Genomic DNA, 56,962 nt, shown 5'->3' with positions numbered 1-56,962 from the left:
AGAGCGAACGGAACATGCCCAGTGCCGAAAACAGAAAGAGCGGAGTCAGCGAAAAAACTCCGTGATGCCCAAACGTCATATGGAGCAGATAGACCGAATACGATTCGGGGTGGGTGTTGAACCAATCCATCTCGAGCGGCGTGTTCCAGTAGCTTCCTTCATACTGGTAGCTCTTCGTCCCAAATTCCTCATAGACCGGCTTGAACTGGCCGAAGGCGAGATACTGCGTCACCAAAAAGGCGATGCAAGGGATCAGGGCCATCGGAAGGAAGACGAACAAGGTGCGGCGAGGATGGCGCAGCAGAAGCATCAGGAACAGCATGATCCCGAACAGCGCGGCGGGCAGTTCGTTGCAGGCCGTGAAGGCGGCGAAGAAGCCGGCCGCCGCGAACCAGTTGGCTGACGGTTCCTCTTCCTCCATGATCCGGATCAGCGCGTAGATCGCGAAAAAGGCGCTCGAGGCGGCGATCGTGTGGTTGTTCAGGGTCTGATCGAAGGCGAACAGAAACGATCCCCAGGCGCCTCCGAAAAGACAGAGATACCACGCCCAATCGTTCGGCGCATAACGGTCAAGCAGCCGAGCGTAGAGGACGAGAAAGATCCAGAGCGGCACGACATTCAAAAGCACAATCAGCGGCTTGAAATAGAAGACGTAGACCGGCCACTTGACCGTCTCCTTGGGGGTTTCCAGCACGTGCTCGACCTTGCGTGGCGGTCCCTCAACTACTTTTTCGACCCAGCGTGGCCGGCGTTGCTGTTCGATGACCTTGTCGAGCGGCACCCCCAGCGCATGCCGTACCGGGTAGAGTAAACCGGCCATCATGGTCGGGAGGAGCGGCGGCTTGCTCGAATAGAAGTGATCGACCGATTCCCCCACCTTCCACGATCGCGGGGCGATGGCATACTCCACGCGGTTGAGCCACGAGCTGGTCGCTCCCGGCTTGGCGAGCTTGTTCGGCTTAAGGACTTTGTCCTGGGTCTTGTCCTGCCAGGGACAGTCATCGATCGCGTAAGTCCCCCGCTCGAGCAGGCTCCAGACGGTCGACCAGCGCGAGATGTCGTTGGCCCCGAGCTGGGTCGGCGATTTCAGCGCGAGGCCAAGCGCCTGGGCAGTGGCGACCGTGATCACGATCAGGGCCACGAACTGACGGGCCTGAGAGCGAACCGGCGTCGTTTCCATTTCGTCCCCGAACTCAGCCGTCCTCATCGCGGTCCCTCGGTTTTCTCGGCACTGGGGCCGGTGCGCGGGCTAATTCGATCAGAAATGCTAAACGTGTCCTCAGCCCGGATACTGTACGAGGTGACCAACTCGGCCAGGATCCCCAGGCAGAAGAACTGCGATCCCACACCCACCAAGGTGCTCGCATAAACGAGAAGGGGGCGGTGACCGATCGGGCCGTCTCCGATCAGCCAGACAAAGGCGAGGTAGACAAGCCCGATCCCGCCCAGAAGGAGGAGGACCATACCCATCCCGCCCAGGACGTGGAGCGGACGCTGGCTGAACCGGGTGAGGAACCGCACGGTCAGCAAGTCGAGCAACCCCTTGAGCATCCGCGTCACACCGTACTTGGATGAGCCGAACTGACGCGGCCGATGGTGGACCTCGATCTCCCCCACGCGAAACCCGCGCGCGTGGGCCAGGACAGGGACGAATCGGTGCAGTTCGCCGTAGATCCCGACCTCGGCGAGAACCTGTCTCCGATACACCTTGAAACCGCAGTTGTGGTCGTGCAGCCGGCAGCCGGTTAGTGAGCTGACCATCGCGTTGAAAATGCGGCTGGGCCCTACCTTGTGCCACGGATCGTAGCGACGCCGCTTCCAGCCGCTGACGACATCCAGGCCCTGGTCGAGCTTTTCGAGAAAGCGAGGGATTTCGGCCGGGTCGTCCTGGAGGTCACCGTCGAGCGTGAACACGATTTCGCCCAGCGCGGACTCGAAGCCGGCGGTCAGCGCGGCGGCCTTGCCGAAGTTCCGTCGGAATCGGATGGCGTGGACCCGAGGGTCGGCTCCCGCCAGCTTGAGGATCACGTCCCAGGTGTCATCCCCGCTTCCGTCGTCAATGAACAGGAACTCGACGTCGCCGAGCGCCTGGGAATCCACGACCCGGCTTAGCTCCTCGTGAAGCGTCACCAGACTCTCGCCTTCGTTATGGACCGGCACGACGAAGCTGATCATGAAACGGGAACCTCGGTCTGGGTAACCACGGGAAGGCGCGGGCGAATGAGGGAGAGGACCGCCGCAACCAGCAACTCGCCAATCAACCAGGTCAACCGCAGCGCCAGCGCGGCGACAACCGCCGTGTCGGCTCCCAGGGCGGGCTGAAGTGTGGCCATCAAGATCCCCTCGCGGACACCAAGCCCCCCCGGTAGGATGGCGACCGCAAATCCCGCCACCGTCGCCAGGGCCACGCTGCCGATGACCAAGGGCCACTGGATGGCGGGCACGCCGGCGGGTGTCACCGCGCAAATGACGGCGATCTGGCTGAACCCGAGCAAGATCCAGCCGCCAACCGCATAGAGCAGGCCCTCAGCCAGAAGCCGGCGCGAGAACCGGGGAAGGGCGTCGGGACCGACTCCTTTGAACGGCACGCTCACCAGTGCGGAGATCCGAGGAAAAACCTTGGGGTCGACCACGACCAGAAGTGCGACCGAGAGCGACGCCCCAATCAAGACCGGCCACCACTCGAGGGGCACCACGAGAAATCCCAACGTGGCGACCATCGCGCCTCCGGCCATCATGACCAGAGTTTCATACAGAGTCGCGAACGCGGCGGTTGCCGCCCGCGCTCCATACGGCGTCATCAGTCCGACCCGCATGACGACCACCAACGCCTTGCCCGGCACATACTTGCCCAGGTGGCTGATGAGGTAAGCACGCACCGCCGGACCGAGACGAACCGGGGTGGGACTGGATTTCATGATCCTGTCGAAGAAGACGCCGAACAGGGTCAGGCCGGCGAGGTATAACCCCATCGAGGCGACGATCCAGGCGGGTTCGACCCGCAATTCTCCGCCTCGTTCGTGGAGCCGGATCCAGGTCAGGCGCACATGCCGACCGACCGTCCAGAGGACGACGAGCCCCAGGAGGGTTTTAAGAGCGAGCTTCGTCGATCGCTTCTTTCCCAGCCTGGTGATTGCATCGAATCGCTGACGGGTTGTTGTCGCGAGAATCGAGGGCCGGCTGGGCGGTTTGATCATCGTGGAATGACAGGCGGAATGAGACTTGCCAATGGTCGTCGCGTGGGATGGACGCTCAACGCCAGGCCCAAGGTAGCGGTCGGCCGAGACATTGACAAGAGCGCGACGAACTCGTCCCTGGACGCGGGTGTCGATCAGAGGCCGTTGTGCCCCCGACGACTCCCCTCGTTTTCCGCCTCAAACCCGAGCGAGTCGATTCATCAAGGTCTGATGAAGAACGATGGCGTGTCATCCTCGAGCCTGATTCGCTTCACAAGGAAAGGAACAGGGCCGAACCGCTCATAGCCCAGCTCGACAACCTGGTCGTAGGTTTGCCGCACCCCTGCGATCGTCTCGCCCTTGATCGCGACGAACTTTCCCTCATGGGCCAAGAGAGCCTCGTAGTTGGCGTGATAGGTGGCCCGTTCGGACTCGAAGAATGTCATCGTCTTCACTCCTAAGGTTTTCATAAGGTCATAGGCACGGCAACTCCTGAAGCAATCTTCGACATCCTTGCCGTCGGCAACGACCTACCCGGAATTCCCGGCTTCGGTGAACCCGGATAACCCTCCTGAACTGATTAGCTCTCAGCTCACCCCGGCGATCCGCGCCGGGTTGACCTGAGCGACGAAGCGTCTTGCGTTTTGCAAGGACGATCAGCCCATTTCTCAATCACGGAGAAGCGATTGGGGAGATTGCGGTCGAGAGATTGAGAAGCGTACCCCTCTTTATACACAACCGAAGGCCCGACAACCATAAGAATTCGGGAGGGAACTTCAATTCGACGTGACCAGGGCCCTGTATCCCGCGCCCCTTCTCGTTCGTACACTGACTCAAGTGGACGTATCCGCTCTTCCCCGCCGACTCGAATGGTTTCGGCGAATCCAACGCGAACCGACACTTCCGGAGTGGCCTCCATGATTCGCGATGCGGAACCCGAGGACACATCCGTCCTGATCGGCCTGGCGCAAGCGACGCACGTTTTCAAGCCGCACGAGCTTGTTGCATTGAGCGAGGTATTAAATGATTATCATGTCAAAGAACGAGAAAATGGACACCGGTGCATTGCTTACAGCCAGGACAACCGGACTGTTGGTTTCGCCTACTATGCTCCCGCATCCATGACGGACCAGGGCTGGTACCTCTACTGGATCGCGGTTGAAAAGGGCCGACAGGCGAGGGGGATTGGCTCGGAGTTGCTCGCCTGGGTCGAAGCAGACATCCGCCGGCAAGAGGCACGACTTCTCCTGATTGAGACGTCTTCGCTTCCCCACTATGAGTCGACGCGCCGCTTCTACTTGAAGCATGGTTACGTCCAGGCCGGCGTCCTGGCCGATTTCTATGCGGACGGAGATGACCTGGTCGTGTACTGCAAACGATTCAAACCACGCAGGATCGAAGGATGAGCGCGAACCGGGTCCATCCGGCCTCGTTGGACGTTACCCAACTTGCCTCCCAGTGCGAAACCAAGCGCACCCGACGGTCGGGCCCGGGAGGACAGAATCGAAATAAGGTGGAGACGACGATCGTGCTCCTCCATCGCCCGACCGGCATCGGTGCCGAGGCCAGCGAGCGGCGAACTCAGGGTGAGAATTTACGAGCCGCCTACTTCCGGCTCCGCGTCAACCTCGCCCTCGAGGTCCGCCTCCCGGTCGACCCAGACGCAAGCCCGAGCCCACTCTGGCAATCACGCTGCCGTGCGGGAAGGATTGCGGTGAGCCTTGAACATGAGGATTTCCCATCGATCCTCGCGGAAACCCTCGACGTGCTCGCCGCCCAGAAGATGGATGTGAAGCTCGCCGCCGAGGCTCTCGGATGCACGCCTTCTCAATTGACGAGGTTTCTCAAGAGCGAGCCTCGCGCACTCGAGTTGGTCAACGCTCACCGACGCCTTGCGGGACTTCACTTGCTGCGCTAAAGCGCTGATGGAAAGGGTCGCAAAGGAAAAAAAGGTTGCGACCGAGGAGCGCGCCTAAGGAAGGGTTGCGGAGGGCTTGGGCGGCGCGATCAGGCCGAGCATTCGATGTGCGGAGCGGGCGTCGGGGGCGATCGCGCTGGTCACGAACAGGTGGCGGAATTCACCCATCAGTCCGAGAGCCAGCTCGAGGTCACGCTCGGCCTCCTCGACCGGCTTCTTGTTTCTTGACGCCAGGTTTCGAGCGATCGCTGCGCGGTGAGCCTCGGCGAATGCCCTGACTTTTTCCAGATCGACGCAGAGAAAGGTCTCAGCCTGGGAAAAGTAGGCGGCCCTGAGCTGGGAAAGATTCCGGTGGGTGGCCGCCTGGGGCTGGATCGCACGTGTAACCGCCTCGGCGGTCACTCCGATGACGAGTCGACCCTGGCCGACGGCAAACGCGAACGGCGAAGTCGGCCGGAGGTTCGTCACCGCCACCTTTGGAATGATCTCGCGCGACTCGAGTTCGAGTTGTCCATTGCCGTGCTTCGCGTCGAGTGCGTAGAGGGCCAAGAACGTCCGTAAGCCATTCTCAAGTGCGTCGGCGACCTCAGGCTTGCCGGGTTCCGCTTTCAGGTCGACCGACAGCACGTAGGAGAGACCGCCGCTTTGTCCTGAACCTGGGTTCGCTTCGACGTAGGCAAGCACGCCCGGCCCGAGCTTGGGAAGAATTTCCGCTCGCAAGTCACGTCCTAACAACAGCCCGCTCAAACCCAGCAGGAGGTTGTCGAGCTTACGCTGTCCGGAGGAAGGGGTCATTGAGCGGATGACTTCCTCGATCGCCTCGAAGTCGAAATGGGCCGAGGCTACCGCGAGCGCCGCGCTGGGAACCCGATCCAATACGGGATCCATTCCGGGACGAGCCGCCCAGTGCTTCATCCAGGAACTGAGCTTATCGGAATCGATCACTTCCTCGGTGTGGAGGATGATACCCACACCTAGATCGGGGGTTGAGGTCGAGCTGGTTCCCCGCCACTCGATCGCTGCCCCCATGTATTCGAGGGCCTTGAGGTAATGACCGAGCATCAAGGCCAGTCGTTCTTCCGAGGGTTTCGGCGCGGCGGCGATTTGCGCTTCGAGGAACCGAGGGTTGATGAACAGGCTGACCAGCGACCGCTTGGGAAGCCGTTCGCGCACTTGACGAAAGCTGGGGACGTCGCTGAGTCCCGACTCCGTCCCCTGGCTCCGCTCGATCACGCCCTGCACCATCTCCTCGGAGTTCGACCAGGCAAAGCTCTGGTCGGCGAGGGTGGTGTAATACTCCGACGGCCGCTTGGTTCGAGGGGCAAATTCGCGGACCCGATAAGTGACCCCGTTCCGGGTCCGTTCCTCGATCCGGAGCAATTCGCCTTTTTTCTTCTGGGAGTCGTTGATTCCGTCGATCAGCCGGTCGAGCAGCTTTCGATCGCGAACGCGAACCAGGAGCATCCCACGCGCTTCCTCTTGCCGCCCTTGAGGCGGAACTCGTAAGGTGAGAACAATCGCGTCTCCGAACAGGTCGTCACGAAGGTTTTCCAACGAGGCGCCCAGGACGGTTTCGATCTGTCGCCTGGCCTCTCGAAACGAAGCGACGCGCGGAGAATCCATCCAGGAACGGACAAAGGGGAGCCGAGCCAGCCGACCCGCCAGTGGTGATGCGCGGTACTCCTGAGTATGCCCACGAAGGTCCTCGATCGCGAGCGTGACCCCGGCATCAGGTGGCGTCAGCCGTAAGAGCGGCTCCGCGAGTCCGGCACCTTGGGAGGTCACGGCTGCGGCGAGTGCCAGCGAGAGGATGAGAAGTCGCTTGGCCACCTGGCTTCGCATCGTTTCCACTCCCACGATCGATGAGTGTCAATTCGCTGGCTCGTCACGCTCGAGTGACGAGTGCGTTCGCTTTGTTCGTTAAAACGGGCCCGGATTATCGCCAGGAGGAAAGTTCGTTCGAAGGTCGATAAAAAGAACCGATCGCAACAATTAGAGCCAGGCAATCGCCCAATCCGTCGTTTGTCATCGTGGGGTGGGAGGCTGTTGTCTGCCTGCAAAAACCAGCGGTTTGCAGCGAAATCTTGGTTGGTTCGGTATCGACTAGGGATGATCGGTGGGAACAGTTTTGTTCGTTTCGCCTAGCCGCCGTTCGAGGCGGTAGCGGACGGGCCCAGGAGGAACCCGAATGCGTGCCGGGCGGTCCCCGAAAACGGGCGAACCTGCGCGTTGACTCGATCCCCCACCGACTCCAGGACCTCGGTCGGAGGAGGTGAGTTTGGAAGCGTGAGAGCGAGAGCCCCAGGGGCCGTTTCTCGAAACGAGGCCGCATCGAGAAATTCTCGGCCGATTCGAGCGGCCGGTTCCGAGCTCTCAATCGCAAAATTCCAGGTGGCCGACCCCGCGGACGCCAGCGCATCGGTCAGCAACGGGGGATCGTCGTTTGGAATGGGTGCGGGTTCGACTTGGTTTTCGACGAGTGGTGCCGGCGTCTCAGGCAGCGACGGCCACCCCAAGAAGACGATCCAAAAAAGTGAGGCCGCCATGGCGAGCGGTACCATCACGTGTCGGCTTGTAAACCTTCGTGGTGTCCGCTTGGGATTGAGCCCCTGGGACTCAAGAAAATGCGGGAGGAAGTCGACCGGCGGTGCGGGCGGACGCGCCACGGTTTGGAGCACCTGCCGCAACATCTGGTAGCGCGAGGCCGTAAGCTGGCAGGTGGCGCAGCCGGCCGCGTGCGCCTCGAGTGCGCGATCGAGATCGGGAGATGCCGAGTCACGCGCATCGAACTGCTCATTTAATTGTCGTTCAAAATCAGAACATTGCATCAGGTTCTGCCCTCAACGCAAACTTTGCACCCACCTGAATGGCTCGCTGCGGGGAGCCAACTGAAAAAAACCGCAAACCCGACCACCACGAATCCTCAAACTGACTCGGCTTGACGTTTGTTGAAACGTTGCTTAGCAGTGAACTCCACGACGAGTCAGGTGCTCGGCCAATTCGGCCCGGGCGCGATGGAGCCACGTTTTGACGGTTCCAATCGGTCGGTCGACCGCCTCGGCGATCTCTTCATACGCCAGATTTTGTTCGTGAAACAGAGCGAAGACCATTCGATATTCAGGACGGAGCAAGGCCAGAGCGCGCTCGAGTTCTCCCGCGAGGTCATCGGGGTCGGCCAAGCCAGGTCGATGATCGATCCGATCTTCGGCGGACTCGGTCAATCCAGGCCTTCGGGCACGGTGGCCTAATGCGGTTCGGCACCGGTTCGCCGCGATCCCAAGTAACCAGGGACGAACCGGCCGTTCAGCGTCGAAGCCGGCGATTCCCCGAAGTGCCCGGACGAATGTTTCTTGCATGACGTCCTCGGCGTCGTGCCGATGGCCCATCATGCGAAGGCAGAGGCCAAAGACTACCCCCTGGAACCGTTCGATCAGAAGGCAGGGAGCCTGCGAATCGCCGGAGCGGAGCGCCTCGATCAACGCACGGTCATCCATCAGCCTCACGCCTTCGCCCGCGACGCGGGCGACCACACCCACACCTTCAACCTGGGATACCCCAACACGGGGTCTCCCGTTTCAGAATTCGTTGACGACCGGCCACTATTATTTTGTGGTCAAACCCGGTCGCTTCTCAAGCCTCCTGTTTTCGACGTGGTTAGGAGACTTCGCTGGGGCACTGGGGGGCGATCGCGGCCGGTGAGGAGATCCGAAACTTTGGGACCTTTGCGCAGGAGGATGGACGAAAGAAACCGCCGATGGCGGTTGCGACGAGTCGTCGCAACCGCCATTGGCGGTAGGAGCTTCGGAATCGCACTGGAGAAATTCAGAGATCGATCGGCGCGGAGAGGTTCGTCAACTCTTCTGCCGTATGATCGTGGAACGCCCGCCCCGAGCTTCGGAGACCCGTCTTGAGTCTCACTGCAATGTCATGCAGTTCCGGGGAGTCGATTCTCCAGGCGATGTCGGCCAGCTCGTTCGGTGTGACGTCGGCAAGGTCCTGACCGAGGCGATCGAGTTCGGATTCAAGTCGCAAGATGGTCTCGAGCATTTCAGCATGAGTCTCGGCCGAACCCCCGACTAGCAGGCAGGTCTCGCCGGTGCTCAGTCGTTGCTCGTTATCTTGAGAATCGAGCCCGAAGCCAATGATCGCGGCACGAAGCTTGCGCGGTCCGCCACCGTCGGGTTGCATCTTCATCGTCATCTCGAGGAGGGCCTTTCGCGAGTGGAATGCCGTTCAGAGGCGTGACGAGCGGCCGGAGGTCAATGTTCCTCGCGGCGGCCCCTCTCACCACGCGATTCTTATCGGCTTCTCAATCGCAATCGAACAGCGCCTTGCTCCCGAATCGCTCCGGTCCCCTCGAGTTCGACCGGCATCGTTCTTACGACCCGCTCAGGCATTCCTTGGCGGTCGTACGAGCCACCCGGTAGGCCGCCCGAACCGTGATGGCCCGTGCTTCGATCTGTTCTTCGCTGAAAAGCCGCCCTTCACTCACCGGCAGTCCCGCCAGGGAGATCGTTAACGGTAACAGGTCGAGAAATTGCCGGTATTTTTGCTGAAGATCGCCGCCTGCGTTCGTTGGTTCAGCCACAGAGAGTGACTCCTACTTTCAAGTCGAGGATCGATCCCACCGAGGCCCGTTACGGTTGGCCCTCGTCCCGCTCAGTGCAACCCGGAGCCGATTCTCCGCGGAGATCGCGTCCCTCAGGGCACACCTCTGTAGACACTAGCGCGCAAGCCCTCCCCTCGGCAAGCGAATTCGCCCCTTCGCGGTTCGACACCGCGCCAACAAATTCACACGGTTCACGAAGCGAATGCCAACACACCCCCGCCCGCGACTTTAACGTGTTCCTTGAATTCGAGGCGGACCACCCTGGCGGGTAACGTCGGACCAACTTGAATTCGCCTCAGTTTCTTCGCCGTGATTTCCCCATGTTTAACTTCCCAAGGCGACTCCCAGTCGCCCGGCTGCATGAGAATCACCCCCGACGAGCCGCACGTTTGGGAACCGCCGTGCAGCGGTTCGAAATCAGTGTCGGGCAGGAGTGAACCATGGCAACCCGAGCACTTCGTATTAAGATCGTAGGCGTGTGCCTGGGTCGAAAGAGACGCGGGATCGAAGATCTTCTGAGCGGAGTCGTCCATCAATGCGTCTCGCGGAGCCTGGCTGGTTGGTGCTCCTCGTGCTGGCACCGCTCCCATGGCTCTTGGTGAGGTCCAGGCCGAGGATCACCTGGCCCACGTTGGGGGGCTTTCCACGCGGCGGGAGAATCGCCACGGCCGCGATGGGCGGCATTCCGATCCTGCTTCGCGCGATGGCAATCGTTTGCATGGTGGTGGCCTTAGCCCGCCCCCAGACGGTGGGTGGCCGCACGCGAATCGCCGGCCAAGGGGTGGCGATCATGGCGGTGCTCGACCACAGTCCGAGCATGACAACGGAAGAGGCCGACGAGGGCGGGTCGCGGATCACCCGACTCGAGGCGGCGAAACGGACCTTTGCCCGGTTCGTGGATGGCCGGCCGGACGACCTGATTGGCCTCGTCGTGTTTGCGAACTATCCCGACCGCGTGTCGCCCCTGACCCCGGATCACGCCTTCCTGCTCGAAAGTGCCCGGAGCATTCGGCCCGCGCTGCCGGGGGACCAGGGGACGAATATCGGCGATGCGATCGCGTTGGCGCTCGAGGACCTGCACGCTGCCCCGCAGCGGAGAAAAGTGCTGATCCTGCTGACCGATGGCCAGAACAGTCCGGCCGTCCCCCGCCCGCTCAATCCCGAGGCCGCCGCCCGGCTGGCGCGGGAGCTCGGAATCACGCTGCATACGATCGCGGTCGGTCAGCCCGGCGGCATCGTCCGCGAGCCCGAGCCGGTCACGAAGCTCGACCTGATCGCGGAGGTGGATGCTCCCGACTACGTGCTTCTGAGGCGACTGGCGAAGCTGGGCGGCGGCCGTGCGTTCGAAGCGGCCAACGCACGCGAACTTGCCCACGTATTTCAGACGATCGATGTCCTGGAAAAAAGCCCTGTTCAAGGTGAGATCCGAACCCGTTATCGTGAGGAGTACCGACCCTGGGTCATCGCGGCGCTCGCGCTCCTGGCGATCGACCGGCTGCTCTCCTCCGGACGATGGCGGCGGCTCCCCTGACCGAAGTCGAGCAAGCGATACTAAGCATCGTTTTTTAAACAAGTTCACGATTCATGTCTTCAGTAATCGAACCCTTTTCCCCCCGCGATTCACCAATTCATGGAAGTCTTCGCTCAACCTCAGTCGCTCTGGCTCCTTGTCGCGCTTCCACTACTCTTCGCCTGGGTGGTGCGAGGATTGCTTCGGCGGAGACGGGACTGGGTGTTGTTGGGTCAAGGCAGCCGGCTCCGGCGTGACGGTTCCCTGGGCTGGCTCGCGGCGATCTTCTGCCTCATTCTGGCGGTTGCGCAGCCGAGGTGGGGGCGGGGGGCGATTCCGCCGCTCTCTCCAGGGCACGACATCGTCTTTTTGGTGGATACGAGCCGAAGCATGGGGGCCGAGGATGCCGTGCCCAACCGGCTGGGCGTGGCGATTGAAACGGCCGAAAGCCTGATCCAGGCACTCGGTGAAGACCCTGGCAACCGCGCCGCGGTGGTGGCCTTCGCCGGGCGCGGTCGGCTTCGTTGTCCCCTGACCGAGAACCTCGGAGCGGCCGCAGAGTCACTCCGGGAACTTCGACCGGGCGATGTTCAACCGGGCGGCACCGATCTGGGCGCGGGTCTTGAAGTGGCCATCGACGCGTTCGGAGACCAGGAACGTGCCGAAGGGAGGACGATCATCCTTTTCTCCGACGGTGAGGATCACGCGGGAACCTGGACCGCTTCCCTTGAGGATTTGCGCCTGGCCGGGATCGTCGTTCACTCGATTGCCATCGGCGACCCGGCGCAAGGGCACGCGGTCCCGTCCGGCCGCGGGTCGGCCTCCCTGACCTATCGCGGTTCGCCGGTCCTCTCCAAGCGTGAAGACCGGGCGTTCGAGTCACTCGCGCATGAGACGGGGGGGGCGTTCCTTCCGCTCGGACTGGCGGCGGTCGACCTTGGTCCGCTCTTTCAAAACCGAATTGCCCCGGTCGCCCGCCAGAAGCGGGACGCGATTCGTCCTTCGGAAAAGAGTGAGCGGTTTCCGATCTTCGTCGCAACCGCCCTGGTGTTGGGTCTCTGGGGATCGTGGCCGAGCCGAGGGCGATGGCTCCGGTCACGGCGTTGGATCCTCCTCCTTGGACTTCTCGCTCCTCTGCTGGGCGCGGGGGGGACCGCGATTCGGCCGCCGCTCGGATCGCGCACGGCCGTTCCGCGTATGCCGCGGGCCAGTATGGCGAGGCGCTCACTGCATTTGAACGTGCGATCGCGCTCGACCCTCGTGCGGCCGTGCCTCGGTATAACGCCGCCGCGGCCTTGTATCGCCTCCAGCGCTATTCCGACGCGATCGTGCGGTACCGTGAAGCTCGTGAACGGGCGGATGCCGCACTCAGGACCAAAATCGACTATGCCTTGGGCAATACGGCGCTCGCCTTGGGCGATCTGACCGCCGCGCTCGGTCACTACGATGATTGCCTGGCATCAACGGCGCGCGGAAGAGTGATGAACGCCATCCGGCTCGATGCCGCGGTCAACCGACAGTATGCCGAGGAGCAAGCCAAACCGCCCTCGAATCCCTCGGATTCCAATGACGATCAAACCTCGGATGCCAAACGTCCCCAATCGTCCAAGCCCGACGGGGGAGAAGCTCAAACGCGGGACCAATCCGAGGCCGATAACCCGAACCCGGCCGATGGCAGTCAACCCGGGCCGCGCCGCCCGTCAGGGAAGCAAAGCCCTGGAGGAACTGGCACATCACCCCCGAGTGCGGGCTCGCCCGAAGGACGGCTTAACACCGCTCTGAAAAACATCCGGGAGGCCCGCGACCGAAGACCCGATGAAACGCTTCCCCCCATCGATGATCAACGAATGGACTGGTGATGGGGATCGTCGCTAAACATGCCAAGGAGTTGGTCCCGGTGTCCTGGTCTCGCTTACCTCAAAAACGGCGGGTGGTTCGGCTTTTTGTCCTGGTGGGATCGCTTTGCGGAATGGCTCGAGGGGAGCCATCCCAGCCGCTCCGCGTCCGGGCTCAGCTTTCCCGAGCGCCCTACTACGTGAGGCAATCGATCACTCTGCAAGTCAGCGTGATTGCCCAGGGAGAACGGCCCACGGTGATCCCCCCCAAGATCGTGGACGCTGATGTCACTCCACTCGGGACGGATTTAAAACAGGTGAGCTCCAGCGGGATCGGCAGTCTCGTGTTTGAGAGGAACCAGTTCATCTCGCGATACCGGGTTGTTCCCCGCCGCGCCGGAGTGCTCAAGATCCCCGCGATATCGGTTCGACTGGGAGACCGGATGGGTAAGAGCGAACCCATCAGCGTACCCATTGAAAATGTTCCCCAGTCGGGTCGGCCGGACTCATTTCTCGGAGGGGTTGGACCCTTCGAGGTAACGGCCGAAGTCAGTCCTTCGAGCATCCCAATCGGTCAGGTGTTGGATTTCCGGATCCGCGTGACCGGACCCGCGGCGCTGGGGATGACTCAACCGCCCGCAATCGGCCGACACCCCGAGCTTTCGCCTGGCTTGAGAATCGAGCCCGAACCTGTCGAGGCCGTGGCCGAACCTCCATCCCGGGTCTTTCGCTATCGCCTCCGACCGACTCGCGCCGGGCAGCTCGTCATCCCCCCCGTGGCGATCACCGCGTTCGACCCGACGCTCCGGAGGTACATGACGAAGGTCTCGCCGAGTGTTGCCGTGCGCGTCGTCGATGTTCGCCGTTTTGATCCCTCGACCTTGAAATATGTGCCGATGCCCCTGTCGGATACAACCTGGCCGAGAAACTTTGTCGCGGCTACGGTTGGAGGGCTCGTCCTTATTACCAGCGTGGGGACTTGGTTGGGCCTGAGACGCTCCAACCGACTCCGGAGGTCGCGGCACGCTGCGTTCCGCCACCTGGCCCAGCTCCTGCGGGACCTCGACGGATCGTTGACGGCGTCCGAGACCGGTCGGCGGCTCACGGAAGGACTGGGCGAGTATCTGTTCGTCGCCTGTTCGCGACCACGCGGCGTCTTGACGCCCGGTGAAGCACGCCAAGGGATCGCCTCGGCTACGGGGAGCGACGAACTCGGCTCGCGCGCGGAACGACTCATCGCGCACTGCGATCAGGCGCAATATGCGATCGAAGGGCCATCCACCACGGCATTACTTGAAGAGGCGAAGCGTCTGTTCGACGCTCTCGGTCAAACTCGAGGTGGAGCGGAGGGTGGGAACGGGGCGGAAAGCCGGGTGTTCGAAAAACCGAGAGAGGCAGCTGAGACCGCAAACCCTTGAGTTTCGGCCGTCAAAGACTGCCTCTCCAAGATCCCGACAAAGGCAACTTACGCAGACGCAATCAGAAGCATTGATCCGGACATGATTTCGTGTCCGGCCGTTCATCTCATCTCAACTCAGTTCGTTTCATCTCAGACGTTATTGCGAGAGCTCACGGCACCGTAGGGAGAGCGGGTCGCCGCGGTGCTGTAGATCTCTTTGAAAGCGGTTTCCCGTTTGGGCTGCCGCCGGTAGGCTTCGAACCCGTCGAGAGGAAGTGTCGGGATCGTCTTGTTGATCAGATTCTCAATCGCGGTCAGGGGCTCGCCCTGATCGGGGCAGACGAACATATAAGCGAGGCCGTCTTTACCCATCCGGCCCGTACGGCCGATCCGATGGACATAGTTTTCGGCATCGTCAGGAACATCGAAGTTAATGACGTGGCTGATGTCATTGACATCGATACCGCGTCCCACAACGTCGGTCGCGACAAGGACGGGGATCGTCCCGTTGCGGAAACCGAGCATCACTCGATTACGGACGGTCTGAGCGAGGTCGCCATGAATGGTTGCCACCCCGGGGATCCGGCCGCGGAGACGGTCGGCGAGTCGTTCCGCCCCGCGCTTCGTCCTGGTGAAGACGATGCACTGACGCGGTCGGTCGCGCTGGAGGAGATGAATGAGCAGGTCGAACTTCCGTTCGTGCTCGACGGTGACGTAGTACTGTTTGATCGACTCGACCGAGGGTTCATCCCGTGACAGGTTGAGCTCGACCGGTTCAAACATGTACCGCTGAGCAAGTTTACGAATATCAGGACTGATGGTCGCCGACAGGAGCAAGGTCTGATGCGGGTTCGGGACCTTGCGAAGGATTCGCTCGATGTCGGGGCGGAAGCCAATATCTAGCATCCGGTCCGCTTCATCGAGAACGACGTGGTAGATCTCGCCCAAGTTGAGCGTACGTCGCTCGATGTGATCGAGCACTCGGCCGGGAGTTCCCACGATCAGGTCAACGCCGCGCTGTAAGGCGCGAAGCTGCTTTTCGATCGGCTCGCCGCCATAGATCCCACAGATGACAACATCTTGACCGTCGGCGAGCGTTTGCAACTCGGCAACGATCTGCTGGACGAGTTCGCGAGTCGGCGCCAGGATAATCCCCTGGGGACCCTTGCCGCGGGCTTCGAGCATCTCAATGAGCGGGATGCCGAATGCCGCGGTTTTGCCAGTGCCCGTCTTGGCCTGGCCGATCACGTCGCGACCTTCGAGGGCCTCAGGTATCAATTCCGCCTGAATCGGCGACGGAGTATGATAACGGACCATTTTTAAGGCCCGTAACATCGGGGCGCTGAGCCCCATCGATTGAAACCCGGGAATGGACTCCTCAACTGCACGTTGAATCAAACAAACCTCCCAAAAACCATAATGGACCTCCGATACGTCATCACGGAGTTCGTGATGGTCTACTCCATTAGACGCTATCCACCCTAACAGCTTAACACTTCTTCGTCAAAGGCAATGCGATCGGCTGTTGGAAAAACTTTAGACAATTTCCGATCGTCGTGAAAAAAAGGAGGATTCGGGGCCTTTGACACGACCCCAAGTCGGGCGAACCGTCGATCACGCGCTCCCCAACGGCAGGCATTGTAGCCCGCAATCTTGCCAAATCAGAGAACCTTGACGTGGCGAGGGTAACGTGTCAGACGCGGACGATTTTCCCAAGGGTCCGGTGCGTGGACCCGTGGTTCAAGAGGTCCCGACGGGGTGACGGGCGGTGAGCGCTCGGCGTGCCGCCTGAACCCGGCACAAGGCCATCTCGGGATCGGGATCGAGGACGGTCAGGTGCCCCATCTTGCGACCCGGTGAAGCCCCTTTCTTTCCATAGAGATGAAGCTTTACCCCCGGGTCGGACCGGAGCGCCGCTTGCCAATCGGGCTCCCCCTCAGCCCAGAGATCGCCGAGCAAGTTCACCATCGCGGCCGGCCTGATGAGGTCGGATGCCCCCAGCGGAAGGCCGGAGAGTGCCCGGACTTGCTGTTCGAACTGGCTGGTGGTCGCGGCTTCAATCGTCAGATGGCCCGAGTTATGCGGTCTGGGAGCGAGCTCATTCACGAGCAGGCCCCCCGCCGATGTCACGAAGAACTCGACCGTCAATACCCCGACCGTCTCCAACGCCTGGGCAACCGAGAGCGCGAGCGTCTGCGCCTCCAGCGTCACGATGGGACCGACGGGGGCGGGCATCACGGTTGCGTCGAGGATGTGACTTTGGTGCCGGTTGAGTCCCACCGGGAACGACTCGGCCGCTCCATCGGCGCCTCGTGCCACGACGACCGAAATCTCCGACTGAAAGTCGACCCAACCCTCGGCCACGCAAGCCACTTGTCCCAGGCTCGACCAGGCGGAGCGAGCGTCCTCAGCGCGTTCGACCCGAACTTGCCCTTTGCCATCGTATCCGGACGAGGCGGTCTTGAGGATGAGTGGGAGACCGACCGCCCGGATCGCCAACTCGAGCTCGGCCACGTCGCGGACCGGCCGCCAAGGGGCATGCGGGATCTTGTGTCGCGTCAGAAACGACTTCTCGCGAAGTCGATTTTGACTGACCCAGACGGTCTTCCAACCGGGCCGGACGGGCCGCGTCCGAGCGAGCCAGCGGAGCGCGGAGGCCGAGACGTTTTCAAATTCGACGGTGATCGCTTCGGCCTGGTCGGCAAACGATCGCAGCGCGGAAAGTTGATCGGAGGGGGCGATCACCGCCCAGTCCGCCACCTGCACTGCGGGTTCATCCTCGCGCGTTGCCAGAACCCCCGCGCGGTATCCCATGCGCTGGGCCGCCTGGATGAACATCCGGCCGAGTTGGCCGCCGCCGATCACACCGAGAGAGGCGGGAGGATCAAGGGGATCGTGAAGGCCGGGGCTCATAACGGGGACTCTCCGACGGCCTCGGTTTGCGCCTCGCGGAACCGGACCAGCGATTGACGGATCTCGGGATACTTTCCGCCGAGGATGGCCGCCGCCAAGAGCGCGGCGTTGGCGGCACCGGCCGCGCCGATCGCCAGCGTCCCCACGGGGATCCCGCGCGGCATCTGAACGATCGAGAGCAGTGAATCGACCCCGCGCAGGACTTTGCTTTCGACGGGCACACCGAGGATCGGTAAGACCGAGACGGCCGCCAACATTCCAGGCAGGTGAGCGGCCCCCCCCGCGCCGGCGATAATCAATTCCAGACCCCGCCCTTCGGCTTCACGGCCGTACTGAAAGAGCCGTTCTGGAGTTCGATGAGCCGAGACAACCTTGGCTTCGAAGGGAATACCGAGTTCGGTGAGTACGTCCCCCGCCTGCCTCATGGTCTCCCAATCCGACCGACTTCCCATCACTACCCCGACCAGGGGGCGTTCCGAATCGAGCATCGCTCACCCACCACGACAAGTGCCTTTTCATCCGCTCTTCAGAGGGTAAGTCATCATAGCCGCTCGTTACGAACCCAGGCCAGGGGGAACGACCAGCCCGGCTCCCGACTTCCCTTCTCCTGTAGTCGACTTCGAGCCCATGGGAACTCAACCAAGAGAGGACCAGCGGGCAGGAGGTTTAACTCGACTTTGACGTTTGGCGCCAGTCATGCACAATAGAAGGCAGGAAGCCGCGTCGATGGATGACGGGGGCACGTGACAGAAGTACAGGTTCGAGCCAGTCCGTCCGGGGGATGCACGTGGCAACTATGGTCGCAAACGAGACGCCCAAGGCGGTCTCGCAGACGTCGGAAACGGTTCGTATCTGGCTGTACAAGACGCTCTTCACGAATCTCTGCGGCGTGACGTTCGGTGATTGGTGGCAAACCTTGCGGGAGAACCGCTTTGCCATCGACTTGCCCCGTTGCCCTCGCGCGGCGATCTTGACCGTCGGCAGCCTACTGAACTCGTACTACAAGAATCGGGAAGATCGGCAATTCGGCGCAGCGCTCAGTCAGGTCACTGTCAAACCCCCTCTTTTCATTCTCGGGCACTGGCGGAGTGGGACGACCCTGCTTCACAACCTGTTAGCGCTCGACGACCATTTTGCTTATCCGAATCTTTACCAGGCCTTCTTTCCCCACACCTTTCTCTGCACGGAGGATGCACGGACGAACCTCGTTCGCCCCTTGGTCCCCCAGACGCGAAGCTTCGACAACGTTGCGCAGGGGCTTCAAATGCCCAACGAGGATGAGTTCGCAACGTGCACGGCATCGCTCCGCTCGCTCTACATGGCCTGGGCGTTCCCGCGGAACCAGGAGCACTACGAGCGGTTCCTCACGTTTCGTGACGCATCGGAAGCGGATGTGACCCGCTGGAAGAATGAGCTGGTCATGTTCCTCAAGAAGCTGACCTTGCGGCACGACCGACCAATGCTGCTGAAGTCGCCGCCGCACACGTGCCGGATCAAGCTGCTCCTCGAACTCTTCCCCGAGGCGCGGTTCCTGCACATCAGTCGCAACCCTTACACCGTGTTCCAGTCGACGAAGCATCTGAACCGGGTGCTGACCCAATCGCTCCGATTCCAGCGACCGGGAACCGACGATCCCGATGAGGCGGTCCTGCGTCGTTACCAGCTCATGTACGACGCCTATTTTGAGGAGCGCGACCTGATCCCCGCGGATCGCCTCCACGAATTGGCCTTTGAAGACCTCGAGAACGATCCTGTCGGCCAGATTCGCGGGGCCTACGAACGGCTTGGCCTCGCGGATTTCGACGCCGTGCTCCCCCGCCTCGAAGAGTACGTCGGCTCGTTGGCGAACTATCGCAAGAACGAATACCCCAACCTCCCCGTATCGCTTCGACGACGGATCCAGACGTCCTGGGCGAAGAGTTTCGAAGAATGGGGCTACCCGGCCGACTGACCGCAAGTCCGCCGAGATCGGATTGCCGCGGCCCTGCCCATGCCGCGGGTTTGGACACAACCCGTGAGCTAAATTCGGGGCTTGGGCCCACGGGTTGTGTCCAACCCGTGGCACCGGGAGCACGCGGGCGGACAATTCAAGGAACGTCCGTCCCACTCCTTACAATTCCACTCATTAGCGTAAAAGCAGGGCGGACCGACTGGGGACGCAATGCCCGTGTTGCGAGCGATTTTGGTTAGGACCTTGGCCCGTCCGGAGCCCCGGGAAGTAGTCCCGACGTTGGGAGTAATAATTCGTGCGAGTCACTTCGGGGCGGACCGGCTTGGGGTCGCTCCGATAGCTCGTCGCCGTCCGCGCGTTGCGACTCGATGAGGTGTACGGCTGGAATCGGTCGAGGCTGCCTCGCGATGCCGACGACGCTCGAGGTGAGTTCGACGCCATGGAATCACGTTGCCGGTACGGTTGCTGGGCTTCACTCGGCGCGGTCAAGATCCCTAGCGTCACCATCGCCATGAGCAGCCAGATCAGCGTCCTACGGATCATTTGCTCCCCCTTGTGCACGGAATCGCCGGGTGCTGTGTGCATTAAGGTTGAGCATTCTTTCAGAGGGTGTCAATGAGGTAGCACCGATTTCGGGCCTTTCCTGGGAGGACCGACTCGGGGGTATGACGACTCGCAATTCGATGGCGGATCGGGGATGATGGGGAAGGCGGTGATGAGCCGCGTCGGTCGCACTGAAGACCTCGACGATCCTCCCCACAGACCGGAGAACTGCCGATGCGACTTCTGCTCCAGGCCCAGGCGATCCCGGTCGCCCTGGCCCTCGTTCTCGCGTCCCAAGCCGGTGCTCCGGCTCAGGAACCGACCAAGCCCACGGCGTCGGCCAGCGAGAAGAACCCGGCAGTTCCGGCCGCCGGCCATTCGCTTCACGGCGAGGCGTTCAACGACGGGCCGAGACAACAGGCCCACCTCATGGAGGGGATGGGCAAGATCCACTTCCCCGTCACGACCACCAAGCCCGAGGCTCAGGCCTTTATTGATCAAGGGGTGGCACAACTCCATTCGTTTTACTACTACGAATCAGAACGCTCGTTCCGCCAGGCCGCTTTGATCGACCCTGCCTGCGCCATGGCCTACTGGGGCATGGCCATGTCCAACGTCAACAATGATCGTCGTGCCAAAGAGTTTGTCAAAGAGGCGCGAAAACGAACCGCCACGATTTCCCGGCGCGAGACGCTCTACCTCGACGCGCTCGAGACTCTTTATAAGGACGGGGGCGACTCCAAAGCCCGAAAGCGGAATCATCTGCTCGGGCTGGAAACGATCGTCCAGGAGTTTCCCGATGACCTCGACGCCCGCGCTTGGTTGGCCATGCTGACCTGGCAAAACGCGTCGAGCGACGGCATCGGCAGTCGCCAGGCCGTTGATACCGTGCTCGACACCGTGCTCCAGGTCGAGCCGATGCACCCGGGCGTGCACCACTATCGCATCCACCTTTGGGACGGAGTGAAACCCGCCCGAGCCGAGAAATCGGCCGGCCTGTTCGCCCGTACCGCGCCCGGTATCGCCCACGCCTGGCACATGCCCGGCCATACTTACACCGGATTGAAACGCTACGCCGATGCCGCCTATCAACAAGAAGGATCGGCCCGCGTCGATCACGCGTCCATGTTCCGTGAACGGACCATGCCGTTTGAAATCCATAATTACGCACATAACAACCAGTGGCTTGCGACCAGTCTGAGCCATGTTGGCAGGGTCCGCGACGCCATCAAGGTCGCGCGCAACCTGGTGGATCAGCCGCGAGATCCGATCAAGAACGGTAAGAAAGACGGGGGATCGCCACAACGGAGCGGACGCGCCCGCTGGGCAGAGCTCCTCTGTCGCTACGAGCTTTGGGACGACCTGATCGTCGCGACCGAGTCAGAGGCACTCGACTGGTCGGACGTGAATGTCGAACGCAAGGAGAAGGCGTATACCTTGGGCCTCGCCTACGCCGCCAAGGGCAACGCCGCGAAGCTCGCCGAGCAGATTGACGTCCTGAAAGCCTTGATTGTCGAAGAGTCCAAGCCGACCACGAGGCCGGTAGGCACCACTCCTCCTGCTCCTCCAGTCCCTCCTGCTCCGCCTGTCCCCTCCTCTACTCAATTGGCTTTGGCGGAATTGGAAGGCTACCAGCTCCTCGCCAAGGGCGACATTGGCGCGGCCTTCGATCAGTTCACCAAGGCAACGCCGATGCGCACCGAGGCGCTGGCCCGCGCTCATCTCACCGCCCGAAATTTCGGCTTTGCCGAGAGTGTTGCGAAGACGGCCGTGGAGAAGCAGCCGGACCAGGTCCCTCCGTTGGCCGCCCAGGTGGTCATCCTCCACACGGTGGGGAAGGACAAGGAGGCGAAAGAGGCCTATCGCAAACTTGAGCCCCTGGTCAAAAACGCGGACCGAGATCTTCCCGTCTTCCAGCACCTGGAGCGGATCCTGACCGGTTGGAAGGCCGATAAGGACTGGTCCGCGGCGGTCACACCGGAGCCGGTGACCGACGATGCGACCGCAAGTCGGATCGATCTCACGACGCTCGGTCCTCTGACCTGGGCTCCCTTCCCCGCCGAACCGTTCTCACGGCCCGACACCGAGAAGATCGACTGGAGCCTCGCTGACCGGAAGGGCAAGAACGTCGTTCTGCTGCTCTTTCTCGGGGGCAAGTGCGCCCACTGCATGCAACAGCTTCAGACCTTCGGCAAGGAGCTCGACGCCCTCAAGGCGCTGAATACCGAAGTGGTCGCGGTGAGCACCGATGATCTCGAGGCCACTCGCGAACTCAAGAACAATCCCGACAAGATTAAGTTTGCCATGCCGATGTTGTCCGACGCTCAACTGGAGATCTTCAAGGCCTACCGCGCGTTCGACGACTTCGAGGGACAGCCGCTTCACGGCACCTTCCTGATCGACGCCAAAGGGATGGTCCGATTCCAGCGGATTTCGGCCGATCCGTTCCTCGACACCGACTTCATCAAGTCCGAGGCGACACGAGTCAACCGGCTCGTCAAGCACCCTTGAGCGATCGGCTCCGCCCGAGAATCAATGCACTTGCAGGGAGCCGAGCGCAGGGTTCCCTTTTATTTTTCTGGTTCTGAAGATTACCGCACCGAAGAGGGAAAATGTCGCGCACTCTTGTCACCATCAATGACACCTCGATTCCCGTGACGCCGGCGGGACCTGTGACGGCTGCCCCGTCGGTTGCCCTCCATCCCCAGCGGCTCCGTCCGCTTCAAGGGAAGCCGGCGGGGTCGCTCGTGATCCATGAGATCTATCGAAGTCTCCAGGGCGAGAGCACCTTTACCGGGTTGCCTTGCGTGTTCATCCGATTGACGGCGTGCAACCTGCGCTGCGTCTATTGCGACACGCCCCACGCATTTACTGAAGGGAATCTCCTTTCGCTCGACGAAGTTGTGGAACGAACCTTGGCACTCGGCGACCCGCTCGTCGAGCTCACCGGGGGTGAACCACTTCTCCAGCCCGAGGTCTTCCCGTTGATGACCCGGCTGGCCGACGCCGGCCGTACGGTGCTCCTCGAAACCAGCGGTTCGCTGGATATTGGGCCGGTCGATCGCCGGGTCCATGTGATTCTCGACCTGAAAACCCCGGGCTCAGGCGAGGAGCACGCGAATCTCTGGAGCAACCTCGCGCTCGTCAAGCCTACCGATGAGATCAAGTTCGTGCTCTGCGATCGTGCCGATTTTGAGTGGGCCGTCGCACAGACGCGGGCCCATCGCCTGACCGAGCGATGCCCCGTGCTCTTCAGTGGCTGCTTTGGAAAAGTCGATCCGACTGAGTTGGCCGCCTGGATACTCGAGACCCAGCTGCCGATCCGACTGCAGCTTCAGCAGCACAAGATCCTCTGGCATCCCGCGGCCCGAGGCGTTTGATCGGACGCACGATTTGCAAACCGCGAGCTTTCTGTCAAATCAACCGGCCCGCGCCATCGAGGATCGATGGCGCGGGCCGGTTGATATCGGGTCGGTTTGTGAAATCTGCGGACGGTCAAAATTTCAAAAAGGGTGCCCCAATCAAGCGCTGGAGCATGAATAATCCCACGGCATAACCCGCCATGCGAAGCAGCAACTGGGAAAGATTGCAGGCAAGGCGCTCCACCCCCTGATGGGTCGACAGGCTCGCAACTCCACTTCGTAAGGCAATCACGAGCCCAACCACCAAGAGACCGAAGATCGGCGCCAAAACGAGGATCGCTTTCAGGTCCAAAATCGATTCCATGACGATCAACCTCTGAGAGACTGTTCAATAACCCGAGTGAATCACGGTGGTCGACTAGGTTGTCAAGCAAACTTCGGGCCAAGTGAAAGTTCATACGTGACTTCCCGGGCGAAGGTTCTCAGCGGCTCTGTCGCCAATCCGGATTCGGCCACGATCCGGTGGGCCAAGCCGCGGAGTCGAAGTTCAATTCGCCGCCCACGTTGATTTGTGACGGCGAACCTCCCTCTTCCTTTTAGAGAGACGAGAATCCGGTGAAGGTTCGGTCAAAGCATTTGCTCGGCGGGCAAATTGAAGAGGCGACGGGCGTTGGCCGTCGTGATTTGGGCAAGGTCGGCAAGCGGGAGGGCACGAACTTGCGCCAGCCGTTCCGCAGTGAACGTCACGCGCGCCGGTTCGTTGGAAACGCCACGATGGGGGTGGGGGCTCAGATAGGGGCTGTCGGTCTCGACGAGCAGACGATCGAGGGGCACCCGAGCAGCCACCTCACGTAGCGAATCCAGGGTGCGATTGGTAAAAGTCACCATGCCCGCGAACGAAACGTGAAGTCCCAGGTCGAGAAAGGCTTGTGCGTCGTCCCATGACCCGGTGAACGAATGTAAAACCCCGTGCACCGGGGCCTGGAACTGGGTCAGTTGCGCGATCAAGTCTTGCTGACTTTCCCGGCAATGGATGACCAGGGGAAGGCCGGTTTGACGCCCCAGTTCGAGGTGGCGCTGGAACCATTCTTGTTGCAGAGGGAACGGGGTACGGTCCCAATGGCGGTCGAGCCCAGTCTCACCGAGTGCGACGACGTTCGGCTCCTCGAGCAACGCCAGGACGCGTTGCCAGTCCGTCGGAGTCGCTTCCGACGCGTCGTTCGGGTGAATCCCGACCGCGGCAAATACCCCCGCATGCTCGCGAGCGATTTGGGCGACCGATTCGCTGTCGTTCGCGGTGGTCCCGATCGCCACGATCTGGCGGACCCCTGCGGTGCGTGCCCGCTCCAAGACGGCCGGCAAATCGTCGCGAAGCCGTTGATCGTCGAGATGGGCGTGGGTGTCAACCAACTCGGGCCGTTCGCTAATCCCGGAGTTCATTGGTCGGACGACCCCTGTTCACCCGTCGCGATCACCGGTTCCCGATCGTAGAAGCCCACCAGCTCAAGCCGATATCCCGTCACCTGAAATCCTTGCTGCCGAAGTGTTTGCATGAGAGCAGGGTCAAGCTTCGCGATCAGGTCGGGGTCGAACGGGGTCGGCAAGTCGTGAACCGAACCCGAGCGGAGACAGCGGAGATGGTAGTGATGGTCGCTCCGGCCATCGTAGCGGGCTGACCCATCGCCGGCGGTCAGCTTGGTTGCGACCCCGCTGGCGACGAGTGCCTCGAGGGCTTTATAAACCGTCGCCAGACTGATCTTGGGAATGATCAGCCGCACCCCCTGGTAAACCTCTTCCGCGGTCGGGTGATGGTCTGCGCAGCTCAGATGGTCGTAGACCGCCAACCGTTGCGTGGTGCAACGCCAGCCGGCAGCCTCAAGAGCCGAACGGAGATCGTCATGATCGAGCGCGGATAGCATCTACGAACCCTCACCTTACCGTGATTCGGATCAATTGTTCGGCCGCTTGACAGTGCTGTCAACCGCCTGTTAGATTAAACTCTTGGAGCCGTAGGCGGATAAGGATCCGCTGACGGTGGTACGCTGTGTCACTTTCGCCTCGGGTCTTCCCCGATGGCGAGCGGATACAGAGTCGTCCAAGGAGGCGTTGCCCAGGGTCGGCACGCTGTGGCATGAATCCGAACCACGCCTCCTTGGGGCGCGGTTTTGGTATTGCTCTGCTTCCCCCTAGTCCCGGCACGCCTCGGAGTCATCGAATGAGCGTCGACCTGGTTCGCATCGTGGATAGCATCCACCGAGAAAAAAATATCTCCAAGGATATTCTTTTCGAGGGGATTCAGTCAGCGCTCGCCACTGCGGCGAAGAAGCATTATCCCGAAGCGGCCGAAATCGTCGTTAATATCAATCCTGACTCCGGCCAAATCGAGGCCACCAAAGATGGCGCTCGGATGGACCCGGCGGAACTGGGGCGGATCGCCGCCCAGACCGCCAAGCAGGTCATCATCCAGAAGATCCGCGAGGCCGAACGGGATAGCCTGTTCGAGGAATTCGAGGATCAGCGCGGTGACCTGATTACGGGGACCGTGCAACGCTTCGAGGGGGGGGCCGTCACGGTCAACCTGGGTAAGACCGACGCCTTGCTCCCACGTAGCGAGCAGATTCCGGGCGAAAGTCACCACCCCAACGAACGGATCCGCGGCGTCATCCTCGACGTTCGGAAGATGGGGCAGCGGGTCAAGATCATCCTCAGCCGGACCCACCCTGACTTCGTGCGTCGCCTCTTCGAGTTGGAAATCCCCGAAATCGCCGACCAGATCATCAGCATCCGCGCCCTGGCGCGGGAAGCCGGTTATCGCTCGAAAGTCGCGGTCACTTCGATCGACTCCAAGGTCGACGCGGTGGGCGCCTGCGTTGGCGTCCGGGGTACACGAATCAAGAACATCGTCGACGAGCTCGGCGGTGAGCGGATCGACATCGTACGATGGAACGAATCGCTCCAAGTGCTCATCCCGAATGCACTTCAGCCGGCTGAGATCGACGAGGTCATGCTCTGCCAGCTCCTGGGACGGGCCATCGTCCTGGTTCGCGAAGATCAGCTCTCGCTGGCGATCGGTCGCCGCGGCCAGAATGTCCGCTTGGCCTCGAAGCTGGTGGGCTGGGACATCGAGATCATGACCTCCGAGGAACTCGATGAGCTGATCGAGAAAGCGGTGGGCGCGTTCACGAAGATTGATGGAGTCGATACTGACCTGGCCGAGAAGCTGGTCGAGCAAGGGATCCTCAGCTACGACGATCTCTCGGTCATGGAAATCGACGACCTCGTGAACACGATTGAAGGTCTCACCGAAGAACAGACCATGGAGATCGTCTCGCAAGCGGAGACGCTCGCCGAAGCGCAGGCCGACGAGATGCCGCGACGCAAGGGAGCGCGCACGCCGGCCTCCGCATCGGCAGCATCGGCATCGGCGACCCAGGCACCGGCCGCCGCCGAACCGAGTAGCGCGGACCCGGTGAGCATGGATGGCGCGGCGGGCCGGACGGTTCGGCCGACCCTTGACGACTTGTTCGGCGAGTCGGAGTCGGTCGGTGGGACGGCGACCGTGGGTGAGGAAGATTCGCTGGCTGCGAATGAGGACGAGAGCGACGACGGCGACGAGTCGGACTTGACAGTATCGTCAGAGTCGGATGAGATCCGCGACCTGGCCCTGGCGTCGGAAGGCTCGACGGACCAGGTTGGCCGAGAGATTACCGCGCCACCGAGTGATGCCGATCAGAATGAGACCGTTCGGATCGTGACCGAAGCGGTAGAAGAGGGCGCACCGCCCGAAGAGATCGAGGCCGATGAGGCCGGCGCGGAGCGGGATGTCCCCCCGACGCCCCCCCTGGAACCTATCTCGACTGATGAAGTCGAGGGACGCGAGTCGGATATGCACAAACCATGAGGCCCCCCATGGGCCTGCCACCGCGTTTCGACCTTGTCGACCCTCCGCCCTAAATGGCCTCAGCCTGGGGAGCGGTCGGCAAGGCGTGGAATCACCCTTGAACGATCGGGCTGGTCCGGCTCAATGTGGGCCGAGGCCCCACCCAGGAGGAGTTGCCGTTGTCCACGCGTGTCCATGAGTTGGCGAAGGAATTGGGTCTCAAGAGCCAGGAGTTGCTTGACCGGATCCAGCGATGGGGTCTTGATGTCAAGCTCAGCGCCCTGGCAAGCTTGGACCCGTCGGCGGTCGACCAGATTAGGCAACTGATGCACGGCTCGACCTCTTCGGCCTCAGCCCCTGCTACGGAAGTTCCCCCGCCCAGCCTTCGCCTCGTCCCATTACCTCGGAGACGCCCGCCATCAGCGCGACAGCCCCACCGCCGACCCGGACGACCCCGAGTCCTTCGGCCGCTCTCCCGTCGGCACCCAGCGACCGCCCGGCTCCCGCGGCCTCACCGGCCCCCTCGCAGCCTCTCGCCGCCGCACCGCGCCCCGCACCCGTGGCGACTCCGCCGGTCGCGACGGCGTCGGCCCCCAGTGCACCCGCGGCGTCCGCCGCCAATGCGCCCTCGGGTCTGAGCGCGCCGCCGGCCGCCGGTGCACCGTCGGCTCCGAGTGCGCCGCCGACGCGTACGAGCGGTCTGACCTCGCCGCCCCGGTCGGGTTCGGGGCCGCTTTCCGGCCACACGCCGCACCGGGGAAGCCCCACGGGCGCGGCGCCTCGACCCCAAGGGCCGCCTTCGCCTCCGCCCGACTATCGGCCCAACCCCAGCACGCCTCCGCCCTTGAAGCGCGGCGACTACGTCTCACCGGCAGGTGTCAGACAGCCGATCCAGCGGCTCGGCGCCTCCCAGCAGCAACAGCAGGCTCCGCCGCGGCGATCCGACGAGAGTAGCTCGGGGCAACAAGGCGGAGGCGGCCCCCGTCGCGATGCGCCTTTGGGACCGCGGCGTCCGTTGCCGCCGGTGGCGTCGCAAACCGCGCAGCCGCCGCCCCGACGTCCCGCTCCGCCCCGACCCGGCGGTGGTGGGCCTGAAGTGAAAACCCAGCGCCCTGAGAAACGGTACACGCCCGAAGAGTTGATGGCGATGATGAGGTCGGGGCAACTCGGCACTCAGGCGCCGGGCGGTCCCGGTTCGCGGCCTGGTGGAGCGCCTGGCGCTCGTCCCGGCCTGTCCGGTCGACCTGCGGGTGCGCCGGGTGGACCCGGTGCCCCTCGCCCCGGCGTTCCTGGAGCCAACCCCCTGCTCCGTCGCCCCGCGACGGGAGCGCCGATCGCGCCCGGTTCCGCACCGGTTGTGCCGGCGTCCGAAGAGGATGAGGATCGTAAGGGGAAACCCGGGGCAGCTCGCCTGGGCACTCCCGCCGATCGCGCGGGTCGACGCGCCAAGCGCAATGAGCGGGCCACCGAACGGCGGGTGACTTCACCCATGCCCGCCGCGACCCTCCTCAATGAGACCGATGACGACGGGCGCCGTTCGCGTGGCGGTCGGAAGGGATCTCGGGGCGGTCACCGCGCCGCAGTCGCGCCTTCCCGCAAGAGTCACGCGCAGATCGAGCCGCCGATTAACGTCCGCAGTCTCTCCGAAGCCATCGGCATCCGCGCGAATGACCTCATCAAGCGGATGATGAATAGCATGGGGCTGCAGGTCAACATTAACGCGAACCTCGAAGAAGAATCGGCCGTCATGCTCGCCATGGAGTTTGGCGTCGAGCTCGAGGTGATTCACGAGCGGACCGCCGAGGACGACCTGCTCGAGGCCTGGGAGCCGGACGAAGCCGAAACGCTCAACCAGGTTCCGCGACCTCCGGTCATCACGATTCTCGGCCACGTCGACCACGGTAAGACGTCGCTTTTGGACCGAATCCGGAAGTCGAACGTGGTTTCGGGCGAGAGCGGTGGTATCACGCAGCACATCGGTGCCTACCAGGTCGAGCACGAAGGGAAGATGCTGACCTTCGTCGACACCCCGGGCCACGAGGCGTTTACCGCGATGCGTGCTCGCGGTGCGAACGTGACCGACATCGTCGTCTTGGTGGTCGCCGCCGACGACGGCGTCATGCCGCAAACGCAAGAAGCGATCGCCCACGCCAAGGCGGCCGACGTGCCGATCGTGATCGCCCTGAACAAGATCGACCTGCCCAACGTCAACCTCAACAAGATTTACGGCGAGCTTTCGCAACAGGACCTGGCTCCCGAAGAGTACGGCGGTGATACCCCCGTCGTGAAGACCTCGGCGGTGACCGGGCAAGGGATCCCCGAACTGCTCGAAATGCTCGGGATCGTTGCCGAACTCCGCTGTGAGATGATGGCCACCCCATCGCGACCGGCGACGGGCACCTGCCTTGAAGCCTCGATCTCCGAAGGGCGAGGTGTGGTGGCGACCGTCCTGGTTCAGGATGGAACGCTCAAGGTTGGCGATGTCATGGTCTGCGGCGACGGCTTCGGCCGGGTCCGCGCCCTGTTCGACGACAAGGGAAATTCCGTGACCGAGGCCGGGCCGTCGATGCCGGTCGAGGTCTCGGGGCTGGATGAAGTACCGACCGCGGGCGAGAAGTTCGGTGTCGTCGAGGATGTCTCGCGAGCTCGCGAGATCGCCGAGACCCGCCGGCTCCGCACCCGAGGGGTCGCGCTGGGCGAACGCCAGGCCGTCACGCTGGAAAACCTGTACAGCAAGATGGCCGAGCAGAAGCTCAAGAGCCTCAACCTCATCCTCAAGACCGACGTCCAGGGATCGCTCGAAGCCCTCATCAAGGAGCTCGAGAAACTGGAGAATCCCGAGGTTCCGATCCGCGTCCTCCTCAAGGGGGTCGGCGGGATCAGCGAGAGCGACATTCTCCTGGCCGATGCCTCACAGGCGATCGTGATCGGCTTCCGCGTCGCCCCAGAAGACCGCGCGGTCACTCTGGCCGACGAGAAGAAGATCGACATTCGCCGGTACGACATCATTTACCAGGTGACTGACGAGATCAAGAAGGCCGTCGAAGGGTTGCTCGTCCCCGAGATCAAGGAGGTCCACCTCGGCCGTGCCGTGGTCCGACAAGCCTTCAAGATCTCCAAGGTGGGCACCGTCGCCGGTTGCTTCGTGACCCAGGGAAGCATCGAGCGCGCGGCCAAGGCACGGATTATCCGTGAGGGCCGCGAGATCTATAAGGGGTCGCTTGAAGCCCTCAAACGCTTCAAGGACGACGTCAAGGAAGTCCGCGAAGGCTTCGAGTGCGGGATCAAGATCTCCAATTTCGACGATCTTAAGACCGACGACGTGATCGAAGCCTATCGGATCGACGTGATCCGGCGCACGCTTTGATCGAGTGCTCACGCCTCGTTCGAGGAGACCCACCCGCCAACGGTGGGTCTCCTCGCCGGGTCGTGATCGCTTAAGCCGAGCCGAGGCAGGCCCATGACCCTGGCGACGCTTCGCCTCGAACTGCGAGTCGGCAACTGCGAATCACTTCGGGAAAAGCGACGGCGGATGCAGGCGATTATGAGTAAATTGCGCCAGCATTTTAATGTCTCGATCACCGAGGATGGCCGCATCGACGACCCCGCGCACGCCTTATTAATTGTCGCCGTCGTCGGTCGAACCCGGCGCGACACCCGCGAGACGCTCGAACGTGTCGCCGATGCCGTGGCCGCCTATCCTCGAGCCGAGCTTCTTAGCCAGGTCATCACAGAGGTCTGACACTCCATGCCATCTCACCGCAGCCTGCGAATGGCCGAGGCGATCCGTGAGGTCGTATCTTCGGCAATCCTTTTCGAGGTTGCGGACCCGCGCGTCAGTTCGGTCACCGTGATCAACGTCGAACTCTCGCGCGATCTCCGCAACGCCACGATCCTCGTCTCAATCATGGGCAGTCCGGCCGACCAGGATCGCTCGATGTCCGGGCTGAAGCATGCCTCTGGCTTCATCCAAGCGCGCGTCGCGGCACGACTCCAGACCCGGTTCACCCCGGCCATCTTTTTCAAGCGCGACGAAAGCGTTAAAAAATCGATCGAAATCTCGCGACTGATCGATACTGCGATCGCCTCGGACCGCAAACCCGAGTCCGACGAACCGGAAGTGGAACTGGATTCGGAACCGGAAACGGAACCGGAACCGGAGCCGGAAGGCGATTCGGGGCCCGATCATCCCTGAACGGAGCCGTTGGGACGCCCCGACCCGCTCGTGCCCCCTCTTGGGCTCCGCAAGACCCACTTTTCCCATCCTTTAATCAATCGCGCACCGAAACGTACGCCATGGCTACACAAAGCAAAGCGCAGTACCTGACCGACATCCACACGATTCTAAAGAAGCGATACAAGCCGAAAGCCGAGTCAACTTCGACTCGGCTCACGGTTCTCGAAGCGGTCGTGTTTGGAATCTGCCACGAAGATACGTCGCGAGAACAGGCCACCCAGGCTCTCGCTCGCTTCAAAGACGACTTCTTCGACTGGAACGAAGTCCGCGTGAGCTCGCTCGAGGAAATCCAGGCCGCGCTGGTCGGCTTCCCGAATGCAGACGACCGAGCTTATCGGGTTCGACGGTTCCTCCGCCAACTCTTCGAGAAGACCTATAGCTTCACGCTCGAGGCGTTGGCCAAGAAGCCGCTCAAGGAATCGGTCAAGGTGCTTCAGGAATATGAAGTCCTGGCGTCGGACTACGTATTGGCCACCGTGATCCAGGGGTCGCTCGGGGGCCATGCAATCCCGGTCGACGAATCGAGTCGCCGCGCACTCGAACGACTGGGCGTCGTGGATCCCGGCACCGATGCCGCGACCACACGCGCCCTGCTCGAACGTGCCGTGCCGAAGAACCGAGGCGTAGAATTCGCGGACCTGCTTGAAGAACTCGCCCACGATACGTGCGTCGAGGGAATCCCGGATTGCCCACGTTGCGATCTGCGAAAGGTCTGCCCCACCGCGCTGCATCCTCCCAAGGCGGCCTCCATTGTCGCCAAGCCGGCCAAAGACGAGACCAAGGCCGTCAAAGGTTCCACCGCCAAATCCGCCCCGGCCGAGCCAACCCCCGCGCTTGACCCGGCGGCGACCAAGCCGGCCAAGGGTAAGCCGGGACGCTCCAAATAATTCCAGGTCGGTTTGCCGTCGCGAACCCACCGACGGCAGGTTGGGGGCACCGAAACAACGAATGCCCCGGCAGGGCCACTCATCGACGTTCGCCGCGCCCCCGAGAACGTTCGGGGGTTGGCAGACCTCGTCTGACCGTGATAACATAACTACCGTATGGAGCGGGTGTAGGGGAACGCGTAAGAGGGATGGCCTTGAGACGTCTCGGCTCCCTTTTCGACCCCGCTCCGAAGGGGGGCGAAGTGCTTCCCGGATGACGGATGTGAGGCGGAGGAGGCTTCAACATGGTCTGGTCGATCCGTCCGCGAAGCTCAGGCCTGTCGTGGATCGTCGTGGCACTCGGCTTCGTTGCATGCACGGCCTGGGCCGATCCGCCTCCTGATCCGAAGTCACCACCGGTCGACGCCGCGGCGAACCCGCCCAAGGGGACTGCCCTCTACGGGTTGCCCGGTGATGAGGTTCCCGAGGCGTTCGTGCCTCTTACCCCTCGAACCGTGGAAGATCAGCGGCAAGTCGAAGCGCTGCGCGACTTCAGCACCGCTCGGGCGCTCGAAGATCAGCGCGCCTGGTCCGACGCGATCGCGCTGCTCGAAGAGGCCCTGAAGCTGGAACCCGATTCGGTCCCGGTGCTCCGCCGTCTCAGTCGCCTCTGTTTCCTGTTCAAACGAACCGACCAGGCGCTGAGCTATAGCCGTCGCGTACTCGACGCAGACCCGGGCGACACCGATACCATCAGCCGGCTCATCAACCACTACACCCGCAATGGCGACCTCATGGGCGCTGAGGCGATGTTGAAGGGCGTGTTGGACAACCCCAAGCTCGGTCCTCACGTGCCGGGTCGTCTACTCGCCGAGTATGAGCTCGGCAAGCTCGACACCAAACTCGGCCGGACCAAGCAGGCGGCGGAGGCGTTCGCGAAGCTCCTCGAAGAGCTCGACGAGAAAGAAGCCAACCGCCTTTCCTTTCGTGAGCAACTTCTGATTCTGGGCGACGAGCCGGCGGATGCCTACCTCGAATTCGGCAAGGTCTTCGACGATGCCAATCGGCTGGATCTGGCCATTCGTGCCTACGAACGCGGCCTTGTCTATGATGAGGATCACCCGCAGATTCCGCTCAACCTCGCTCAAGCCTTGCTCAAGACCGACAAGGGCGAGCAGGCACTTCGCCTCGTCGAACGCTTCCTCAAGCGTCAGCCGCAAGGGAGTGACGGTTACGAACTGCTTGCGAAGGTCCTGTCCCAGCTCAAACGCGAGGGTGAGATTACGCCGAGGCTGGAAGAAGCCGCCAAGCTCGACTCCAAGAACCTCTCGCTCCAATATGCCCTGGCCGATCGCTACCGTGAGTCGGGGCAAGGCGACAAAGCCGAGGCGCTCTATAAGTCGCTACTCGAGGCTCAGCCGACCCCGCAAGGCTACAGCGCTCTGGCTACATCGCTTCTCAAGCGGAAGAAAGCTGCGGAGCTGCTGAAGATCTTCACCGAGGCTCGGAAGAAAGAAGGGGGATTCGAGGCGATCACCCCGCAAATCAAGGCCGTGATCGCCGACCCTGGTTTTGCGGGCGAGGTGCTCGACGCGGGTAAGGCCCTGCTCTCCGCGGAACCCCCGGGCATTGATCGCTCTGCCTTAGACATCCTCGCCGTCATCGCGAGCGAGTCGAACCAGCTCGATAAGCTGGTCCCGATCCTTCGTCTCACGCTCAAGCAGGACCCGAGTCCCCAATTGTATCGGGAGATCTCGCACGCGCTCGAAGGCCTCCGCAAGTATGGCGAGGCGGGGGAAACCATCGAGCAAATGATGGCGAAGTACCCTGAGGAACGGAATGCGCGAACCCTCACCCAGCTCGGGGAGTATCGCCGCCGGGCCGACAACTTCGCCGGGGCGGTTGAGAGCCTTCGCGAGGCCTTGAAGCTTGAACCGGCCAATCCTGAGGCCCAGTTCGTCCTGGGGTGGTCGCTGAGCATGGTCGGCAAACTTGATGAGGCGGTCGACCTCTTCAAGGGTGTGCTCAAAAACGATCCCTCGAACGGCCCCTTCAATCGTCTCTACGGGTCGATCCTGCTTCAAAACGGCAAGAACGATGAGGCGGTGACTCTCTACAAGGAACTCCTCGAGCGTTACCCGAACAACGAGGAAATCATCGAGATCGCCCACTCGGGTCTCTCCGTTGCCTACGTCAACCTGGGCGACTTTGCCAAGGGCGAGGCTGAGCTCGAGATCCTCTTCCAACGCAATCCGGACGACCCTGGGGTCAATAATGACCTGGGCTATCTGTACGCCGACCAGGGGAAGAAGCTCGATCAGGCCGAGTCGATGATTCGCAAGGCGCTTCAGGAGAAACCTGACGAGAGTGCCTATCTCGATAGCCTGGGTTGGGTCCTCTACAAGCGAGGCAAGGCCAAGGAAGCGCTCGAACCGCTGGAGAAGGCGGTCAAGACCCTCAGCAATGGTGGCGATGCCACCATCTTCGAGCACCTGGGCGACGTCTACTTCCGGCTCCATGAGAACGCGAAAGCCAAATCCGCCTGGGAGCATGCCGAGAAATCGGCCGCCAAGGCGATTCCGACCGACAAACGACTTCCCGAGATCCGCAAGAAACTCGAGTCGCTCGGGAAACTGGCACCGGTCCTCAAGCCGGCATCGAACGATAGCCCCTAACCTGCTCGCTGGCCGCGCCCTGACTCCCTCCAGTTCGGGCGTCGGCCGTCCCATTTTTTGATGGAATCGCAAACGGTACTTGAATTGAACCTCGGGCGCATGCGAGGCACCCGTTCCGTCGCATGTCTGATCCCCTATTTCCGCGGGAGTTTCCAAGGATCATGGCAGGACATTCCCATTCGGCGAACATCGCGCACCGTAAGGGGACCGTGGACGCAAAACGTGGCAAGCTCTTCAGCAAGCTTTGTCGCGCGATCTTTGTAGCCGCCCGGAACGGCGGTGGCGATCCGGACATGAACCTGAAGCTCCGTTACGCGATCGACAAGGCACGCTCCTACAGTTGCCCCAAGGACAACATCGAGCGGTCGATCAAGAAGGGCATTGGGGAACTGGACGCCGAGAGCTACGAAGAAATCACCTACGAAGGGTATGGGCCCGGCGGCGTGGCCGTCATGTGCGAGGCATTGACCGACAATCGCAACCGGACCGCCGGTGAGCTCCGCAAGATCTTTGAAGTCTGCGGAGGCAACCTGGGCGCCACTGGCTGCGTCAACTACCTCTTCACATACAAAGGCCTGTTCGTGATCGAGGCCAAAACGGTGGCCGAAGACCGGCTCATGGAAGTGGTTCTCGAAGCCGGAGCCGACGACCTTCAGCGCGTCGACGACTACTTCGAGGTGACCTGCGATCCCAAGGTCTTCGACACGGTGCGTAAGGCCCTCGAAGACCACAAGATCGCCACCGAAAGCGCTGAGACGAGCTACATCCCCAGTAACTCGATCGACCTCGACGTCGAAAACGGGAAGCGGATGCTCAAGCTCCGCGATAGTCTGGATGAGAGCGACGACATCCAGAACGTCTACGCCAACGACAACATCCCGGAAGCCGCGATGGCTTGATCTCAATCAAGGCTCGATTCGTCGTTTCGCCCCTCGAATCGCAGTTCATTCGTTCTCTTCTCGATAGGAAGATCGATGCCGACGACCCCCTTCGTCAAGTCCGAGCGGCTCCAGAAGCTCCCCCCGTACCTGTTCGCCGAAATTGATAGGAAGAAGAAGGCCGCTCTGGCCGCGGGAAGAGACGTGATCAACCTGGGAGTGGGTGACCCTGACCGGCCCACGCCCCCCTCGATCATCAAGAGCCTCCAGCATCACGTCGAGAACCCGGCCTTCCATCAGTATGCCCTCGACCAGGGGGCGCCCGAGCTCCGCCAGTCGATCGCCAAGTTCTGCAAGGCGCGCTATGGCCTCGATCTCGACCCGAACACCGAGATCTTGCCGCTGATCGGCTCGAAAGAGGGGATCGCCCACTTCCCCTTGGCCGTGCTTAACCCGGGCGACATCAGCCTCGTGCCCGACCCTTGCTACCCCGTCTACCGATCGAGCAGCATGTTCGCCGGCGCGGACGTCTACACGATGCCGCTGGAGCCCGCCCACGGCTTCCGGCCCGACCTCGACTCGATTCCGACCGACGTCTTCAACCGCGCCCGGTTGATGTTCCTCAACTACCCCAACAACCCGACCGGCGGGACGGCTGACCTCCCCTTCTTCGAGAAGGTCGTCAACCTGGCCCAGACCCACGACCTCGTGATCGCCCAGGACGCCGCCTACAACGAGATGTACTTCGAGCATCCGGCGCCGAGCATCCTCCAAATCCCCGGGGCGAAGGACGTTGCCGTCGAGTTCCATAGCCTCTCGAAAACCTTCAACATGACCGGCTGGCGCGTCGGCTTCGCCATCGGAGGCGCGGCGCAGATCGCGGCCCTGGGCCAGGTGAAGGCGAACTGCGACTCGGGGATCTTCACGGCCATTCAGTTCGCCGGCAAGACCGCCCTCGACGAGTACGAGACGATCACCCCGCCGATTCGCGCGCTCTACAAAGAACGGCGCGACGCGTTCCTCGCGAGCCTGCGGAAGATCGGCTGGGACGCGCCCACCCCCGAGGCCACCTTCTACGTCTGGATCCCCTGCCCCGCCGGCTACACTTCAACCGAACTCTGCGGCCGGTTGCTCGACGAAGCCGACGTCGTGACGACTCCCGGCCTGGGCTTCGGCCGAACCGCCGACGGCTACATCCGCGCAGCGCTCACGGTCGAGACCCCTCGACTGGTCGAGGCGGTGGAACGGATCGGCAAGCTCAAACTCTGAACCGAGTCGCTGTTTCATGACTCAGGCCCTGATCGCGCTGGGAAGCAACCTCGGCGACCGCCGTTCCAACCTCGAGGGCGCGATCGAGGCGCTGGCCGGTACCCCCGGCGTCGAGGTTCGCGCGGTCAGCACATTCCATGCAACCAGCCCGGTCGGCGGCCCTGAGGGACAAGGGGCGTTCCTCAACGCGGCCGCCGTTCTCGAGATCCAGCTCGATCCCGAGCCGCTGCTTGACCTTCTCAACGCCATTGAGGCCCGCGCCAAGCGAGTCCGCGTCATCCATTGGGGGGCGCGGACTCTCGACCTTGATCTCCTCCTCTACGGGAATCAGGTCATACGGACCCCTCGCCTCATCGTCCCGCACCCGAGAATGGCGCTCCGCCGGTTCGTCCTGGCCCCCTTGAATGAAGTCGCTCCCGCCGCCATTGATCCGATGACGACCCGCTCGATCGCGGAACTCCTGGCCAACCTCGACCGCAGGCCAAGCACTCTCGCGTTGCATGGCGACGACGCCCCCCTCAAGGAAATCCTCTTCCACCAGGTCGTTTCCAAACTTGGCGCCGAGGCGAAGTCGTTCTCGCGCCTCCACTCCCAACCCCAGTTGTCCACCCGTCCACTCGATCAAGTCCTGGACCCCGCGACCGCGCGTTGGCGGGTAACCGACTTCTGTCCCCCGTTGCTGTGGCCCGCGACCGCCTTGAGTCGTGACGATGATCCGCCGACCTTTGTGGTGATCCTGAAGTCAGGGGAGGTCGAGGATACTCCGACCGGTCTCCTGACTTTCCCGCACCTGGTCGTCGACCCGAGCGACCCCGACCGGGCGATCGCCGAAGTCCTCGCAGCCTGTGCGGCGACCCGCTCCTGAGGAAGCCGACAAGCCGCCGTTGCTCGAGGGGAACCTGGTTCCCTATAATCCGTTGATCTCCCCTTCCTTAGGTCGAACCGAGGCGATCGACGATGGCCAAGAGCGGCGGCGGCAAGAATTCATCCAAGAGCGACGCCGACGAAAATGCAATCAAGATCGTCGCCCGGAACCGCCGGGCCCGCTTCGAGTTCGAGCTACTCGATAAAGTCGAAGCGGGCATCGTCTTGACCGGTACCGAGGTCAAGAGCCTGCGCAACGGCAAAGCGAGTCTTGAGGAGTCTTACGCGGGCATCAGTGGCGACGAGGTCTGGCTCTACGGCTGTGACATCCCGGAGTATCTCCAGGCCAACCGGATGAACCACAAGCCGAAGCGTCCGAGAAAGCTCCTGCTCCATCGCAGCGAGATCGACAAGCTCCTCGCCAAGGCCTCGGATCGGGGATTCACCATCGTCCCCTTGATGATCTACTTCAAGAAGGGGATGGCCAAGGTCGAGATCAGCATCGCCCGTGGCCGTAAGCTCTACGACAAGCGCGAGGCCCTCAAGAACAAGGATGCGAAGCGCGACATCGACCGCGCCGTTCGGGGACGTGGCCGAGACTAATTCGTGGCTTACGGCTTGACCTGGCGGTGGGAAACCCGATAATTAATGATGTTGGGACACCAATTCTCCAACACTCTTTGACAAGACGGGGGCGAACTAGGATCGACCGGATTGCTGAAGTGACAGGTGGCGTGTCGAGGTTGGTCAGCGGGCCTCGTAAAAAGCAGACCAAAATTTAGTTGCCGAGAGGACACCCTCTCTCCGTATGGCTGCCTGAACGAAGGCAGAAACGGCTTCGTGACGGGCCTTTTGCCCGTGAGTTCCGTCCGAAGACGCCAAAGCGGGCTCGTCCAAGCTTAACCGCCTGTTGCGGCTTGGGTTAAATTCATGATGGGATAAGCCGAAAGGGACCCTGTTGCTCGGGGCTTCTAGGCCGACAATTAAATGAGCGACTACACACGTAGAGGCCGTCATCGATGGATCTCGGGACGCGGGTGCAATTCCCGCCGCCTCCACTTTCCAGCCCACTTGCGATTCGTCGCAAGTGGGCTTTTTTATTAGGTTTACGTCGATCTTGCTGAGAGGTTTGGCACCCCAAAAGTGGTTTCGAGGCCCATTTTCTGTCTAGTTTCGGGGGGTTCTCTGTCTAGTTTCATTCTTGCCTTCGTATCAGCACGCAGGTACTATTCTCGAAACTAGACACCAAACTAGACACAAACTAGACAGCCGGTTTCGGCCTCGGGGGCGTGGTGTACGACAAGAAACTCAAGCGGGGCAAGGACGGGTTATTCACCCGCTACGTGGGTCAGAACGGGCGGGGCGTGCCCGAAAAGTTCCGCCTGGGTTACGAACAGGATGCCGCCGAGGAGAAGGTTCGGCTTATTACCGCCATTTGGCAAGAGATCGAGGGCCGCCTTTCGGGTCAACGCCCCTCCTGGGACAAAGCCAGTCTTGAGGCGGCAAAGGCGATCGCCAAAGGGAAGCCCCCATCCCTCCCAAAGCGCGAGTTCGAGGATCCGATTCGGTATGTAGAGCGAGTCGCCGCGATCAGTGAGGCGACGGGGACGACGTTCCATCCCGGCGATCCCCTCAACCATCAAATTGGCCTGGATGACCTGCGGCAGGAGTTGGTCGAACTCCGACAGAAGATCTCCGACGCCGCTGGCACCCCCGCCGCCACCGGGACCACGGTCCAACAGGCCATCACCGCTTATGAGGTCCATGTCCGGCGGTCGCTCACCCTCCCCGATGGCTTCCTACGACCATGGGGACGCACCAAACTCGACCAACTCGATTCGATCAGGAACTATCTTTCCGACGAGCGCTTCGGTGGGCGTGACTTCCTTTCCCTCGACCTGTCTGGGCTGACGCACGACCGGTGTGAGGAGATGTTCGGCGTATTCCGGCGGCGGCCCCTCACCCTACGCAGTAAGCTCCGGGATCGAATGAAGCCCTCGACGGCCAAGAACTATATCAAGGAACTCGGCAACTTCTTCAACTGGCTCGACGGGGCCGAGACGCTTGAGTGGACATTCCCCCGGCGGTTCCACGCCATCAAGAAGACCCCGGACGATCTAACCGCGTCCGAACAGTACGATCGACGGATGGCACGTGAGAAGCTGGTACTCCCCGACGAACATCTCATGGTGCTCTTCGAGTACGCCCTACCCAGCGAGCGAATCCTGTTGCTGCTTGGCCTCAACTGCGCATTCGCCGCGTCGGAGATCGGACACCTCCGCAAGGGCTTTCTGAAGCTGGACCGTTCGATGATCGACGGCATTCGGTTCAAGTCGAGCAACGACACCCGGCATTGGCTCTGGCCCCAGACCAAGGACGGCTTGGAATGGGTTCTGGCTGCGCGGCAGTCCGTGCGTTCTGGACGGACCGAGGACGCCGATGTGGTGTTCGTCACCGAGCGAGGCAAGCCGCTCTGGCACGCGACCCAAAATGGGCACGTTTCCGACGGCGTGAGTAACGTCTGGTATCGCCTGATCCGCCGGGTGCAGCAGGACCATCCTGCGTTCCCGTCGTACAGCTTCAACAAGCTACGGAAGACCTCGGCCACGAGAATCCTGGAGATCGCCGACGCCGAGACGGCTTCGATGATCCTGGCGCACAAGACGATCAGCGAGGACGAACTACTGCACCACTACGCGCTGCTGCCCTGGGAAAAGTTGTTCAACGCGCAGAGGAAGTTGGAGGAGCAGCTTGCACCGATCCTGGAAGCGAGTGGTCCCGACCCCTGGGCTCCACGTACCCGGAGCTACCTGGGGCTGGTGAAGGTCAAAAGGCTGAAGGAAATGCGCGAGCGAGGGGTGCCGCCTAAAGAGATTGCCGAGGCGCTGAAGATCTCGGTGGCGACCGTCCATCGTCTCGTGCCTGCCTCAAAAGTCAAACCGATCGACACCGATTCGCCAGCCGTAGCGGAACTGTGAGTGAGACAGAGGTCGCCCTGCATGTCTCGAACTTACGATTTCCCAACACTTCCCGTCGCTTTGGATCGTGACCGTGTCGTCCTGCCGGAGAACACGGGCATCGGCGCCCCGTAGCTCATGGTCATTCACTCGTCAACCCAGGATCGAGGTCACTGATCTCTCGGCCGACTGGCTCTTGCGGCTCCAAGCCATCATACTGCCACGAAGACTCGGGTGCATCCGATGGGAACACGGTCATGACCGCAACGGGAATTCACTCGGAGCAATTGACACCTCACCGCAAGCTCCGCATCCTGCTCGTGGACGAAAGGTTGGAATGTGCGAAGACCCTCGGGCGGCTGTTGACCTTACTTGGCCACGACACCCGCATCGCCCGTGACGGAGTTGAAGGTGTAGAGGCGGCGTTGGAGTTCCGGCCCGATGTGGTGCCGTTGGACATCGGCCTGCCGGAGCCGGACGGGTACGAGGTGGCACGACGTATCCGGGAACAGTCGTGGGGCACGGGGGCCACCATCATCGCCCTGACAGCCTTTGGTGAGGAAATCGACGAGCGACGGTTCCGGGAAGCCGGTTTTGATGATCACCTCGCCAAGCCGGTGAACGCCGAGGCCCTCATCAAACTGATCGGCAGACCGCTGTCGCCTCCGGCACGAGAGCTTAGGTAGTGGGTCGGAGGACGAGAGATTGCCCCGTCGTCCGTCGGCTTGGGGGTGGCAAACGGATATCCTTTCTTCTCGGAGGTGCGACGTTTCCCGGACGCTTCTTGATGTAATCGGACGCCCGCTCATCGAACCCTTCTCCGCTGATCTTCGCGCCCCAGGTGGCAGGGATCTTGAGCAGCCGCTTCACCTCGTCGTACGACAATCCTACCTCGACCAGCTTCCTCACCGTCGGTAGGAGAACGTCGTCGAAGAACTCGCCCATCTTGTCGGCTCCGAGAAGCACCACGGCAAGGTGTTTGCGCTCATCCAACTGAACTATCGAAGTGGTCTGTGCCGTCAGTGCGATGCGAGCCCGATCTCATAGCACCCCGAGATCAGCAAGACTGAAGCCGTTCGCCAGGCACTTGCCGCCGGAATGTGTAATGGTTCAGCGTGAAATGGAGAAACCGGGGTTGGGAGATAAGGTAGTGAACGTTTGGTCCAAGGGCCTGGATTTGCCGCCTTCGTGCCAATCCCGAAGGGAAGACAGGGCGGCATCGTGCCGCCCCTCATTCGGTCTTGGCCCCTGGGTCGGCGCTCGGGGCGTGTCGCCACGGTGCCCTATCCTCCGCCCAGGCCATCTTCCATCGTAGCGCCGTCAGACCGTTCGAGCAACGACTTCCCGGCGATCAGACGGGGGGCTGAACTTGCGATCCCGCTCCTCGAAGATCGCCCGATCGCGGCCGGCCAATTTGTCCTGGCGTGACGTAGCCGATCGCACTGTGCAAGCGGACCTCGTTGTAGTGCGCCACGAACTCAGTGACGAGCCTCCTCGCCTCCTCCAGGCTCAGGGGGGTCTTGACGCGGATGCACTCGCCCTTCAGGGTCTTGTGCCATCGCTCGATCTTCCCATTGCTCTGAGGATAATACGGAGATGTCCTCACGTGAGTCATTCCGCAGATCCGAATGATTTCCTTGAAGTCCTTGGCAATGAACTGGGGGCCGTTGTCCGAGATGATCCGGGGCCGTTCGCCGGGAAAGCGCTCGCGTCCCCGCTGGACGATTGTCTCGACTTCCGCCTCGGTCATGCTCTCGCGAATCTCCCAGTGGACGAGGAATCGGCTGCAGCCGTCCAGGAGGCTACAGAGGTAGAAGAAGGTCCCGGCGACGTTGATGTACGAGATGTCGACGTGCCAGTGTTCATGCACTCGGAGCGGTTGCTGAAAGCCTTTTCCTTTGAGTGAAGGCTTGCTGTTATGAAGCTTCATCAGCCCAGCGTTGCAAAGCACTCGGTAGACGCTGGAGGGACTCACGGCGACGACATCGGTGTCGAGCATCATGAAGGCGAGCCGGCGGTAGCCTTCCAGGGGATGGGCGGCGTGGAACTCCAAGACGGCTTGCTTCTCCCAAGGTTCGAGCCACCAGTCGCGGGGGACCAGCGCATTGTGCTCGTTGGCCAGTCCGTAGCGAGTCCTCCAGTCGTGGAACCTGCTGGCGGCGATGCCGAGCCAGATGATGAACCGCCTGAGGGGGATCTCAGTGCGTTGGGACCAGTGCCGCACGAAGTCGATGATGGAGTCGCGGGTATCATGGGGAACCCAGGCTCCAGTCAGAGTTCCCCAAGCTCTTTTTTTAGCTTGAGATGTTCCTCCATCAATTCCGCGACGACCTCGTTCTTGCGTTGGAGCTTGTCGCGGAGTGCGGCGATGGTGCGGAGGTGGTCGGTCTCGGGCGAGCCGTTCTTGCGCTCGAAGGCGGCGGGGCCGTTCTCGAAGAACTGCTTCTGCCAGTGGTAGAACAGCGTGGGCGAGAGTTGGAGCTCATCGCAGAGATCGGAGATGGGGACGTGGTCGATCAGGTGACGCCGGAGAATGGCAACCTTCTCGACAGGCGTATAGTTCTTTCGGATCTTTCGCATGGTGAGACTCCTGCCGAGTTTTAGTATAACTCGGGTGGGGCGTCTCTCCATTTCCGTCTGAAGCAAAACAATGGCTCGATTCGGCCACCTACGTACCATTCCGCGATGAGGTGGCCGTATTTCTCATGACTCTCGGGCGAGTTGTACGGCCCCAGGTAATGGTCGTGCCCGTTGATTCGGACAACCCCAAGATTTTTTGGCTTTTAGTGGCGGTATTTGGGAGAGGAGGTAATGCGGCCGGGCATCGCGGTTCCCTTAGTCCCAAGGAACTCGGTAGTACCAGGTACTACCGGTTTCGGGCTTCCAGGCCGCACAGCCGACCATCGGCAGGTAAGCGTAACAGCTTTCGGCTAACGACTTTACGTCCAGAGCGGGCGAAGGGATTCGAACCCTCGACGTCCAGCTTGGGAAGCTGGCATTCTACCACTGAATTACACCCGCATCTGAGCTAACAATACCAGGAGGTTCTTCCGATGGCAAGGGCATTTGGATTTTCCTGAGAGATACCGTTCAAGCCCTCGCTTTCCAACGATCCGCGTAGGTCTTTTCCTCATCGTTCCGATCCGCCGGTTGCGCCTCGGCCGTTGCGCCTGACCGTGGACTTGTCCACCGGACGAAGCTCTTCGCCGTCGAGCGATTGGGCCAGGCCCAACCGCCGCGCCCCGATTTTGAAGTAGGCGCGTTCCCGCTCGATCCCGAGACTCCTGCGCCCAAGCCGCCTGGCCACCGCGGAGGTTGTGAAGGTGCCCGCGAATGGGTCGAGGATCAGGTCGCCGACGTTGGAACTCGCCTTGATGACGCGCTCGATCAAGGCTTCCGGTTTCTGGGACGGATGTTGCTCATATTCGGACATCTGGTATCGAACGCGTGGGTAATACCACACATTTCCCGGAACCTTGGTGGCCTTGTACGGTACCGGGATCGGCTTGCGATAGTCGATCAGTTTGCGGACTGCCCCGGTGCGGGCGGGCACCTCGATGTCATCCGGGTTGTAGGTGTAGGACTTGCGATCCTTTACACAAAACAGGATCGGTTCATACATCGACCCATAATACTTGCGGGCCTGCACTCCGGAGCTGTCGTAGTGCCAGACGATCCGCGAGAGGATGGTGCACTCATTGCGGAGCCAGAGGTCAAGCAAGGGCATCGCCTGGGTGCTCGTCATGACGTAGAGGCTCCCCGTTGGCTTCAGCTTGCTCAGGCAGAGCTGCAACCAGGAGTAGCACCAGGTCGCGTACGCGTCGTCCGACGGCCACTTGTCTTCGCTCGCGCCGAACTGCTTTCCGAGGTTGTACGGAGGGTCGGCGAAGACCAGGTCGACCTGACCATCGGGGATCGAGTCACGCATAACGTTGAGGCAATCACCGTGATAGATCGTGGTCGACTCGTCTTCGAGCTTCGTCATCGTCGGGTCCATCGCGGGACGAGTCAAAAAAAAGATCGAGGCGCAGCCCGACGGTCAACCGATCGTTGGCCACCGAGACGGCCGGGCTCCCCCTGAGCGATCGCGTCAGGCCTCCGGGGTGAAGCCGAGCACAATATCGAACTTCGCCGTCAGTTCACCGATCCGCGAGTTGGGAATCGGGGCGAAGTCGACGGTCACCGCGTCGCGGCTTTTGGGGTCACGAAGGCTTCGATAAATCCCGTCGCGCTCGTTGTTCGGATGTCCCTTGACGTAGCACTGGGTAGTCAGCAGTTCCTTGCCACTCTTGCGGAGCTTGAAGTGAATGTGGGGGGTTCGACCCGGGTAGGGAACCGGTTTCACGGTCCGAAATAAGTATTCGCCGGTCGAACCGGTCAAGAAGCGACCGAACCCCTGGAAGTTCTTGTCGTGCTTGGAATGATTCGGGTCCTCGGTATGGATGTAGGCCCCTTCGTGATCCACCTGCCAGATCTCGACCAGGGCGTTCCTGATCGGGTCGCCCTTGGCATCCAGGATCCGGCCCGTCAAGTAGGTCACTTCGCCCACGGCCGGCGTGATGGCGTCGTTGACGATCAAGAGGTCGTTGTCGGTGTCGAGCGGTAATTTGTCGGGATAGTACGGCCCCTCGGTCTGCTTGGGAGTGAGGACCAACTCCTCGGCAAACACTCCGCGCGTGGTGAACGCGGCTGCGCCGAAGGCCATGGCGCCGAGGAAAAGGCGGCGATTGCTCAAGGCGTGGACGTCGTGCATCGGAGTCTCCCGGGGCGGAAGGTTGAGGCGGACTGTTACGTTGAGAGGTGACTTCGTTCGCTCGAAACCAACCCCATAAGGAGCGACGAACTGGAACGACCTGGACGAGGAATCTGACCGATCCCCCTCCCCTGCCCTTGTCCGCTTCGCTTTGGTGCGGCGTGGTGACGCGTCGATCCGACGTCCGCATGGGGCGGACGACCCCAGTCGCGTGGTTCCGCACGGTTCGGGATGATTCTAACCCAGGCCGGTTCCTGGAATCGACGTCCCTTACCGTTTTTCCGCGGGCAAGCCAGGTGGCGTCGAGCCAAGAACCTGTTGTCTGACATTCGCAAGTCGCGTACATTGTCGGCGCGCATCCATTCTTATCGAATCGGCCACTCACACTGCAGCGACGGGGTGACGCTGGCTGCTGCCTGCCGCGAGAGATTTCCATGAGCCAGGAGACTGCCACGAGGCCCGCTGGAACGGTGCGACCCACAATGGAGATCCCGCTCCCTCCCTTGCCTCCCCACTGGCGGTCGCTCGGCCGTGCCTTCGTTCACCAGGCGAGGGCCAAATGGGGCCGACCCGCCCTCAGTGATAGCACGGGGGCCAGCCTGACTTATGGGAAAACCTTCATCCGGGCGCTCGCGTTGGGACGAGTCCTGGCCCGCAAGCTGGGGCCCCACCCCTATGTTGGCCTGTTCATCCCACCGACCGTCCCCGCCTCGGTCGCGAATCTCTCCCTGACCCTTTGGGGGCGGATTCCGGTCAACTTGAACTACACGGCGAGCGAGTCCTTGATCAACTCGTCGATCGACCAGTGCGGGATCACGCACGTCGTCACGTCCGAGAAGGTGCTCGACAAGTTCAAGATCAGGCCGAAGGGGGAGCTCGTCCTGCTCGAGGACATCCCTAAACAGGTCACACTGGCCGACAAATTTTGGGCGGCGGCCGTCGCCAAGCTGGTTCCGATCTCGCAGTTGGGCCGGTTCCTCCCCGGGCTCCAGGCCGAGAATCTGGACGATACCGCCACCGTCATCTTCACGTCGGGATCGACCGGAAACCCGAAAGGGGTGGTGCTCTCGCAACGCAACATCCTGACCAACATCCATCAAATCGACCGACATTTGAACATTCTTCCCGACGAGAGCCTCCTGGGCATCCTGCCCTTCTTCCACTCGTTCGGGTTCACCGTGGGGATCTGGACCGTCTTCTGCCTCGGCAAGAAGATCGTGTACCACTTCAACCCGCTGGACGCCAAGACGATCGGCAAGCTCTGCGAGACGCATCAGGTGACCTTGATCGCAGGGACGCCGACCTTCATGCGCAGCTACCTCCAGCGGTGCGATCCCAAGCAATTCGCGACCCTCGTGCATCTGCTCCTCGGCGCCGAAAAGCTCAAACCGGAGCTGGCCCGCGAGCTCCGCGACACCCTCAAAATCGAGCCGATGGAAGGGTACGGTTGCACCGAGCTCTCACCGGTCGTCTCGTTCAACGTCCCGCACGACAAGGTGTTGGCCGACGGTCGAACCGTCCCCGGGTTTCGGGAGGGAACGGTGGGTCTGCCGTTACCAGGCACCTCCATCAGAACGGTCGACCCCGACACGGGAGCGGATCTGCCGCAAGGGATGCCCGGGATGATCTTGGTCGCGGGCCCGCAGGTCATGGTCGGCTACCTGAACCAACCGGAGGCCACCGCCAAGGTGCTCAAGAACGGCTGGTATCAAACGGGCGACATCGGCTACGTCGATGACGATGGGTTCCTCAGGATCACCGACCGGCTCAGCCGATTCTCGAAAATCGGCGGCGAAATGGTCCCGCATATGGCGGTCGAGTCGGCGATCCAGGAAGCGACCGGAACCAATGAGTTGCACGTGGCCGTCACTTCGCTGCCCGACATCAAGCGAGGCGAACGGCTCTGCGTGATCCACACTGCGCTCGGGATCACGCCCCAGGAGGTGAGTCGCAGGCTTACCGCCGGGAGCATGCCCCGGCTCTGGATCCCGGCGGCCGACGACTTCGTCGAGGTTGAGGCCATCCCGATCCTCGGATCAGGCAAGGTCGACCTCCGCCAACTGCGCGAGATCGCGCAACAGCGGTTGGCAAAGTGAGACGAGTGGCCCCGCTCGCCTGGAGAATTTCGCTCGCCTGAAAGAATTCCGAACGGCACGGGTCGGCGATGTCGGACCGCGGATTCGCGCGGGATACCGACCTCGTGTAGAATACGACAGTAGAGGGCGGCTCTCGTCCCCCTTATTGTCTCATGCGCTGATCGTCTCGGAGAATCTGATGGAGGTCGTCCTTCGGGTCACATCGGGTCCGCACGCCGGCCAGGAACAATTCCTGAGCGACCGCGACTCCTGTGTGGTCGGCCGATCGTCGCAGGTTCGCTTCTCGATGCACGAGGATCGCCTTCTCTCGCGCGAGCACTTCCGCGTCGACCTGAGCCCGATCCATTGCACCCTGGAAGACATGGGGAGCACGAATGGGACGAAGGTCAACGGCCGCCGGGTCGAATCGAGCGTTCTTCGTGACGGTGACGTCATCACCGCCGGCGACAGTGCGTTCGTCGTTCAGCTCGAACGAAAGACCGAGCAAGGCAAGAGCCTGATTCATTGTCTCGGGTGCGGTCAACCGGCTCCCGACATCGGCCCCTACGCCACCTTGACGGACGACGTTCCGGGCGCCTGGCTCTGCTCCCCCTGCTCGCAGCGCCGGAAACAGTTTCCGACCACGGATCCCGACTATCTGATCGAGCGGCAGATCGGGAGGGGCGGCATGGGCGAGGTCTTCCTCGCCCGCCAGCTCTCGATCAACCGGCAGGTGGCCATCAAGATGATGGTCCCGACCGGGGCCGCCAGCACCAAGGCGAGGGACTATTTTCGGCGTGAGATGATCATTCTCAAGGATCTCTTAATGCCGACCGGCCAATGCCACCCCAACGTCGTCGCCTTTTACGACATCCTCGAAATCGACGGTCAATTCCAGCTCATCATGGAATACGTGGCCGGGAAGAACGCCATGGAGTGGGCTGGGGGATTATCCGCGCCCCTCACGATCGCGACCACGGCCAGGATTGGCCGATTGCTGCTCTCCGCGCTCGAATACGCCCACTCCCGCGGGTACGTCCATCGCGACATCAAGCCCTCGAACCTGCTCGTCATGGGCCCGCCGCAACGTCCGCAAGTCAAGCTTTCCGACTTCGGGCTGGCGAAGAACTTTCGCGAGAATAACGGTTTTATCGGCCTGACCCACCAAGGAGACATCGGCGGATCCGTCGGATTCCTCTCCCCCGACCACATCCGCGACTTCCGCGACATCAAGGAAGCGGCGGACATCTATAGCGCGGGGGCCACACTCTACTACCTGCTGACCTCCCAATACCCCTACCTCAACTTCGATCCCAAACGAGCCGACGCTTACTGCATCATTCTCGAGAACCCGTCAGTTCCGCTCCGGGCCCATCGCCCCGATGCGCCTGAAGGTCTCGAGCGAATTTTGCGGAAGGCCCTGGAAAAGCAGCCGCGAGACCGCTGGAAATCCGCCGCGGCCATGTCTGAGGCGCTCCGCCCCTATCTCGATAGCGCTGGCTGAGGTCCGTCCCTGGTTTGGTCTCGCGACGAGAGGTCCACGGGCGCTCCGCCGTTGCGCGACGAGTCGGGGCTTCCTCGCTTCTGGGGGATTGGCCTCCGATGTTTTTTTGATTAAGATGACTGGTCTCTCAAGGGAACGCGATCTGGTCCCACCCCGCATCGAAAACAAGAGTCTGAACTCCAGGTTGCGAGCCCCTTTTTTCTTGCTCTTTTTTTCTCCGTGCTTGGGTTCGTGAGCTCGGGACAAGACAGGTTTTATTGGTTGCGAATCAGTGTCACGCCGGCTTTGGGCTCTGATATCCCCCTGATGACTTGTTCTTGGGCCTCATCCTTTGTTCGACTTTAATCCAATCACTATGGCGAATCTTGGAAAGGGCTCGGGTGTGTTGGAGCGTCTTGGGACAGTAGCCATTATTGGCGTCGGCTTGATTGGTGGGTCGATCGGGCAGGCCCTACGTTCTCGGGGACTGGCCGCTCGCGTCGTCGGGATCGGACGCGACCCGGCAAGACTGGCGGAAGCGGTTCAGCTCGGTGCCATCGACACGGGGACAACCGAGTTGGCCCGGGGAGTGGACGGGGCCGAGGTGGTCGTGGTCTGCACGCCCGTCACCCGAATCGCCGATGACGTCCGCGACGTCGCGGAGTTCGGACCTGAGGGGGTCTTGATCACCGACGCCGGCAGTACGAAGCAGCGGATCGTCGCGGCGGTCGAACTCGATCCGCGCTCGCGTGCTTGCTTCGTCGGCGGGCACCCGATCGCCGGGTCGGAGCGCAAGGGAGTCGCCTCCGCGGCCCCCGACCTGTTCGACGGCAAAGCCTGCATCCTGACGCCCACCGAGAATACTCCTCCTGAACGGCTGCAACGGGCTCGAGACTTCTGGAGCGGCCTCGGGTGCCGGCTGATCGAGTTGTCGCCCCGCAAGCACGACTCGGCGCTGGCCCTGACGAGCCACCTGCCTCATGCGGTCGCCGCGGCCCTGGCCGGATCGATCCCGCGCGAAACATTGACGATGGCGGCGGGCGCCTACCGCGACGGGACCCGGGTTGCCGGCTCCGACGGATCGCTCTGGGCCGGTATCTTTCGGGAAAACCGGGCACCCATTTTGGAATCGCTCAAGACGTTTCGCGACTCACTGGCGGGCCTGGAATCGGCCCTCGAGGCCGACGACGAACGGGGAATCATCGCCTGGTGGGAGCACGCCAAGAATCGGCGGGCCCATTTCGATTCCCTGAATGATTCCGGGAGCTTGAACCGTTGAGGACGCCCCCCGATCGGACCACGATCCGAGCCACGCACGAACACCGCCTTTGGAAACTTTGGTTGATTTGATGAGTCCATTGACACCCCAACGAGGATAAGCGTCCCGCCTTCGCGACCGACCCGGTCATTGCCGATCCTTTTGAACCTTGATGTCACTCGCCTCGCCACGCCGGCCGGCTCAATCGCCTCAACGCGACTGGACCACTGGCACACGACCCGACGCCCGGAACGAGCGAGATCCGTTCCGGCCCGGAGAGTTATCGAATTCCCAAGCCTAGTTTTGATAGGCGAGACGAGTTTCTCTCAACCCAGGCGTTATGGATCCTTTTAGGGACAAGAACGTTACCCATATGTTATGGCACTTACAAATTGATCCTGCTGCCGGTAATACGGATCGCGAAGGATCGCGACTGGCGGCCGAGGCCGCCGAACTCGGGCTCCCTGGCCCGTGGCGGATCGCGGCCAGCCGGGGCTTTCTGCTCGAAGGGTCGCTCAATGGCGACGACGTCCAGCACGCCGCCACGACGCTCCTGGTCGACCCGATCGCCGAGACCTACGCGATCCGTCCCAGCGGCGAGGCCGTGGCCGGATCGGGAACGATCGTGCACGTCCTGCCCAAGCCCGGCGTGACCGATCCCGAGGCGGAAAGTGCCCTGGCCACGCTCCAAGCCCTCGGATTTGCCGTCGAGAGCGCACGGACGATCCGGACCTACCGGATCGACGGGCCGGCCGATTCGCTCCCCCGGCTGATTCAACGGGTCCTCTCCAATGACGCCGTCGAACAGGCGATCGTCGGCCCCCTGTCGCTCGACCGGCTTGGCCAAGGCCATCCCTATCGGCTCCAGCGCGTGGAAGTGCCGATCCGGACGATGAACGACCCCTCGCTCGTGACACTGAGCAAGGAGGGGCAGCTCTACCTGAGCCTGGAGGAGATGCAGTCGATCCGCGCCCACTTCACCGAGCTCGGACGCGACCCGACCGACTGCGAACTCGAGACCCTGGCACAAACCTGGAGCGAACACTGTTCGCACAAGACGCTTCGGGGGCTCATCCGGTTCGAGGATGAGGTGATCACAAACCTCCTCAAGAAAACCATCTTTCAGGCGACCCAGATCCTCAACCCCGACTGGCTCGTCAGCGTCTTCGCGGACAACGCGGGGGTCGTCCGGTTCGATGACGCCTTCGACGTCTGCTTCAAGGTCGAAACCCACAACCATCCGTCCGCGATCGATCCCTACGGGGGAGCGAACACCGGCCTGGGTGGCGTGATCCGCGACCCGATGGGAACCGGGCTCGGCGCAAAGCCGATCTGCAACACCGACGTCTTTTGCGTCGCGCCGCCCGACTTCCCCCCCGACCAGCTTCCCGCCGGCGTGCTTCATCCCAAGCGCGTTCTGAAGGGGATCGTCGCCGGGGTCCGCGACTACGGCAACCGGATGGGCATCCCGACCGTCAACGGCGCACTCGTCGTCGATCCCGATTACCTGGCCAACCCGCTCGTCTTCTGCGGCACCATCGGGCTGATCCCGCGTGGCCTTTCCGAGAAGCATGTGGAACCGGGCGACCGGATCGTCGCCATCGGCGGCCGGACCGGCCGGGACGGCATTCACGGGGCCACCTTCAGCTCGGCCGAGCTGACCAGCGACAGCGAAAGCATCTCCGGAGGCGCGGTCCAGATCGGCAACGCGATCACCGAGAAGATGGTTCTCGATGTGATCATGCAGGCGCGGGACCGGGGGCTCTTTCGGTCGATCACCGACTGTGGCGCGGGGGGGTTCAGCTCGGCGGTCGGCGAGATGGGCGCGGAGCTCGGCGCCGTCGTCGACCTCGATCGTGCTCCGCTCAAGTACGAAGGGCTCTCGTATACCGAGATCTGGATCTCCGAGGCCCAGGAACGCATGGTCCTGGCCGTTCCCCCGGAGTCCTGGCAGGCGCTCGAAGCGTTGTGCGTCAGCGAGTCGGTCGAAGCGACCGACCTCGGCGAGTTCGTCGCGACCGGCCGCCTGACCCTGCGATACCAGGACGAGACGGTGGCCGACCTCTCGATGGATTTCCTCCACGAGGGGCGACCGGCCGTCGTCCGTGACGCGACGTTCACCCCGCCGCCGGCGCTCGAGATCGCGCTGCCCGACCGTGCGGACTACACTTCGGATCTGGCCAGGATCATGGAGTCGTGGGACGTCTGCAGCAAGGAGTGGATCGTCCGGCAATACGACCACGAGGTGCAGGCGCGAACGGTCGTGAAGCCGCTCGTCGGCGTGCAGGATGACGGGCCCGGCGATGCCTCGGTGGTGCTCCCGGTTCGCGGCTCGACGCGGGGCCTGGCCGTCTCTTGCGGGATCAACCCGCGCTACGGTCGGCTCGATCCGTACGCCATGGCCGGTTGCGTGATCGACGAGGCAATTCGCAACTGCGTGGCCGTCGGCGCTGACCCGGACCGGATCGCCTTGCTCGACAACTTCTGCTGGGGCAATACCGAGCGTCCCGAAACTCTCGGATCGCTCGTTCGCGCCGCCCAGGGGTGCCTTGACGTGGCCGTCGCCTACGGCACGCCATTTATTTCAGGTAAAGACAGCCTTTACAATGAATACACCCATGAAGGCAAGAGCCGGGCGATCCCGCCGACGCTCCTGATCAGCGCCATGGGGCAGGTCCCTGACGTCCGCAAGTGCGTCACAATGGACCTCAAGAAGCCAGGGAACCTCCTGTTCGTGCTCGGTCAAACCCGGCTCGAGCTGGGGGGATCGCACTGGGCGATGGTCCAAGGGGTTGAGGGGGGCCGGGTGCCCCGCGTGGAACCGGCGACCGGCCGACCGCTGTTCCAGCGGCTTCATGCCGCGATCGACCGCGGTCTGATCCGGAGCTGCCACGACCTCAGTGAAGGGGGCCTGGCCGCCGCGCTGGCGGAAATGGCCCTGGCGGGCGGCTTGGGAGCAAACGTTCAGCTTCAATCCGTGCCCCGCACTCAAGACGCCGCGCACGATGCGGCCCTGTTGTTCTCGGAATCGCCCACGCGATTCGTTCTCGAAGTTCTGCCTGAGAACGCCCCCGCTTTGACCGAGCTCTTCGCGGGCTTGCCCTTGGGGCAAATCGGCGAGGTTACCGGTGAATTGGATTCGTCTCCGGCCCGATTGACCGTTGTGGGACTTGGCGCGACTCCCGTGATCGATGCGTCTGTGTCCGTTCTGAAAGAAGCCTGGCAACGTCCTCTGCGTTGGTAGAGGAAAGGCAAGCACACTTTGAACATGGAATTTTGCGAACAAACAAGGACTCAAAAAATGCTTCGGTTCGTCACTTTCGTCGACGGCTCGAATCTCGACGGTGTATTGAAACATTTAAACTTGCGAGTCGATGACTACGGTTCGTTCTACCGGCACGTGTTCGAGCAGAGCGTCCACTATTGGGGCCGAACCTTCGCCGAAGGGTCTCCCTGGCCCTCGGCCCAGCACTCGCGAATTTATTGGTATGTTGTTGGTAAGATGGATGAGTGGGACCTCAACGATCCGAAAGCGGAGTCGCGGCTGCGGAGCCGGTTCGAGCTCAATCCGCGGCTGAGGGACAGCTACCTCGAGGACGTCAGCCGTCGCCAGCCCGACTTGCCCGGCGAGCGTCAGATTGAAGAAGCCTGGAACCTCTGCTTCAACGAGACGCGCGAGTGGTACGAAGGGAAACGGCGTGCTCTCGAGCGTAAGAAGCGGTTCTATCACGGCGTGCAAGCCGCGACCGACTTCGTGGAGATTCGCCAGGAAGGGCATTGGAAAGTCGACCTGCTCCACCACACCCTCAACGAGAAGGGGCTCGACACGAGCCTCGCCGTGGACATGGTGGCGCTCCAGGACACCTACGACATCGCCCTCTTGATCTCGGGCGACGCGGACGGGATCCCGGGGATCAACTACGTGAAGGGACGCTCGAAGCACGTCGGAGTGGCGGAGTTCCGCCGAGGCGCTCCGGCCGACTTCCCGGCGAAGGGGGCCTCCTCACGGCTCAAGATCGCCGCCGATTTTGTCGTCCAGGTCTACGAGGCCGATCTGATCCGGCGCAACCTTGCCTATCGGGCCGAAGTGGACTACCCCGCGACATCCTACTCCCCCAACGAGGGTAATTACTGACCGTTCCTCACCGCCCCCTCGGGACATTCGAACCAACGAGGGGGCTGAGGGCCGTCGTCTTCGACTCAGGATGCTTTCCCCATGGCAAGTCCCCGCGTGATCGTCCTCCGCGCTCCCGGCACCAATTGCAATGAAGAGACCGCCTTCGCCTGGGAGCAGGCAGGCGCTGAGGTAGAAACCTGGCACATCGCCCGCTTGCTGGAAGACTCCCAGACCCTCGGCCGGTTCCAGATTCTGACCATTCCCGGCGGGTTCTCATACGGCGATGACCTGGGAGCGGGCCGAATCTTCGCGACCCGACTCGGCACCGTCCTCAGTGACGCCTTGCGCCAGTTCCACGAGCGCGGCGGCCTGATCCTGGGCATCTGCAACGGCTTCCAGGTCCTGGCCCGAGCCGGGCTCCTCCCCGGTGGGCCGTCGCCAACCCAGGCCACGCTGACGCAGAACGAATCGGGCCGGTTCGAGTCGCGCTGGGTGCGGATGCAGCCTCAGCCCGGCCTCTCCCCGTTCATTACCGACGCGACCCCCATCGAACTTCCCGTCGCCCACGGCGAAGGCAAGTTCCTCCTGGCCGATCCTAAAGCTCTCGCAACGCTGGAGGCCGCCGGCCAGATCGTGCTGCGCTATGTCGACGCCTCCGGCGCGGTGACCGAGGAGTATCCGGCCAATCCCAACGGAACCCCGGGCGCAGTGGCCGGCCTTTGCGACCCGACCGGCCGAATCTTCGGATTAATGCCACACCCCGAGCGATTCATCGACCCCATCCACCACCCCCGATGGACCCGACGCGAACCAGGCTCGGCCCCGTCGTGCGATGGCCTCCGCATCTTCCAGAATGCGATCGCATCACTTCGCTAAATGCCGTCCGGCGTTGGAATGTCGAATGCCTTCGAAACGAGAGTGGGGAGCGCAAGCTCCCCATTTTCGTTTCTACACATCATGCCTTGGCAAAACAAACGCTCGCCCCCAAGGGCGAGCGGGGAATGTTAGCTCCCTGTCTGCTTGCCAATTCCCAACCCAAGCGACGAAACCAGGAAGTCTATGCTCCCCGACTGCGGATCGAGTCGCTCACGTCCTTGTGGTGATCAGCGACGATATTCGGGCGGCTCGCAGGCAACTGCGACGAGAGATACCCGTCGATCAGTCACCCACGAAATGCCTGACATGCGGGATGAGGGACGGTTGTGGGCAGGCGACCATCGGTTAGCACTGTCCTTCGCCCTGTTCGAGCGTCCACCAATCAATTAGACTCTTTAAGCTGATTATGGCGACGAACTGCTGTCGAACAGCGATACCATTCGATCTCTAACGAGGCCAGAGGATGACAAAAGCTTCTGATAACGAGTCTCATGCCCTCTCTCCAGACTGGTGGACAGCCGTTGTAGCAATTCTGCCGAAGATCAAAAACCCCCTCCAATTGGTGGGGTTCCTTTCCCTGCTGGGCTCGTATCTCGCGTACCGCGAGATACCCCAACAGTTAATTCCGGGTGCGCTCATCGCCGGAATTGTCGGAGGCGCCATGCTCTTTCTTGGTATGGTCTTCCATCTTAGTGAAAAGAACAAAGAACTTCAGAAGCCAATTTTCATAGTTTCAATTCTAACTATTTATTGTCTTGTGGGATTCGCCTTTTTCGTCACGGCCCTTCGCTATCTCATCCCTGCTACTCTCCCCCCAACCCATTCCGGTCCCAGCGAACCTTCTAGGCCCCTGCCCGATGACATCGATTTCGTCGATGCTGAATTCATTGAGGAAGCCAATCCGGATCCGCGAGGATCCACCCTCGACATCAGGTTCACCAATCAGGGATCCAAGACCGCTTTCGTCAAGCAACTCGCCCTCGATGTGAAGCGGGTTTGGCATCTCAAGCAGCCACCGACCGGGGCGGGAGCCGTAGTGGGACCCTCTGCCACCTATCAGGTCAAGCTCGAAGAGGAGAAGGTCCCTTACGAGGCCAAGGTTAGGGTATCAAATTCCGTCGAGAGCGGGCAATCCGATGAATTTCATCTTCTGATACGAGACGTCAGGGAATGGTCGGAAGTATATACGATCTATCGATTCAGCCTGGTACTGATTTCGAACAGCAGTGATCATCGCACACCGTATAAGAAGGACTTCCTGGTCTTCTTCAGCGAATACGGCAATTCATTCCCAACTGTCCAAGAAGCCCTGCGAATGAACCAACTCCAAAGGATGCCGCCCGAAACGGTCACGCAGATCCTCGAAGCCAATCGCTCCACGCTGCGGGAGATCGCGACCCTGAAGGATTGCGTCATGAGCCCGGTCCTCCGGAGCTTCATCGAGTCGGCGGGAAGGCCCTGACTCGCATCGCGGCAGTCATAGCCAGGCACTTCAAAGGAGGGACTTGGGGGATTTAGGGGAAACAGCCGCCGAACGGGTCACGATTGGCCAGGCACC

51 protein-coding genes, 1 tRNA gene, 1 other RNA gene and 1 pseudogene (1 of these 54 only partly in view) are annotated in these 56,962 nt (G+C 61.9%); 29 read left to right on the top strand and 25 right to left on the bottom strand.

Going from position 1 to position 56,962, the window contains the following annotated elements; translation table 11 throughout:
* From BUS42_RS07195 to BUS42_RS07180, 4 genes are all read right to left on the bottom strand, one after another.
* On the bottom strand, positions 1–1,207 hold the 5' portion of the coding sequence (locus BUS42_RS07195) for a hypothetical protein (RefSeq protein WP_074306335.1). 329 nt of this gene lie to the left of the window's left edge; the window shows 1,207 of its 1,536 coding nt (coding positions 1–1,207); its start codon is at positions 1,205–1,207; the stop codon falls past the left edge of the window.
* Positions 1,204–2,175 carry a glycosyltransferase family 2 protein gene (locus tag BUS42_RS07190; RefSeq protein WP_074306334.1) on the bottom strand — a complete coding sequence of 324 codons (972 nt, stop codon included), beginning with the start codon at positions 2,173–2,175 and terminating at the stop codon, positions 1,204–1,206. The genes BUS42_RS07195 and BUS42_RS07190 overlap by 4 nt, the downstream gene beginning before the upstream one ends.
* Positions 2,172–3,197 (bottom strand): lysylphosphatidylglycerol synthase transmembrane domain-containing protein, encoded by a 1,026-nt coding sequence (locus BUS42_RS07185; protein WP_074306333.1) that lies wholly within the window; start codon positions 3,195–3,197, stop codon positions 2,172–2,174. The genes BUS42_RS07190 and BUS42_RS07185 overlap by 4 nt, the downstream gene beginning before the upstream one ends.
* A 200-nt stretch (positions 3,198–3,397) precedes the next feature.
* The gene (locus BUS42_RS07180) at positions 3,398–3,622 is read right to left on the bottom strand and encodes a hypothetical protein (RefSeq protein ID WP_074306332.1); all 225 of its coding nucleotides are present in this window, start codon (positions 3,620–3,622) and stop codon (positions 3,398–3,400) included.
* A gap of 471 nt (positions 3,623–4,093) precedes the next feature.
* Between BUS42_RS07180 and BUS42_RS07175 the strand changes: the two genes are divergently transcribed.
* A complete protein-coding gene (locus BUS42_RS07175; RefSeq protein ID WP_074306331.1) occupies positions 4,094–4,582 on the top strand; it encodes a GNAT family N-acetyltransferase in 489 nt (162 codons plus the stop codon).
* Positions 4,579–5,094: a peptide chain release factor-like protein gene (locus tag BUS42_RS07170; RefSeq protein ID WP_074306330.1), complete on the top strand. Its 516-nt coding sequence runs from the start codon at positions 4,579–4,581 to the stop codon at positions 5,092–5,094. The genes BUS42_RS07175 and BUS42_RS07170 overlap by 4 nt, the downstream gene beginning before the upstream one ends.
* 54 nt (positions 5,095–5,148) lie before the next feature.
* Here BUS42_RS07170 and BUS42_RS07165 read toward each other — a convergent pair whose 3' ends face one another.
* From BUS42_RS07165 to BUS42_RS07140, 6 genes are all read right to left on the bottom strand, one after another.
* Positions 5,149–6,936, bottom strand: a complete 1,788-nt coding sequence (locus tag BUS42_RS07165) for a hypothetical protein (protein WP_074306329.1) — start codon at positions 6,934–6,936, stop codon at positions 5,149–5,151.
* A 299-nt stretch (positions 6,937–7,235) separates the two neighbouring features.
* The gene (locus BUS42_RS07160) at positions 7,236–7,922 is read right to left on the bottom strand and encodes an anti-sigma factor (RefSeq protein WP_074306328.1); all 687 of its coding nucleotides are present in this window, start codon (positions 7,920–7,922) and stop codon (positions 7,236–7,238) included.
* Positions 7,923–8,054: 132 nt separating this feature from the next.
* A complete protein-coding gene (locus BUS42_RS07155; protein ID WP_074310791.1) occupies positions 8,055–8,588 on the bottom strand; it encodes an RNA polymerase sigma factor in 534 nt (177 codons plus the stop codon).
* Between the two features lie 328 nt (positions 8,589–8,916).
* Complete coding sequence (locus BUS42_RS07150; RefSeq protein ID WP_074310789.1) at positions 8,917–9,288, bottom strand: hypothetical protein; 372 nt, start codon at positions 9,286–9,288, stop codon at positions 8,917–8,919.
* 184 nt (positions 9,289–9,472) lie between these two features.
* Positions 9,473–9,682, bottom strand: a complete 210-nt coding sequence (locus BUS42_RS07145) for a hypothetical protein (protein ID WP_015248761.1) — start codon at positions 9,680–9,682, stop codon at positions 9,473–9,475.
* A 212-nt stretch (positions 9,683–9,894) separates the two neighbouring features.
* Positions 9,895–10,236 carry a hypothetical protein gene (locus tag BUS42_RS07140; RefSeq protein ID WP_074306327.1) on the bottom strand — a complete coding sequence of 114 codons (342 nt, stop codon included), beginning with the start codon at positions 10,234–10,236 and terminating at the stop codon, positions 9,895–9,897.
* A gap of 2 nt (positions 10,237–10,238) precedes the next feature.
* Here BUS42_RS07140 and BUS42_RS07135 point away from each other — a divergent pair, with 2 nt between their 5' ends.
* From BUS42_RS07135 to BUS42_RS07125, 4 genes and pseudogenes are all read left to right on the top strand, one after another.
* Positions 10,239–11,234, top strand: coding sequence for a VWA domain-containing protein (locus BUS42_RS07135; RefSeq protein ID WP_074306326.1), 996 nt, complete (start codon positions 10,239–10,241; stop codon positions 11,232–11,234).
* 99 nt (positions 11,235–11,333) lie between these two features.
* Positions 11,334–11,936 (top strand): annotated as a pseudogene (locus BUS42_RS46180) (vWA domain-containing protein); the annotation flags it as partial.
* 362 nt (positions 11,937–12,298) lie between these two features.
* Positions 12,299–13,072: a tetratricopeptide repeat protein gene (locus tag BUS42_RS44845; protein WP_254053358.1), complete on the top strand. Its 774-nt coding sequence runs from the start codon at positions 12,299–12,301 to the stop codon at positions 13,070–13,072.
* A 38-nt stretch (positions 13,073–13,110) separates the two neighbouring features.
* Complete coding sequence (locus BUS42_RS07125) at positions 13,111–14,466, top strand: BatD family protein (RefSeq protein ID WP_254053357.1); 1,356 nt, start codon at positions 13,111–13,113, stop codon at positions 14,464–14,466.
* 131 nt (positions 14,467–14,597) lie between these two features.
* Here BUS42_RS07125 and BUS42_RS07120 read toward each other — a convergent pair whose 3' ends face one another.
* The 3 genes from BUS42_RS07120 to purE form a co-directional block, all read right to left on the bottom strand.
* Positions 14,598–15,764 (bottom strand): DEAD/DEAH box helicase, encoded by a 1,167-nt coding sequence (locus BUS42_RS07120; RefSeq protein WP_254053356.1) that lies wholly within the window; start codon positions 15,762–15,764, stop codon positions 14,598–14,600.
* A 423-nt stretch (positions 15,765–16,187) separates the two neighbouring features.
* The gene (locus BUS42_RS07115) at positions 16,188–17,360 is read right to left on the bottom strand and encodes a 5-(carboxyamino)imidazole ribonucleotide synthase (RefSeq protein WP_074306323.1); all 1,173 of its coding nucleotides are present in this window, start codon (positions 17,358–17,360) and stop codon (positions 16,188–16,190) included.
* On the bottom strand, positions 17,357–17,848 hold the full coding sequence (gene purE / locus BUS42_RS07110) for a 5-(carboxyamino)imidazole ribonucleotide mutase (protein ID WP_074306322.1): 492 nt from the start codon (positions 17,846–17,848) through the stop codon (positions 17,357–17,359). Before purE ends, BUS42_RS07115 begins: the two co-directional genes overlap by 4 nt.
* Positions 17,849–18,156: 308 nt before the next feature.
* Between purE and BUS42_RS07105 the strand changes: the two genes are divergently transcribed.
* Complete coding sequence (locus tag BUS42_RS07105; RefSeq protein WP_074306321.1) at positions 18,157–19,311, top strand: sulfotransferase family protein; 1,155 nt, start codon at positions 18,157–18,159, stop codon at positions 19,309–19,311.
* Between the two features lie 174 nt (positions 19,312–19,485).
* Here the strand turns inward: BUS42_RS07105 and BUS42_RS07100 are convergent, their stop codons facing one another.
* Positions 19,486–19,854, bottom strand: a complete 369-nt coding sequence (locus tag BUS42_RS07100; RefSeq protein ID WP_074306320.1) for a hypothetical protein — start codon at positions 19,852–19,854, stop codon at positions 19,486–19,488.
* Between the two features lie 234 nt (positions 19,855–20,088).
* Here BUS42_RS07100 and BUS42_RS07095 point away from each other — a divergent pair, with 234 nt between their 5' ends.
* Together BUS42_RS07095 and BUS42_RS07090 are read left to right on the top strand one after the other, a co-directional pair.
* Positions 20,089–22,365, top strand: a complete 2,277-nt coding sequence (locus BUS42_RS07095; RefSeq protein WP_074306319.1) for a peroxiredoxin family protein — start codon at positions 20,089–20,091, stop codon at positions 22,363–22,365.
* A gap of 101 nt (positions 22,366–22,466) precedes the next feature.
* Positions 22,467–23,234 (top strand): radical SAM protein, encoded by a 768-nt coding sequence (locus BUS42_RS07090; protein WP_074306318.1) that lies wholly within the window; start codon positions 22,467–22,469, stop codon positions 23,232–23,234.
* A gap of 115 nt (positions 23,235–23,349) precedes the next feature.
* On the opposite strand, the gene BUS42_RS07085 is transcribed toward BUS42_RS07090, so the two are convergent.
* The 3 genes from BUS42_RS07085 to BUS42_RS07075 form a co-directional block, all read right to left on the bottom strand.
* Positions 23,350–23,580 carry a hypothetical protein gene (locus BUS42_RS07085; RefSeq protein WP_074306317.1) on the bottom strand — a complete coding sequence of 77 codons (231 nt, stop codon included), beginning with the start codon at positions 23,578–23,580 and terminating at the stop codon, positions 23,350–23,352.
* Positions 23,581–23,843: 263 nt separating this feature from the next.
* On the bottom strand, positions 23,844–24,656 hold the full coding sequence (locus tag BUS42_RS07080; protein WP_074306316.1) for a TatD family hydrolase: 813 nt from the start codon (positions 24,654–24,656) through the stop codon (positions 23,844–23,846).
* Positions 24,653–25,135 (bottom strand): Fur family transcriptional regulator, encoded by a 483-nt coding sequence (locus BUS42_RS07075; RefSeq protein ID WP_074306315.1) that lies wholly within the window; start codon positions 25,133–25,135, stop codon positions 24,653–24,655. The genes BUS42_RS07080 and BUS42_RS07075 overlap by 4 nt, the downstream gene beginning before the upstream one ends.
* Before the next feature lie 296 nt (positions 25,136–25,431).
* Between BUS42_RS07075 and nusA the strand changes: the two genes are divergently transcribed.
* Entirely contained in the window at positions 25,432–27,117 is a 1,686-nt protein-coding gene (gene nusA / locus BUS42_RS07070) for a transcription termination factor NusA (RefSeq protein ID WP_074306314.1), read from the top strand.
* 59 nt (positions 27,118–27,176) lie between these two features.
* Here nusA and BUS42_RS44840 read toward each other — a convergent pair whose 3' ends face one another.
* Entirely contained in the window at positions 27,177–27,428 is a 252-nt protein-coding gene (locus tag BUS42_RS44840) for a hypothetical protein (protein WP_173878227.1), read from the bottom strand.
* A gap of 28 nt (positions 27,429–27,456) precedes the next feature.
* Positions 27,457–27,864, bottom strand: coding sequence for a hypothetical protein (locus tag BUS42_RS44835; protein WP_254053355.1), 408 nt, complete (start codon positions 27,862–27,864; stop codon positions 27,457–27,459).
* Positions 27,865–27,940: 76 nt separating this feature from the next.
* On the opposite strand from BUS42_RS44835, the gene infB reads away from it, so the two are divergent.
* From infB to BUS42_RS07010, 12 genes are all read left to right on the top strand, one after another.
* Entirely contained in the window at positions 27,941–30,463 is a 2,523-nt protein-coding gene (gene infB, locus BUS42_RS07065; protein WP_254053354.1) for a translation initiation factor IF-2, read from the top strand.
* Between the two features lie 93 nt (positions 30,464–30,556).
* The gene (locus tag BUS42_RS07060; RefSeq protein ID WP_074306313.1) at positions 30,557–30,838 is read left to right on the top strand and encodes a DUF503 domain-containing protein; all 282 of its coding nucleotides are present in this window, start codon (positions 30,557–30,559) and stop codon (positions 30,836–30,838) included.
* A 6-nt stretch (positions 30,839–30,844) separates the two neighbouring features.
* Positions 30,845–31,291 (top strand): 30S ribosome-binding factor RbfA, encoded by a 447-nt coding sequence (rbfA, locus tag BUS42_RS07055; RefSeq protein ID WP_074306312.1) that lies wholly within the window; start codon positions 30,845–30,847, stop codon positions 31,289–31,291.
* 101 nt (positions 31,292–31,392) lie between these two features.
* Complete coding sequence (gene nth / locus BUS42_RS07050) at positions 31,393–32,220, top strand: endonuclease III domain-containing protein (RefSeq protein ID WP_074306311.1); 828 nt, start codon at positions 31,393–31,395, stop codon at positions 32,218–32,220.
* Between the two features lie 284 nt (positions 32,221–32,504).
* Positions 32,505–34,874, top strand: coding sequence for a tetratricopeptide repeat protein (locus BUS42_RS07045; RefSeq protein WP_074306310.1), 2,370 nt, complete (start codon positions 32,505–32,507; stop codon positions 34,872–34,874).
* A 161-nt stretch (positions 34,875–35,035) separates the two neighbouring features.
* Positions 35,036–35,773, top strand: coding sequence for a YebC/PmpR family DNA-binding transcriptional regulator (locus BUS42_RS07040; RefSeq protein ID WP_074306309.1), 738 nt, complete (start codon positions 35,036–35,038; stop codon positions 35,771–35,773).
* A 75-nt stretch (positions 35,774–35,848) separates the two neighbouring features.
* Positions 35,849–37,021 (top strand): LL-diaminopimelate aminotransferase, encoded by a 1,173-nt coding sequence (locus BUS42_RS07035; RefSeq protein ID WP_074306308.1) that lies wholly within the window; start codon positions 35,849–35,851, stop codon positions 37,019–37,021.
* 16 nt (positions 37,022–37,037) lie between these two features.
* Positions 37,038–37,886, top strand: a complete 849-nt coding sequence (folK, locus tag BUS42_RS07030) for a 2-amino-4-hydroxy-6-hydroxymethyldihydropteridine diphosphokinase (protein ID WP_074306307.1) — start codon at positions 37,038–37,040, stop codon at positions 37,884–37,886.
* A gap of 92 nt (positions 37,887–37,978) precedes the next feature.
* A complete protein-coding gene (smpB, locus tag BUS42_RS07025; protein WP_074306306.1) occupies positions 37,979–38,488 on the top strand; it encodes an SsrA-binding protein SmpB in 510 nt (169 codons plus the stop codon).
* Between the two features lie 87 nt (positions 38,489–38,575).
* Positions 38,576–38,946: a transfer-messenger RNA gene (gene ssrA / locus BUS42_RS07020) on the top strand.
* 231 nt (positions 38,947–39,177) lie between these two features.
* On the top strand, positions 39,178–40,863 hold the full coding sequence (locus BUS42_RS07015; protein WP_074306305.1) for a hypothetical protein: 1,686 nt from the start codon (positions 39,178–39,180) through the stop codon (positions 40,861–40,863).
* A 236-nt stretch (positions 40,864–41,099) separates the two neighbouring features.
* Positions 41,100–41,528, top strand: coding sequence for a response regulator (locus tag BUS42_RS07010; protein ID WP_074306304.1), 429 nt, complete (start codon positions 41,100–41,102; stop codon positions 41,526–41,528).
* Here the strand turns inward: BUS42_RS07010 and BUS42_RS07005 are convergent.
* The 6 genes from BUS42_RS07005 to BUS42_RS06980 form a co-directional block, all read right to left on the bottom strand.
* Complete coding sequence (locus BUS42_RS07005) at positions 41,521–41,787, bottom strand: hypothetical protein (RefSeq protein WP_143206265.1); 267 nt, start codon at positions 41,785–41,787, stop codon at positions 41,521–41,523. The two genes, BUS42_RS07010 and BUS42_RS07005, sit on opposite strands and share 8 nt — an antisense overlap.
* A gap of 406 nt (positions 41,788–42,193) precedes the next feature.
* Positions 42,194–43,066 (bottom strand): IS3 family transposase, encoded by an 873-nt coding sequence (locus BUS42_RS41755; protein ID WP_216821016.1) that lies wholly within the window; start codon positions 43,064–43,066, stop codon positions 42,194–42,196.
* Positions 43,067–43,113: 47 nt separating this feature from the next.
* Positions 43,114–43,422 (bottom strand): transposase, encoded by a 309-nt coding sequence (locus BUS42_RS44290; protein WP_074306302.1) that lies wholly within the window; start codon positions 43,420–43,422, stop codon positions 43,114–43,116.
* A 369-nt stretch (positions 43,423–43,791) separates the two neighbouring features.
* A tRNA-Gly gene (locus BUS42_RS06990) sits at positions 43,792–43,863 on the bottom strand.
* A gap of 109 nt (positions 43,864–43,972) precedes the next feature.
* Complete coding sequence (gene yhdJ, locus BUS42_RS06985; RefSeq protein ID WP_074310787.1) at positions 43,973–44,827, bottom strand: adenine-specific DNA-methyltransferase; 855 nt, start codon at positions 44,825–44,827, stop codon at positions 43,973–43,975.
* Between the two features lie 105 nt (positions 44,828–44,932).
* Complete coding sequence (locus BUS42_RS06980) at positions 44,933–45,595, bottom strand: dioxygenase family protein (RefSeq protein ID WP_074306301.1); 663 nt, start codon at positions 45,593–45,595, stop codon at positions 44,933–44,935.
* A gap of 434 nt (positions 45,596–46,029) precedes the next feature.
* Between BUS42_RS06980 and BUS42_RS06975 the strand changes: the two genes are divergently transcribed.
* From BUS42_RS06975 to BUS42_RS06945, 7 genes are all read left to right on the top strand, one after another.
* Entirely contained in the window at positions 46,030–47,691 is a 1,662-nt protein-coding gene (locus BUS42_RS06975) for an AMP-binding protein (protein WP_074306300.1), read from the top strand.
* Between the two features lie 178 nt (positions 47,692–47,869).
* Positions 47,870–49,174: a protein kinase domain-containing protein gene (locus BUS42_RS06970; RefSeq protein WP_074306299.1), complete on the top strand. Its 1,305-nt coding sequence runs from the start codon at positions 47,870–47,872 to the stop codon at positions 49,172–49,174.
* A gap of 382 nt (positions 49,175–49,556) precedes the next feature.
* Complete coding sequence (locus tag BUS42_RS06965; RefSeq protein WP_254053353.1) at positions 49,557–50,432, top strand: prephenate dehydrogenase; 876 nt, start codon at positions 49,557–49,559, stop codon at positions 50,430–50,432.
* A gap of 352 nt (positions 50,433–50,784) precedes the next feature.
* Positions 50,785–53,655: a phosphoribosylformylglycinamidine synthase subunit PurL gene (purL, locus tag BUS42_RS06960; RefSeq protein ID WP_074306297.1), complete on the top strand. Its 2,871-nt coding sequence runs from the start codon at positions 50,785–50,787 to the stop codon at positions 53,653–53,655.
* 57 nt (positions 53,656–53,712) lie between these two features.
* Positions 53,713–54,546: an NYN domain-containing protein gene (locus BUS42_RS06955; protein ID WP_074306296.1), complete on the top strand. Its 834-nt coding sequence runs from the start codon at positions 53,713–53,715 to the stop codon at positions 54,544–54,546.
* An 81-nt stretch (positions 54,547–54,627) separates the two neighbouring features.
* Positions 54,628–55,404 carry a phosphoribosylformylglycinamidine synthase I gene (purQ, locus tag BUS42_RS06950; RefSeq protein ID WP_074306295.1) on the top strand — a complete coding sequence of 259 codons (777 nt, stop codon included), beginning with the start codon at positions 54,628–54,630 and terminating at the stop codon, positions 55,402–55,404.
* A gap of 463 nt (positions 55,405–55,867) precedes the next feature.
* Positions 55,868–56,866, top strand: a complete 999-nt coding sequence (locus BUS42_RS06945) for a hypothetical protein (protein WP_074306294.1) — start codon at positions 55,868–55,870, stop codon at positions 56,864–56,866.
* Positions 56,867–56,962 lie beyond the last annotated feature (96 nt).

It is taken from the genome of Singulisphaera sp. GP187, from assembly GCF_900129635.1.
In the GTDB taxonomy this organism is placed as follows: Bacteria; Planctomycetota; Planctomycetia; order Isosphaerales; family Isosphaeraceae; genus Singulisphaera.
This window is presented reverse-complemented; position numbering and strand designations above follow the sequence as displayed.

What these genes read in the sequence shown, in the direction of transcription:
- BUS42_RS07190 (WP_074306334.1), bottom strand. Translation starts at nt 2,175, where the DNA reads ATGATCAGCTTCGTCGTGCCGGTCCATAACGAAGGCGAGAGTCTGGTG.
- BUS42_RS07185 (WP_074306333.1), bottom strand. Translation starts at nt 3,197, where the DNA reads ATGATCAAACCGCCCAGCCGGCCCTCGATTCTCGCGACAACAACCCGT.
- BUS42_RS07180 (WP_074306332.1), bottom strand. Translation starts at nt 3,622, where the DNA reads ATGACATTCTTCGAGTCCGAACGGGCCACCTATCACGCCAACTACGAG.
- BUS42_RS07175 (WP_074306331.1), top strand. Translation starts at nt 4,094, where the DNA reads ATGATTCGCGATGCGGAACCCGAGGACACATCCGTCCTGATCGGCCTG.
- BUS42_RS07170 (WP_074306330.1), top strand. Translation starts at nt 4,579, where the DNA reads ATGAGCGCGAACCGGGTCCATCCGGCCTCGTTGGACGTTACCCAACTT.
- BUS42_RS07165 (WP_074306329.1), bottom strand. Translation starts at nt 6,936, where the DNA reads ATGCGAAGCCAGGTGGCCAAGCGACTTCTCATCCTCTCGCTGGCACTC.
- BUS42_RS07160 (WP_074306328.1), bottom strand. Translation starts at nt 7,922, where the DNA reads ATGCAATGTTCTGATTTTGAACGACAATTAAATGAGCAGTTCGATGCG.
- BUS42_RS07155 (WP_074310791.1), bottom strand. Translation starts at nt 8,588, where the DNA reads ATGGATGACCGTGCGTTGATCGAGGCGCTCCGCTCCGGCGATTCGCAG.
- BUS42_RS07150 (WP_074310789.1), bottom strand. Translation starts at nt 9,288, where the DNA reads ATGAAGATGCAACCCGACGGTGGCGGACCGCGCAAGCTTCGTGCCGCG.
- BUS42_RS07140 (WP_074306327.1), bottom strand. Translation starts at nt 10,236, where the DNA reads ATGGACGACTCCGCTCAGAAGATCTTCGATCCCGCGTCTCTTTCGACC.
- BUS42_RS07135 (WP_074306326.1), top strand. Translation starts at nt 10,239, where the DNA reads ATGCGTCTCGCGGAGCCTGGCTGGTTGGTGCTCCTCGTGCTGGCACCG.
- BUS42_RS44845 (WP_254053358.1), top strand. Translation starts at nt 12,299, where the DNA reads ATGGCTCCGGTCACGGCGTTGGATCCTCCTCCTTGGACTTCTCGCTCC.
- BUS42_RS07120 (WP_254053356.1), bottom strand. Translation starts at nt 15,764, where the DNA reads ATGGTCCGTTATCATACTCCGTCGCCGATTCAGGCGGAATTGATACCT.
- BUS42_RS07115 (WP_074306323.1), bottom strand. Translation starts at nt 17,360, where the DNA reads ATGAGCCCCGGCCTTCACGATCCCCTTGATCCTCCCGCCTCTCTCGGT.
- purE (WP_074306322.1), bottom strand. Translation starts at nt 17,848, where the DNA reads ATGCTCGATTCGGAACGCCCCCTGGTCGGGGTAGTGATGGGAAGTCGG.
- BUS42_RS07105 (WP_074306321.1), top strand. Translation starts at nt 18,157, where the DNA reads ATGGTCGCAAACGAGACGCCCAAGGCGGTCTCGCAGACGTCGGAAACG.
- BUS42_RS07100 (WP_074306320.1), bottom strand. Translation starts at nt 19,854, where the DNA reads ATGATCCGTAGGACGCTGATCTGGCTGCTCATGGCGATGGTGACGCTA.
- BUS42_RS07095 (WP_074306319.1), top strand. Translation starts at nt 20,089, where the DNA reads ATGCGACTTCTGCTCCAGGCCCAGGCGATCCCGGTCGCCCTGGCCCTC.
- BUS42_RS07090 (WP_074306318.1), top strand. Translation starts at nt 22,467, where the DNA reads ATGTCGCGCACTCTTGTCACCATCAATGACACCTCGATTCCCGTGACG.
- BUS42_RS07085 (WP_074306317.1), bottom strand. Translation starts at nt 23,580, where the DNA reads ATGGAATCGATTTTGGACCTGAAAGCGATCCTCGTTTTGGCGCCGATC.
- BUS42_RS07080 (WP_074306316.1), bottom strand. Translation starts at nt 24,656, where the DNA reads ATGAACTCCGGGATTAGCGAACGGCCCGAGTTGGTTGACACCCACGCC.
- BUS42_RS07075 (WP_074306315.1), bottom strand. Translation starts at nt 25,135, where the DNA reads ATGCTATCCGCGCTCGATCATGACGATCTCCGTTCGGCTCTTGAGGCT.
- nusA (WP_074306314.1), top strand. Translation starts at nt 25,432, where the DNA reads ATGAGCGTCGACCTGGTTCGCATCGTGGATAGCATCCACCGAGAAAAA.
- BUS42_RS07060 (WP_074306313.1), top strand. Translation starts at nt 30,557, where the DNA reads ATGACCCTGGCGACGCTTCGCCTCGAACTGCGAGTCGGCAACTGCGAA.
- rbfA (WP_074306312.1), top strand. Translation starts at nt 30,845, where the DNA reads ATGCCATCTCACCGCAGCCTGCGAATGGCCGAGGCGATCCGTGAGGTC.
- nth (WP_074306311.1), top strand. Translation starts at nt 31,393, where the DNA reads ATGGCTACACAAAGCAAAGCGCAGTACCTGACCGACATCCACACGATT.
- BUS42_RS07045 (WP_074306310.1), top strand. Translation starts at nt 32,505, where the DNA reads ATGGTCTGGTCGATCCGTCCGCGAAGCTCAGGCCTGTCGTGGATCGTC.
- BUS42_RS07040 (WP_074306309.1), top strand. Translation starts at nt 35,036, where the DNA reads ATGGCAGGACATTCCCATTCGGCGAACATCGCGCACCGTAAGGGGACC.
- BUS42_RS07035 (WP_074306308.1), top strand. Translation starts at nt 35,849, where the DNA reads ATGCCGACGACCCCCTTCGTCAAGTCCGAGCGGCTCCAGAAGCTCCCC.
- folK (WP_074306307.1), top strand. Translation starts at nt 37,038, where the DNA reads ATGACTCAGGCCCTGATCGCGCTGGGAAGCAACCTCGGCGACCGCCGT.
- smpB (WP_074306306.1), top strand. Translation starts at nt 37,979, where the DNA reads ATGGCCAAGAGCGGCGGCGGCAAGAATTCATCCAAGAGCGACGCCGAC.
- BUS42_RS07010 (WP_074306304.1), top strand. Translation starts at nt 41,100, where the DNA reads ATGACCGCAACGGGAATTCACTCGGAGCAATTGACACCTCACCGCAAG.
- BUS42_RS07005 (WP_143206265.1), bottom strand. Translation starts at nt 41,787, where the DNA reads ATGGGCGAGTTCTTCGACGACGTTCTCCTACCGACGGTGAGGAAGCTG.
- BUS42_RS44290 (WP_074306302.1), bottom strand. Translation starts at nt 43,422, where the DNA reads ATGCGAAAGATCCGAAAGAACTATACGCCTGTCGAGAAGGTTGCCATT.
- yhdJ (WP_074310787.1), bottom strand. Translation starts at nt 44,827, where the DNA reads ATGACGAAGCTCGAAGACGAGTCGACCACGATCTATCACGGTGATTGC.
- BUS42_RS06980 (WP_074306301.1), bottom strand. Translation starts at nt 45,595, where the DNA reads ATGCACGACGTCCACGCCTTGAGCAATCGCCGCCTTTTCCTCGGCGCC.
- BUS42_RS06975 (WP_074306300.1), top strand. Translation starts at nt 46,030, where the DNA reads ATGAGCCAGGAGACTGCCACGAGGCCCGCTGGAACGGTGCGACCCACA.
- BUS42_RS06970 (WP_074306299.1), top strand. Translation starts at nt 47,870, where the DNA reads ATGGAGGTCGTCCTTCGGGTCACATCGGGTCCGCACGCCGGCCAGGAA.
- purL (WP_074306297.1), top strand. Translation starts at nt 50,785, where the DNA reads ATGTTATGGCACTTACAAATTGATCCTGCTGCCGGTAATACGGATCGC.
- BUS42_RS06955 (WP_074306296.1), top strand. Translation starts at nt 53,713, where the DNA reads ATGCTTCGGTTCGTCACTTTCGTCGACGGCTCGAATCTCGACGGTGTA.
- purQ (WP_074306295.1), top strand. Translation starts at nt 54,628, where the DNA reads ATGGCAAGTCCCCGCGTGATCGTCCTCCGCGCTCCCGGCACCAATTGC.
- BUS42_RS06945 (WP_074306294.1), top strand. Translation starts at nt 55,868, where the DNA reads ATGACAAAAGCTTCTGATAACGAGTCTCATGCCCTCTCTCCAGACTGG.